Origin of the sequence: Pseudomonas sp. N40(2020) (assembly GCF_014472415.1) — a bacterium.
Lineage (GTDB): Bacteria > Pseudomonadota > Gammaproteobacteria > Pseudomonadales > Pseudomonadaceae > Aquipseudomonas.
This window is the reverse complement of record NZ_JACSZV010000032.1, coordinates 1-56728: the sequence shown is the minus strand read 5'-3', so window position 1 is coordinate 56728 and position 56728 is coordinate 1. Positions and strand designations below refer to the sequence as shown.

The 56728-nt window shown below is 54.2% G+C and carries 63 protein-coding genes and 4 tRNA genes (1 of these 67 cut by a window edge); 3 read left to right on the top strand and 64 right to left on the bottom strand.

Features of this window, described 5'->3' with window-relative positions; translation table 11 throughout:
* The 8 genes from dndD to IAI51_RS19740 form a co-directional block, all read right to left on the bottom strand.
* Window positions 1-136 carry the start of a DNA sulfur modification protein DndD gene (gene dndD / locus IAI51_RS19775; RefSeq protein WP_187679978.1) on the bottom strand. 1862 nt of this gene lie to the left of the window's left edge, so the window shows 136 of its 1998 coding nt (coding positions 1-136); the start codon lies at window positions 134-136; its stop codon lies off the left edge, out of view.
* Between the two features lies 1 nt (window position 137).
* Window positions 138-1760: a DNA phosphorothioation system sulfurtransferase DndC gene (dndC, locus tag IAI51_RS19770; RefSeq protein ID WP_187679977.1), complete on the bottom strand. Its 1623-nt coding sequence runs from the start codon at window positions 1758-1760 to the stop codon at window positions 138-140.
* Window positions 1753-2841, bottom strand: a complete 1089-nt coding sequence (dndB, locus tag IAI51_RS19765; protein ID WP_187679976.1) for a DNA sulfur modification protein DndB — start codon at window positions 2839-2841, stop codon at window positions 1753-1755. Before dndB ends, dndC begins: the two co-directional genes overlap by 8 nt.
* Before the next feature lie 538 nt (window positions 2842-3379).
* On the bottom strand, window positions 3380-3853 hold the full coding sequence (locus IAI51_RS19760; RefSeq protein WP_187679975.1) for a hypothetical protein: 474 nt from the start codon (window positions 3851-3853) through the stop codon (window positions 3380-3382).
* 379 nt (window positions 3854-4232) lie between these two features.
* Window positions 4233-4976 (bottom strand): TraX family protein, encoded by a 744-nt coding sequence (locus tag IAI51_RS19755; protein WP_187679995.1) that lies wholly within the window; start codon window positions 4974-4976, stop codon window positions 4233-4235.
* Entirely contained in the window at window positions 4973-5410 is a 438-nt protein-coding gene (locus IAI51_RS19750) for a YqaA family protein (protein ID WP_187679974.1), read from the bottom strand. The genes IAI51_RS19755 and IAI51_RS19750 overlap by 4 nt, the downstream gene beginning before the upstream one ends.
* Window positions 5411-5422: 12 nt before the next feature.
* On the bottom strand, window positions 5423-6559 hold the full coding sequence (locus IAI51_RS19745; RefSeq protein WP_187679973.1) for a nickel/cobalt efflux protein RcnA: 1137 nt from the start codon (window positions 6557-6559) through the stop codon (window positions 5423-5425).
* 7 nt (window positions 6560-6566) lie between these two features.
* Window positions 6567-6866, bottom strand: a complete 300-nt coding sequence (locus tag IAI51_RS19740) for a metal-sensing transcriptional repressor (RefSeq protein WP_187679972.1) — start codon at window positions 6864-6866, stop codon at window positions 6567-6569.
* Between the two features lie 514 nt (window positions 6867-7380).
* Between IAI51_RS19740 and IAI51_RS19735 the strand changes: the two genes are divergently transcribed.
* On the top strand, window positions 7381-8118 hold the full coding sequence (locus tag IAI51_RS19735) for a HupE/UreJ family protein (RefSeq protein WP_187679971.1): 738 nt from the start codon (window positions 7381-7383) through the stop codon (window positions 8116-8118).
* Between the two features lie 12 nt (window positions 8119-8130).
* On the top strand, window positions 8131-8796 hold the full coding sequence (locus IAI51_RS19730; protein WP_187679970.1) for a transmembrane anchor protein: 666 nt from the start codon (window positions 8131-8133) through the stop codon (window positions 8794-8796).
* Between the two features lie 686 nt (window positions 8797-9482).
* On the opposite strand, the gene IAI51_RS19725 is transcribed toward IAI51_RS19730, so the two are convergent.
* The 6 genes from IAI51_RS19725 to IAI51_RS19700 all read right to left on the bottom strand — a co-directional run bounded on the left by IAI51_RS19725 (window position 9483) and on the right by IAI51_RS19700 (window position 16863).
* Entirely contained in the window at window positions 9483-9965 is a 483-nt protein-coding gene (locus IAI51_RS19725) for a protein kinase (RefSeq protein ID WP_222944218.1), read from the bottom strand.
* Window positions 9955-11931, bottom strand: a complete 1977-nt coding sequence (locus IAI51_RS19720; RefSeq protein ID WP_187679969.1) for an integrase — start codon at window positions 11929-11931, stop codon at window positions 9955-9957. The genes IAI51_RS19725 and IAI51_RS19720 overlap by 11 nt, the downstream gene beginning before the upstream one ends.
* Window positions 11928-13502 carry a site-specific integrase gene (locus IAI51_RS19715; RefSeq protein WP_187679968.1) on the bottom strand — a complete coding sequence of 525 codons (1575 nt, stop codon included), beginning with the start codon at window positions 13500-13502 and terminating at the stop codon, window positions 11928-11930. The genes IAI51_RS19720 and IAI51_RS19715 overlap by 4 nt, the downstream gene beginning before the upstream one ends.
* 2 nt (window positions 13503-13504) lie before the next feature.
* Entirely contained in the window at window positions 13505-14722 is a 1218-nt protein-coding gene (locus IAI51_RS19710; protein WP_187679967.1) for a site-specific integrase, read from the bottom strand.
* A gap of 209 nt (window positions 14723-14931) precedes the next feature.
* Entirely contained in the window at window positions 14932-15456 is a 525-nt protein-coding gene (locus IAI51_RS19705; protein ID WP_008081898.1) for a single-stranded DNA-binding protein, read from the bottom strand.
* A gap of 9 nt (window positions 15457-15465) precedes the next feature.
* On the bottom strand, window positions 15466-16863 hold the full coding sequence (locus IAI51_RS19700) for an MFS transporter (RefSeq protein WP_187679966.1): 1398 nt from the start codon (window positions 16861-16863) through the stop codon (window positions 15466-15468).
* 191 nt (window positions 16864-17054) lie between these two features.
* Between IAI51_RS19700 and uvrA the strand changes: the two genes are divergently transcribed.
* Window positions 17055-19889, top strand: a complete 2835-nt coding sequence (uvrA, locus tag IAI51_RS19695) for an excinuclease ABC subunit UvrA (protein WP_187679965.1) — start codon at window positions 17055-17057, stop codon at window positions 19887-19889.
* A gap of 64 nt (window positions 19890-19953) precedes the next feature.
* Here uvrA and bfr read toward each other — a convergent pair whose 3' ends face one another.
* From bfr to birA, 50 genes are all read right to left on the bottom strand, one after another.
* Window positions 19954-20418: a bacterioferritin gene (gene bfr / locus IAI51_RS19690; protein WP_187679964.1), complete on the bottom strand. Its 465-nt coding sequence runs from the start codon at window positions 20416-20418 to the stop codon at window positions 19954-19956.
* 150 nt (window positions 20419-20568) lie between these two features.
* Entirely contained in the window at window positions 20569-22023 is a 1455-nt protein-coding gene (locus IAI51_RS19685; RefSeq protein ID WP_187679963.1) for a catalase, read from the bottom strand.
* A gap of 240 nt (window positions 22024-22263) precedes the next feature.
* The gene (rplQ, locus tag IAI51_RS19680) at window positions 22264-22650 is read right to left on the bottom strand and encodes a 50S ribosomal protein L17 (protein ID WP_003176402.1); all 387 of its coding nucleotides are present in this window, start codon (window positions 22648-22650) and stop codon (window positions 22264-22266) included.
* Window positions 22651-22692: 42 nt separating this feature from the next.
* Window positions 22693-23694: a DNA-directed RNA polymerase subunit alpha gene (locus IAI51_RS19675; protein WP_003186012.1), complete on the bottom strand. Its 1002-nt coding sequence runs from the start codon at window positions 23692-23694 to the stop codon at window positions 22693-22695.
* A 22-nt stretch (window positions 23695-23716) separates the two neighbouring features.
* Complete coding sequence (gene rpsD, locus IAI51_RS19670; protein ID WP_187679962.1) at window positions 23717-24337, bottom strand: 30S ribosomal protein S4; 621 nt, start codon at window positions 24335-24337, stop codon at window positions 23717-23719.
* Window positions 24338-24355: 18 nt separating this feature from the next.
* The gene (rpsK, locus tag IAI51_RS19665; RefSeq protein ID WP_002555466.1) at window positions 24356-24745 is read right to left on the bottom strand and encodes a 30S ribosomal protein S11; all 390 of its coding nucleotides are present in this window, start codon (window positions 24743-24745) and stop codon (window positions 24356-24358) included.
* 30 nt (window positions 24746-24775) lie between these two features.
* Window positions 24776-25132, bottom strand: a complete 357-nt coding sequence (gene rpsM / locus IAI51_RS19660; protein ID WP_003186020.1) for a 30S ribosomal protein S13 — start codon at window positions 25130-25132, stop codon at window positions 24776-24778.
* A 130-nt stretch (window positions 25133-25262) separates the two neighbouring features.
* Window positions 25263-25379 (bottom strand): 50S ribosomal protein L36, encoded by a 117-nt coding sequence (gene rpmJ, locus IAI51_RS19655; RefSeq protein WP_002555468.1) that lies wholly within the window; start codon window positions 25377-25379, stop codon window positions 25263-25265.
* Between the two features lie 27 nt (window positions 25380-25406).
* Window positions 25407-26735 (bottom strand): preprotein translocase subunit SecY, encoded by a 1329-nt coding sequence (gene secY / locus IAI51_RS19650; RefSeq protein ID WP_187679961.1) that lies wholly within the window; start codon window positions 26733-26735, stop codon window positions 25407-25409.
* A complete protein-coding gene (gene rplO / locus IAI51_RS19645) occupies window positions 26736-27173 on the bottom strand; it encodes a 50S ribosomal protein L15 (protein WP_003228720.1) in 438 nt (145 codons plus the stop codon). It lies immediately after the preceding gene.
* Window positions 27174-27176: 3 nt separating this feature from the next.
* On the bottom strand, window positions 27177-27353 hold the full coding sequence (rpmD, locus tag IAI51_RS19640; RefSeq protein WP_003176408.1) for a 50S ribosomal protein L30: 177 nt from the start codon (window positions 27351-27353) through the stop codon (window positions 27177-27179).
* A 2-nt stretch (window positions 27354-27355) separates the two neighbouring features.
* Entirely contained in the window at window positions 27356-27856 is a 501-nt protein-coding gene (rpsE, locus tag IAI51_RS19635) for a 30S ribosomal protein S5 (protein WP_003186035.1), read from the bottom strand.
* 3 nt (window positions 27857-27859) lie between these two features.
* On the bottom strand, window positions 27860-28210 hold the full coding sequence (rplR, locus tag IAI51_RS19630) for a 50S ribosomal protein L18 (RefSeq protein ID WP_003186037.1): 351 nt from the start codon (window positions 28208-28210) through the stop codon (window positions 27860-27862).
* A gap of 10 nt (window positions 28211-28220) precedes the next feature.
* On the bottom strand, window positions 28221-28754 hold the full coding sequence (gene rplF / locus IAI51_RS19625; RefSeq protein ID WP_003228722.1) for a 50S ribosomal protein L6: 534 nt from the start codon (window positions 28752-28754) through the stop codon (window positions 28221-28223).
* 12 nt (window positions 28755-28766) lie between these two features.
* Window positions 28767-29159, bottom strand: coding sequence for a 30S ribosomal protein S8 (rpsH, locus tag IAI51_RS19620; protein ID WP_007966178.1), 393 nt, complete (start codon window positions 29157-29159; stop codon window positions 28767-28769).
* 209 nt (window positions 29160-29368) lie between these two features.
* Window positions 29369-29674, bottom strand: coding sequence for a 30S ribosomal protein S14 (rpsN, locus tag IAI51_RS19615; protein ID WP_003228726.1), 306 nt, complete (start codon window positions 29672-29674; stop codon window positions 29369-29371).
* A 13-nt stretch (window positions 29675-29687) separates the two neighbouring features.
* On the bottom strand, window positions 29688-30227 hold the full coding sequence (gene rplE / locus IAI51_RS19610) for a 50S ribosomal protein L5 (RefSeq protein WP_003210069.1): 540 nt from the start codon (window positions 30225-30227) through the stop codon (window positions 29688-29690).
* A gap of 20 nt (window positions 30228-30247) precedes the next feature.
* Window positions 30248-30562 (bottom strand): 50S ribosomal protein L24, encoded by a 315-nt coding sequence (gene rplX / locus IAI51_RS19605; protein WP_003186046.1) that lies wholly within the window; start codon window positions 30560-30562, stop codon window positions 30248-30250.
* Window positions 30563-30573: 11 nt separating this feature from the next.
* Complete coding sequence (gene rplN / locus IAI51_RS19600) at window positions 30574-30942, bottom strand: 50S ribosomal protein L14 (RefSeq protein WP_002555479.1); 369 nt, start codon at window positions 30940-30942, stop codon at window positions 30574-30576.
* Between the two features lie 23 nt (window positions 30943-30965).
* On the bottom strand, window positions 30966-31232 hold the full coding sequence (gene rpsQ, locus IAI51_RS19595) for a 30S ribosomal protein S17 (protein ID WP_003194644.1): 267 nt from the start codon (window positions 31230-31232) through the stop codon (window positions 30966-30968).
* Between the two features lie 2 nt (window positions 31233-31234).
* The gene (gene rpmC, locus IAI51_RS19590) at window positions 31235-31426 is read right to left on the bottom strand and encodes a 50S ribosomal protein L29 (protein WP_002555481.1); all 192 of its coding nucleotides are present in this window, start codon (window positions 31424-31426) and stop codon (window positions 31235-31237) included.
* Window positions 31426-31839 (bottom strand): 50S ribosomal protein L16, encoded by a 414-nt coding sequence (gene rplP / locus IAI51_RS19585; RefSeq protein WP_003232424.1) that lies wholly within the window; start codon window positions 31837-31839, stop codon window positions 31426-31428. The genes rpmC and rplP overlap by 1 nt, the downstream gene beginning before the upstream one ends.
* A 12-nt stretch (window positions 31840-31851) precedes the next feature.
* Window positions 31852-32538: a 30S ribosomal protein S3 gene (gene rpsC, locus IAI51_RS19580; protein ID WP_003176422.1), complete on the bottom strand. Its 687-nt coding sequence runs from the start codon at window positions 32536-32538 to the stop codon at window positions 31852-31854.
* A gap of 13 nt (window positions 32539-32551) precedes the next feature.
* Entirely contained in the window at window positions 32552-32884 is a 333-nt protein-coding gene (rplV, locus tag IAI51_RS19575; protein ID WP_003103908.1) for a 50S ribosomal protein L22, read from the bottom strand.
* 11 nt (window positions 32885-32895) lie between these two features.
* The gene (gene rpsS, locus IAI51_RS19570; RefSeq protein WP_003228731.1) at window positions 32896-33171 is read right to left on the bottom strand and encodes a 30S ribosomal protein S19; all 276 of its coding nucleotides are present in this window, start codon (window positions 33169-33171) and stop codon (window positions 32896-32898) included.
* 16 nt (window positions 33172-33187) lie between these two features.
* On the bottom strand, window positions 33188-34012 hold the full coding sequence (gene rplB / locus IAI51_RS19565; protein WP_042561342.1) for a 50S ribosomal protein L2: 825 nt from the start codon (window positions 34010-34012) through the stop codon (window positions 33188-33190).
* Window positions 34013-34026: 14 nt separating this feature from the next.
* The gene (rplW, locus tag IAI51_RS19560; protein WP_002555488.1) at window positions 34027-34326 is read right to left on the bottom strand and encodes a 50S ribosomal protein L23; all 300 of its coding nucleotides are present in this window, start codon (window positions 34324-34326) and stop codon (window positions 34027-34029) included.
* Window positions 34323-34925 carry a 50S ribosomal protein L4 gene (rplD, locus tag IAI51_RS19555; protein ID WP_150602056.1) on the bottom strand — a complete coding sequence of 201 codons (603 nt, stop codon included), beginning with the start codon at window positions 34923-34925 and terminating at the stop codon, window positions 34323-34325. Before rplD ends, rplW begins: the two co-directional genes overlap by 4 nt.
* Window positions 34926-34937: 12 nt before the next feature.
* Window positions 34938-35573 (bottom strand): 50S ribosomal protein L3, encoded by a 636-nt coding sequence (gene rplC, locus IAI51_RS19550; RefSeq protein WP_007253310.1) that lies wholly within the window; start codon window positions 35571-35573, stop codon window positions 34938-34940.
* 80 nt (window positions 35574-35653) lie between these two features.
* Window positions 35654-35965: a 30S ribosomal protein S10 gene (gene rpsJ / locus IAI51_RS19545; protein WP_003186070.1), complete on the bottom strand. Its 312-nt coding sequence runs from the start codon at window positions 35963-35965 to the stop codon at window positions 35654-35656.
* Between the two features lie 157 nt (window positions 35966-36122).
* Window positions 36123-37316 carry an elongation factor Tu gene (tuf, locus tag IAI51_RS19540; protein WP_003176426.1) on the bottom strand — a complete coding sequence of 398 codons (1194 nt, stop codon included), beginning with the start codon at window positions 37314-37316 and terminating at the stop codon, window positions 36123-36125.
* Window positions 37317-37347: 31 nt separating this feature from the next.
* Window positions 37348-39453 (bottom strand): elongation factor G, encoded by a 2106-nt coding sequence (fusA, locus tag IAI51_RS19535; protein WP_187679960.1) that lies wholly within the window; start codon window positions 39451-39453, stop codon window positions 37348-37350.
* Between the two features lie 30 nt (window positions 39454-39483).
* The gene (rpsG, locus tag IAI51_RS19530; protein ID WP_007916467.1) at window positions 39484-39957 is read right to left on the bottom strand and encodes a 30S ribosomal protein S7; all 474 of its coding nucleotides are present in this window, start codon (window positions 39955-39957) and stop codon (window positions 39484-39486) included.
* 107 nt (window positions 39958-40064) lie between these two features.
* The gene (gene rpsL, locus IAI51_RS19525) at window positions 40065-40436 is read right to left on the bottom strand and encodes a 30S ribosomal protein S12 (RefSeq protein ID WP_003186084.1); all 372 of its coding nucleotides are present in this window, start codon (window positions 40434-40436) and stop codon (window positions 40065-40067) included.
* A 216-nt stretch (window positions 40437-40652) separates the two neighbouring features.
* Complete coding sequence (rpoC, locus tag IAI51_RS19520) at window positions 40653-44852, bottom strand: DNA-directed RNA polymerase subunit beta' (RefSeq protein ID WP_016984189.1); 4200 nt, start codon at window positions 44850-44852, stop codon at window positions 40653-40655.
* Window positions 44853-44916: 64 nt separating this feature from the next.
* Window positions 44917-48990, bottom strand: a complete 4074-nt coding sequence (gene rpoB / locus IAI51_RS19515) for a DNA-directed RNA polymerase subunit beta (RefSeq protein WP_064392269.1) — start codon at window positions 48988-48990, stop codon at window positions 44917-44919.
* A 221-nt stretch (window positions 48991-49211) separates the two neighbouring features.
* Complete coding sequence (gene rplL, locus IAI51_RS19510) at window positions 49212-49577, bottom strand: 50S ribosomal protein L7/L12 (protein WP_187679959.1); 366 nt, start codon at window positions 49575-49577, stop codon at window positions 49212-49214.
* Window positions 49578-49651: 74 nt separating this feature from the next.
* Window positions 49652-50152 (bottom strand): 50S ribosomal protein L10, encoded by a 501-nt coding sequence (gene rplJ, locus IAI51_RS19505; RefSeq protein ID WP_008081912.1) that lies wholly within the window; start codon window positions 50150-50152, stop codon window positions 49652-49654.
* Between the two features lie 198 nt (window positions 50153-50350).
* The gene (gene rplA / locus IAI51_RS19500) at window positions 50351-51046 is read right to left on the bottom strand and encodes a 50S ribosomal protein L1 (RefSeq protein ID WP_016984191.1); all 696 of its coding nucleotides are present in this window, start codon (window positions 51044-51046) and stop codon (window positions 50351-50353) included.
* On the bottom strand, window positions 51046-51477 hold the full coding sequence (gene rplK, locus IAI51_RS19495; RefSeq protein ID WP_003228756.1) for a 50S ribosomal protein L11: 432 nt from the start codon (window positions 51475-51477) through the stop codon (window positions 51046-51048). The genes rplA and rplK overlap by 1 nt, the downstream gene beginning before the upstream one ends.
* Window positions 51478-51594: 117 nt before the next feature.
* Window positions 51595-52128: a transcription termination/antitermination protein NusG gene (gene nusG / locus IAI51_RS19490; protein ID WP_007916492.1), complete on the bottom strand. Its 534-nt coding sequence runs from the start codon at window positions 52126-52128 to the stop codon at window positions 51595-51597.
* Window positions 52129-52137: 9 nt separating this feature from the next.
* Window positions 52138-52506, bottom strand: a complete 369-nt coding sequence (gene secE / locus IAI51_RS19485) for a preprotein translocase subunit SecE (protein WP_187679958.1) — start codon at window positions 52504-52506, stop codon at window positions 52138-52140.
* Window positions 52507-52551: 45 nt separating this feature from the next.
* Window positions 52552-52627: transfer RNA gene (locus IAI51_RS19480), tRNA-Trp, on the bottom strand.
* 53 nt (window positions 52628-52680) lie between these two features.
* The gene (gene tuf, locus IAI51_RS19475; RefSeq protein ID WP_003176426.1) at window positions 52681-53874 is read right to left on the bottom strand and encodes an elongation factor Tu; all 1194 of its coding nucleotides are present in this window, start codon (window positions 53872-53874) and stop codon (window positions 52681-52683) included.
* A gap of 85 nt (window positions 53875-53959) precedes the next feature.
* Window positions 53960-54035 (bottom strand) — tRNA-Thr (locus tag IAI51_RS19470).
* A gap of 26 nt (window positions 54036-54061) precedes the next feature.
* Window positions 54062-54135: transfer RNA gene (locus IAI51_RS19465), tRNA-Gly, on the bottom strand.
* 25 nt (window positions 54136-54160) lie between these two features.
* Window positions 54161-54245 (bottom strand) — tRNA-Tyr (locus tag IAI51_RS19460).
* A gap of 144 nt (window positions 54246-54389) precedes the next feature.
* A complete protein-coding gene (locus IAI51_RS19455; protein WP_187679957.1) occupies window positions 54390-54827 on the bottom strand; it encodes a hypothetical protein in 438 nt (145 codons plus the stop codon).
* Between the two features lie 7 nt (window positions 54828-54834).
* Window positions 54835-55584, bottom strand: coding sequence for a pantothenate kinase (locus IAI51_RS19450; protein ID WP_187679956.1), 750 nt, complete (start codon window positions 55582-55584; stop codon window positions 54835-54837).
* On the bottom strand, window positions 55574-56527 hold the full coding sequence (gene birA, locus IAI51_RS19445) for a bifunctional biotin--[acetyl-CoA-carboxylase] ligase/biotin operon repressor BirA (protein ID WP_187679955.1): 954 nt from the start codon (window positions 56525-56527) through the stop codon (window positions 55574-55576). The genes IAI51_RS19450 and birA overlap by 11 nt, the downstream gene beginning before the upstream one ends.
* Window positions 56528-56728: the final 201 nt, after the last annotated feature.

Sequence of the window (56728 nt, the reverse complement as noted above, 5' to 3'; positions counted from 1 at the left end):
TTTTTCCTGCTCCGTTAAGCCCTCCGAACAATACAATAGGTTTGGAGTCAGTTGCACTGCTTCTAGGTTCTAGATCAATTTCATGAACCCCTTGAAATACTCTAAAATTTTCAAGGGTTAAATATTTAATTATCATATCAAATTGCCCTAGAGTCCGCAGCCGCGTGTAAATCTGCTTTCGCTAGCTGATCTTGAATATTTTTGATTTCGTTTTCGATATCATTTATATCCAATGCGTGAATATCCTTTTGATGGCGCTTCTGAAGAAGTACCTGGTTTTCTTCGATCTGCTCAAGAGAACCCCAGTCTTTTTTAAGAATACTGTCTATTTTGTCGAAAATTCCATGGCGCCGGCTTAACCCTTCCATCGAAACTTCAAGTTCAATAAGCTTCATAACCATTTCACTGCTGGTATCGAACTTATTGGACACGTCGCTGAGCAGTTCGGCGTCATAAGTATCGAAACGAGATTGATCATCAATGACCCAATCTAGATTTCGCCCATATACACTTCGATAAATTTCAGGCAGTTCATCTGTCCAATCTGGCTCGTTTGGATCTCTCAACCATTGCTGACGAATTGCATGCAATTCCGGCTCAGTAATCAGACTGATTACATGACCATCATCATTTAGTTTTTTTTCAAGAGCTAACAGCTCTTTTAGCCATTGCTTTCTATATTTTAACCAGTAGGGGCCAGGGATGTGCTTGCGCTCGGAGGCTAAATCGTCCCCTTCTTTAGCGTATTGATAAGAAACTTTGCCATTTCGTCGCTTATAATTACGATACGTATCTTTCTGTTCCGGCTCGGTAGTTTTCGCTAGCACATCTCGGAACTTCAACAATGGCAGCATCCAATCCTCACCATTTTGAATAAGATTCTCCATGGCTCGATCTTTAGTTACTACCGTACAAGTCCAGCACCCAAAGCGAGAGTTTCCACAGGAAGGAGTACTCTCGTCGATAACCAACGGACATTCACCCTGACCCGAGGAGTGCATGTATAGCGTCCACAGTGGGCGGTTGTTGCCACCCCATGGCGTTTCCCATTCGTCAATATCTTGCGCTGAATAGCGAAAGGCACCACGGAGGAGCTTCCAAACCTCCTCCGTATTCCAGCAGTCGATAGGAGTATAGATAAAGGCATTCGCCAAAGTCGTATGTCGCGCTAGCCTAGAGCCGTCAATTTTATGCTTTGCTATTACCTGAGCCCTTGACGCGCTCTCATCGCTTCGCGCTCCGAGAAGGACTATAACTTCATCAAATTGGCTTATCTTTTCACGGATAAAGTCACTTACCGGATCAATTTTCATCCGCTCCGTACACCACCGAAAACTACGGCTTGGCGCAGGATAGCCTTTGCCCAAAAGGTTCACCCAAAAAGTATCGTCAGACTCTGGACTCACAGTATGCTGAGATATTGGCAGCTGATCTCTTTTAGCTGATTGTTCAATAAGCAACATACTACTTTTTATCAAGTCCACAACGACTGGCGTTTCAACAAGGGTATCAGATGTAATAATGAAAACATGTTTAGTGCGTAGATCAATTGGTAGTCCGAGCAGAGCAAGATAGACTAGTGTCACTACCGCAGAGGAGTCTTTACCGCCACTATAGCCAATGATCCATGGCCTAGAGTCCATGCAATACATTCGCTGAACTTCGCTAATAGATTCTGCAAGTGGTTTCCCGGCAAACTCTTCTTGATTTATAAAATCTTCGTAGTCCGCCAAGTCGTAAGCAAAAGCCAACTTATTCATTTTTTAAAACCTGTTCTTCAAGCATTATCTCTTCTGTTGAAAGCGGGAGAGATAATGCATTTTTGAGTGCATTGCAGGTAAGGCGAATGGCTGAAGTTGATTTGCTCAGCTTTCCATGCGTCATTGTGCGGCGTAACCATTCAGGGTTGGTCTTACGCCAATCAACGTTCCGTATCTCGGCTAAATCAACTTCCCATGTGCCAGGGTTGCTACTAATTAAACTGCGACCCAACAAACCCAAAGCGTGCAGACCTACCGCGTGGGCATGTACATATTCTTGTCTAAGATGTGCTGGTGAGACATCTTTACGCATGGCCATTTGCCAATCGGGCATATGAGCACACAAGGTTTTCCAGAACTTTGTAGCGAGTATTGCTTCATCTTCACTGTACCCGTCTTTTGGCCCTTTTCCCAAAAGTGAACGTGTCGCCTGTTTTATACTGCTCAAAGTAAATAGTTTACTAGACAGCGCGGAAACGCTTGACCGCTCCATTTCTGTAAGACCAACAAACGGCTCAGTTGTCTTCGCAAGAAAGCGAGCTAACTCCGACGATGGATCGCGGTGATCATAGAGCGTTGCCAATGAGGGACTAGGTTTAATTGCATGTTTGTTCAAATCTGCAAACATTTGCTGGCTGCGTTGCAAACCTTCATCTACAAAGAAAAGTACCGGAATGTTGTCTTGTCCAAGTTCAGGACGCTCTTGAAGAGCTTGTTCAATTGCTTTACGACGGTGTTGTCCGTCGTTGATTAAAATTTGAGCATCCATAGGCACGCGAAGAGTTCCCAGGTTTTGGGATTCCGGATACTCCTCAAACGCGATTTCTACAGCTATAGATGCGGTAAGGGCTGAAAAAACATAGTCATCAGGATTATCGAGAAGATATCGAACCATCTCAGGTATTCGAGTCTTGTTCAGTGTGCGCTGGGCCCTTAGCTCAGGTGGAACCTCAGTCTCATCGAAGCTAAAAATTTTCGGAATGATCCGCATCGGGCAAGTCGCAATATAAAAAGGGCGACCAGCCTGTACTCCCCGCACTGCGGGAAAGGAATAGCAGTAATTGGCATCGATTGGCTTCATCGTTTCCCACAGGTTTTGAGATGCAGCTATGTCATAGATTCAACATTTTACCTTTTTCTACGTCATTTTTTCACGTAGTTTTTTTTAATTTTGACGTAATATTCGGTGTTGCAAAAGGCTAATTTCACAAATCCGATAGCTTATGAGTGGTGGAACCTTCTTCTCGAAGGTAAGGAAGTACGACGCGTAAAGGTTCCTGATTGACCTGCATGACGGTAGTGAAAGACAGGGCCCCAGACCCACGGCCTGCTGAATAGCTCAGATTGCCTTTGATAACACTACTAACTGTGTACAGAGGAACCGTTGTGCCTCCTCGCTCATCAAGACGGCAATCCGATTTCGTATAATTCCGTAGAGGAGACGCCGGGGGCTAGCGCTTTGGTCGTTTGACGTACCCACAACCGTCGCCCCCCCTAAGTGCATCTCAAACGCGTGCGGATGCTTTTTTGTTGCCATGGGTACTGGAGTCGAATGCGGCGTCAGTTTAGTGATGTTCGCGATCAGCGCGCATAGATGCGCATTCAATTCGGCAATGTGATCACCAATCGGGCTCAGGCTCTGTACCCAAATGGATCGACATCACCAGCGCACGTCGGTAATGCAAAGGAATGGCGTTCAACTCTAAGGCCAGTAGTCGGTCGGCCGCACCGACCAGGGCGTCAATCCGCTCTCGCGGCACGGCTATGTAAACAATCAACCGGGTCCCGCTCGCCGTCATAGACCCTATTCCTTTGGGCGGGGCTATATCCTGCATCAATAGGGGATCCGCGTAGAACTGACACTCAACCTCTGGGTATTTGAAACTCTCCGGATAAAGCACCTCCCCCCTCAGTGTTAGGACCATATGCTCATCGTAATGACCATCGTTAGCCCTCAAATTATCGGGCAGAGCCAGGCTTAATGACCAGGTCAAATCCCAACCCGATAGCTTGATTTGATAGATGGTTCTTTGCGTTTCGAGTTTCGAGTGGCCTCGTCGAGCATGTGATTTCTGCTTAACTTTACGGGTCATAGTAGCCTCCACCGTGTCCTGTGAAGCGGGGTAGACAACTCCCGAGCCTGGCCCTAACAGCATAGGCGGAATGACAGCCGGGCCGCCGCTCTCAACTCTCTCATGTTGCTTCACCTTTTTACCTTCGCTCCTGTTCATCCTCGCGGATGCGGTGGCAGGTGGTGCACTGGCGGTCAGTATCGTGATTTAGCGTCCAACCAACCCATGACCAAGAGTCGATCAAGCATACCCACGAGAATCTACCGGGCGATCACACGCACATCCACGGTCAGGATGGTGCGGGTCACGAACATCCATACGTGATCGACGATCAGCATCGGCGATGGCCCAACAAATGATCGTAAGCTCTTAAGATTTGCTAAGGCTGGTTGGTCAGCCTTCAAATCAGAAACCGTAGCGCTTGCAGTGCGGCAAGGTGCCCCGGATAGAACCAGTAGCCCCATTGCCGCACCGGCCAGACGTTGAAGGTAAAGGTCTGACGCAATAGCCAAAATCCGATCAGGGGAGCGGCGAACGCCGTGCTCAAGGCCACCAATGAATACACTTCCAAGTCCAGCGCCCTGGTTACGATGCTACTCCGAGTATTGCTCAATAGGCAGAGAGCCGCTGGCAGCAGCCAAAGAACACCGGGGCCTTTAATTGCTATTAAGACAGCCGCTGGAACAAGTGCACCGTAGAAACCGTACATCAGTAGATCATCCAGCACGTAGGCAATCGCGGCGGCCATCAGCGCCATAGCGCTGCTCGACAGGGTGCGATGTTGCCATCCCCAAGCAATCACCAGTCCCAATGCCAGCGTCACCAACACGTTGAATGATCCCGAGGTGGTGATGTAGCGATAAGGCACTTCTGAAATGGCGGCAAACACCAGCATCAACGCAAGGTAACGCCCGTTCGCCGCCGTCAGCAGCTCACCCGGTTTCGAGCGCGCTACGTTGGCCGCAATGGCGACACAGAAAAGCGGAAAGGAAAGTCTCCCCGGAATGAACAGGTTGCTCATCTCGGGCCACACCAACCGTAGGTGGTCGATAACCATCGTCAGCATCGCCAGCCACTTGATCAGATCCAAGCTACTGCTTCGACTTTTTAGCGGGGAATGCACAGGCGTATGAGCAGTCATCATGCCCATCCCAGAGTGGCTCCGGTCAGCACGAGATAACGCGCGCCCTTGGCCAAGGTTACGATCAGCAGAAAACTCCAAAACGGCTCGCGCATTACGCCAGCAACGACCGTCAGCGGATCGCCAATGATGGGCACCCAGCTCAGCAACAGTGACCAGCGCCCGTAGCGCAGATAGAACTGCTGGGCTTTTTCGAGCTTACCCTCGCTCACCGGGAACCATCGCTTGTGGCGAAATCGCTCAACGGAACGGCCCAGAAGCCAGTTCATTGCCGAGCCAAGCACGTTGCCAACAGTGGCGACCGCCAATAGCGTAGAAACAACGTACCGGTCGGAGAGCAACATCCCGACCAGTACGGCTTCAGACTGCATTGGCAATAACGTGGCGGCACCGAATGCCGCCACGAACAGACCAATGTAGCTCGTGAGTTCAAACACGAAAGACTTGCCTCAAGGGTTCAGGCCGATCCAGCCATGGAAACCCACGTACAGACCAACACCAATGATCAGCACGCTGGACAGGTACGGAGCACGACGAGCCACGGTGCCCAGCCAAGGCCAACGGTTGGAGGCCTGCTTAGCACCAATTGCCGCCGCAGCACCTACAGTGACCAAGGTGAGCGCCAATCCGATGCTGAAACATAGGACAAGCATGCCTCCCAGCGCGACTTCTTTAACCTGAAGACATAGCAACAGAACGGTAATGGCTGCCGGGCAAGGAATCAGACCGCCAGTCAGGCCGAACATAACGATCTGGCCCGTGGTGACCTCGCGATTGGTGAAGCGCTTGCGGATATCGTTGGCATGCGCACGTTCATGCGCATCCTGGTAGCCATCAATCGACAACTCTAAGCCTTCCAATTCGGAATGAGCATGCCCGTGATCGTGTTCCTGATACTGGAGATCGTAATCATGGGAGTGACCTGCATGCCCAAGACTCAAGCGAGCACTGAACTCATGTGGTTCCGGAATATCGACCGTCGACTCCAAGAAGCCGTCGCGCTCAACGAAAGAGAACGATTGGCTGCTACCGTCCGGACGAGTAGTCATCAGGCGAACATCTGTGGCTGCCCAGGAGTGTCCGGTGAGTGTCTTCACGCGCCAGTGCGGCGGCATGCCTTCCTCGAAGATCGACAGCTCGATGCGGCCATGGCCGGTATCGATTCGATGGGTCTCATCATGATGACCATGGTCGTGCTCGGCGTGGTGATGATCATCACCTTGCTCGAACTTGAACATCTGCTCGCCGCGCCAAGTACGCCAGAGCATCCATAGCGCAATCACGATAATCAGTGCAGAAGAGGCAAGCTGGAAGTACGGCTCAGTGGTTTGCGCATCCAGGCCTTTGCCCAGGTACATGCCGCCGATGGCGACCAACCACACCACTGCGGTATGCGACAACGTCGCGGCCAAACCTAACAAAACAGCCTGTTTGACCGAGCCACGGATGGCCACGATGAAGGCCGCCATCATGGTTTTGGAATGTCCCGGCTCCAGGCCATGCAAGGCGCCGAGCAGGATCGCGCTCGGGAAATACAGCCAGGCGTGAGCCCCGCCTTGTTGCAGCAGTTCAGCAAAATTGGGCATGACAGACCTAGAGGTACTTGGTGATTTGCTTGAAAGCTTCCAGTGGTGCGCGCTCGCCATTGCCTAGCGCCGAAACGGTGTCCTCCAGGCAGTGATCAATGTGATCCTGGATGAGCGTACGTTTTGCCTGGCACACTGCTTTTTCAACCGCATGCAGCTGCTGGGCGATGTCCACGCACTCACGACCCTCTTCGATCATGGTGATGATGCCGCGTAAATGCCCATCCGCCCGTTTGAGACGTTTGATGATCGCCTCATGACTTTGGTGGGTGTGGGGATGGCTGTGTTCGTGTTGGTGCTCACTCATGACTTGAGCCTCAGGCCTCAATGAATTACGCTGGCATCCTATCCCCCCTAGGGGGATGCGGTCAAACGCGTAAAAAGCCCTATAAACCGAGTTGAAACCCTAACGCCATGTTCAGCAGAACACTGACAACTACGGTGGTAATCGCGCTTGCTCTCGCCATGTTGGTGGCTTGGGCCGGGCATACCTATTCGTTATCAGTGGCGTCGAAACAGCCAGCCTGGGAGATCACGCAAGACGCCCATCACTCCCACGGCGAAGAGGCTTCATCCAGCGATTCGAGTCTTTCAGATCACTACCATTCGCCATTGACCCCTGATCACCAGCACGAAACACCGCAACTCACAGCGGCGTTGATGCTGGCGACATCCCCAATGCTATCCATCCGGGTCGATGCGCTTCGACACTCTGTTCCCCTGCCGCCGATATTCTTAATCGAGCGCCCACCCCGTCCCTCGTTCGCATCTTGACCTTGGCCGCACTGCGGCCTTCGATCTCTGCAACGTAGGATTGATATATGCATTCGTACTCGATGAGCGGCGTCGGCGCGTTTACTGCGCCTTTGCACCGCCCCGTATTGCTGTTGTTTTTACTTGTCGCTGCACTTTTCCTGGGAATGCCCGAGGCGATGGCTCACGCCGTCGCGGAAGGTGACAAAGGCTTCATCCAGGAAAGCTCCGGCGTCATGTTGCTGCCCTTCATTTACATGGGCGCCAAGCACATGATGACCGGGTACGATCACCTGCTGTTTCTGTTCGGGGTGATCTTCTTCCTCTATCGCCTGAAAGACGTGGGGCTGTATGTCACGCTGTTCGCTGTAGGCCATTCGGTCACGCTGCTGCTTGGCGTACTTACAGAGGTCAGCATCAGCTCGTACATCATCGACGCCATCATCGGCTTCTCGGTGGTGTACAAGGCGCTCGACAACCTGGGCGCATTCCAGCGCTGGTTCGGTTTCCAACCCAACACCAAAGTGGCCACGCTGATCTTCGGCCTGCTCCATGGTTTCGGTCTGGCCACCAAGATTCAGGAGTACGAGATCTCTCCTGATGGCCTGATTCCGAACCTGATCGCCTTCAACGTTGGTGTCGAGATCGGCCAATTGCTGGCCCTCAGCGCGATCCTCATTCTGATGGGGTATTGGCGTCGCACCGGCAGTTTCTGGCGCCACGCCTATACCGCCAACGTCGCCATGATGAGTGCCGGTTTCCTCCTGATGGGTTACCAGATCACCGGCCTGTTTGTCTCCGCGTAAGGAATTCTGACCATGTTTAATACTCCGCTTCCAACCGTTAATGAATTGCCTAGCACTCGCAAACTGGTGCGTTCGACTGTCATTGCCCTGCTGACTGCGGTCGGCCTGCTGGTGACAGTAGTCATGCCCTCGGAATATGCCATTGATCCTACGGGCGTGGGCCGCGCGCTGGGACTGACCCAAATGGGCGAACTGAAGATTATCCTTGCCCAGGAAGCTTTAGCGGACGCCGCGCCACCTCAACCAGCTACTCCAGCTACTCCAGCTACTCCAGCTCCAGCTCCAGCTCCACAGGTTGCGCAAGTCCAGCCTATTGCGAAACCTGTTGCCCAGCCGGCGTCCACATCCACTTCAGCTTTGAAGACGAATCAAATGAGCGTCACGCTGAAGCCAGGTGAAGGGACGGAAATAAAGCTCGAAGTCCTGAAGGGCAAGTCTGTCAGCTATGAATGGACAGCGGTTGGCGGACCTGTGAACTTTGACACCCATGGTGAGCCCTACAACGGTGAAAAGGGTTACTTCCACAGCTACAACAAAGGCAAGCAGGTCAAAAGTGATAAAGGTGAATTCACCGCCATTTTTGACGGCACCCACGGTTGGTTTTGGCGTAACCGCAGCAATAACGACGTGACCATCGCACTGAAAACGACCGGCGATTACTTGAGCATTAAACAGTAATTCAAAACAGCGATGGCTGTCCTGCTGCCGAAGATTCAGAGTTCAGCCCGCCCCCAGACCATTTATTTCACCAACTTTTGAAGAGCCTTCCATGAAAACTCCAACCACGCTGATTCGCTCGATGCTCCTGATCTGCTTCCTAGGCCTGATGACTGCCTGTGGCGTTGGCGAGGAAGGCGCAACTTCTGAGAGCGCTGAGCACGGACATTCACACGAGTAACCCCCTAAAAAACAAGGCCGCAAATGCGGCCTCGTTTTTTCTGCGTGACGAAAATTACTGGCCTCACATCCTGCAAACAAATGACTGCTTTGAGTCGATCTCTGCCGGTCATGCCCACGAATCGTGCTGGTCAAGTCCGATGCAAATGACTGGTCAGGTCGGATGGAAATGGGTGGGCAAGTCTGTGCAATTAGCCAGCTCGCCCATGCAATCATTCGGAATGCGGGCTTCACGCTCGACTCGATTTGCGGCCCTTCGTCGAAGGCCACAGTAGGCCGCTCTATCGGTCGACGCTGCGGCGTCTGCTGGCTTCGTAGAATGCTATTCCCCGCTCTCCGAAGAGCTGAATTGTGATGAGGGCGACAATGGGCCAGATAACGCCATCAGGTATTTTAAAGCCCCCCAAGCAGACCTCCCCTGCGCTTTATACAAAGTCCTAACTACGTCGATTCCCCCCTGATCAACTTCACTCTGTCGGGGGGATTTCTTTATCAAACGGTTTCAGAATATTGTCGGCGTCCCGAGCAGTCCCCCCCTTAACACCACCGGGAATTGGTCTATCTATATGGCTTACCTGGAACCCTTTCACGCGAAGGTGGTACGCAATGCGTTGCCATCGGGCCCGCCATTTAATTTCTCTTTCCTCATAAATAGCGAGCTGCCCCTTCAGCCTATCCAGCTCGGCCTGGAGGGTTTCGTTATTGGCGACGGCCTCTATCCTTGTCTTTGCCAGCCCGCCCCGCAGTGAAATCTTCGCCGCCTGGTAAGCTGCCTTGATTTCAGGGCGTGCATGCAGTGCCTGGCGGGAGAAACCGGAGAGTTTTTCCAGTACAGACCAAGTGAGTTCGCCAACCAGTACCCCACTCTGCCAACGTTCTAACTCACGCAAAATAATCCGGACATCCACCTCATCAATACGCTTTGAGGTCGGCTTCTTTTCAGATTGCATGTGCGAGCGCCTCCGCCTTTAGGGCCTGGATGTCAACTTGGAAATCAGCCAACTGCTGTTCCAACACACCTATCTTTTCCTCAATAATTTTCAACCATTGCCCGCTTTCGCCTTTTCGCTTGGACGCATACTTCTGCTGGGCGGTCTCGTAGTGAACCACTTGAACTTTATACATCCGCATCACCTCATCACGAGCTGACTCACTATCTTTGAGCCACGAATACTCATCGCACTTGCTCTGGCACTGCACCCCCTTTGGGCAGGGGCTCTGCGCAAATACCCGCGTACACATTCCAGGCCCTAGGTCATGGACCGCTTTGACACGAGCGATCAAAAAAGCCTCCTGGCGCTCTACTGGCAGCGACTCGTATGTCTGAGCAATAGGACCACCGACCTCTCCCAACTTGATTTTTTCACGGTACATCAAGGCTTTTTTATGGGGACTGGTGTGCTGGTAGACCTTGGTATCGCGGGGATTGCTACGGTTAAACCATTTGGTCTGCATCAGATCGCTGAGACCACCTTCGTCAAGCAGGGTGTTGAGCGTGTGGCGGAACTGGTGGGTTGTAAATCGAGCTAGTGCGTCGGCCGAGTGATACTGCTTCACCAACTCGTACATATCATGTTTGATGAAGCGATGAAGCATCGCATGAGTCACGGGGAGCGCAATGCAAGGTGTGTATGCTCCAGAAGATGTCCCCATGTGACGTAGGATCATCATATCCTCCGGAAAATACGGCTTCCCTTGGCGGTCCACCTTGAGAGGTTGAACATAAGTTGAATCAAAGAGACTCTTACAGTAATCGACGAAAGCAGATCGATTCGTACCATGAGACGGATTTGCCGGTCGAATCCCCTGTGAAGTAAGTTTGTCCGGATAGGGCACAGTCAGTCCCTGCTTCCTTATCCAACCATTTGTACCTACCAGATTTGGAAAGCCCAGCGCTAAAAAATCCTCCTTATAAAAGACATAATCCGTTGGATACTTATCCAAAAAGCGGAGGTCAGGTCCATTGGCTCGCCGCATTTCAATTGCGGTTGCACGAGCCGCCTCGCTCAGCACTCTAAACTCGGCCAAACAATCCTCAATGACCCACTCCGCCTCCGTCGGGAGCGGAACACGATCCATCACGTCGGCCCCATCCCCTCTGCTCGCCTTACCTGGAAAGATCCTTACAAATCGCTCACCATTAGCAAAGCTACCAACCTCTTGCAGCGGAAGCAGCGCCAGCTCACTGAATCGCCGCCCCAAGAAAGCCAAGAAGGTCAACATAACAATGTAAAGCCGATACTTATGGTTCTCTGGGACTTCTTGATAGAGGGCTCCCAAAGCCTTCAGTACTTCCGGGCTGACCATCTTATCGGCGACGGTCTGCTCATACTCCGCGTCCTCTAAACGACGTTGCTCTCTCCCATTCACTTTCGTCGGTCGTTTAAATTTTGAATATTTGTATTTCAGCGAAACATTGCAAAGGCGATTTGCATCACACAAATCGGCGAACTCCATAACCGCCTTATGCAAATTGTAGGCTGTCGACTCCGCATATTGGTCATTGATGGCGTCACATGCACGCTCAAGTATCTCGATATTCAGCTGAAAAAGGTCGGTGTCCCCTGCGTTGTGAGCGACAAAAGCAACAGCCGAAATAAAGTTTCGTTGATTCGACATCATTTGACTATTGCGGTGAAAGCGTAAACACATGAGCGCCTTGACCGCATCATCCCATGACCCCGTCAGCGGCGATCCGCCCACCGACGGGTGAAAACAGAAGTTAATCTCTGCCGGCCCGGGACGCTTACCTGGGCTCTTGGTAAGCCTGCCCGCCTGGATCAGCCACGTGGAGCTATTCCAATCGACCGCCTCGAAACCTTCTAACGATAAACGCTTTGCACGTTCAACGAGTGCCGAAAGGTTGCTCCAGCGATCTTGCTCAAGACGAGAGATGAACGGAACAACTTTTTTCATGCCATAACCCCAGCTACTCGCGATTCGCACATTTGGATCACCTGCTGAACGGCAAACATGATCTCGTCCAACTGCACGGCTATCTGTTTATCTCCAGTTGCAAGCGCCTTAACTCGCCGCTGATAGAGAAACTCAAACACTGCCTCGTGATCCGCATCCATATAAGCCTGAAACTTAGGACACTTGTAACAAGAATATGGTGGATATAATTGACACAGCGCATCTAGGCCACACACACCAATCTCTTCGTACACATCCATACAGGGAATTAATTTAGAAGCATCGTCGGAATTAATCAAATCATCGTCACGCGAAACCAATTTACCCTTAAAGTATTTCGCCAGCTGAGAGTAATAGGTGAAATAGGCCTTATCCAGATGCTCGACGATTTCACCTGCCAGCTCAAAATAAACTTCAACATGCTGCAAATCAGAATGATCCAGAATATAAGCCAGCTCCTTCTTGCTTATGCCATCCAGTACCAGGTTTGTAGCCAACGTGTAGCGTAGGCGCCTCGCATTAATAATTAATGGCCGCTGAGTGAGTGGGGAAATAATCTGATGGCGTCGAACAAAGGAGCGAATAAGCTCAGACAGATAACTCGATGGATAAATGAACAGTTGGTCAAGACGACCTGATCGGAGCGCGGGCTTATTCATCAGCTGATTGATGAACAAGGGGCGATCATTGCTAATCGGTCGGCCATCAACCGTGGTCTCACAGGGTATTTTCTGATTATAGGCAATCAGATCCAATATGTACCCAGCATAAACGGTCGGAATCGGCACCTCTCGAAGATCGGCACGCGGATTTCTTAACCGTTTTTTAATTCGCGGATACCGAATCACCCATGTGGGAGTGTCCGCCTCAGGTGTAAGATTGACTAAGTCCGCCTCCCACAACAGTGAAAGGTTGGCAGGGTTTCTTCCATGCGCAATGAACAGCGCCAGCGCCGCACGTTCCTGCAATGCCTTCAACTCATGTGGGCAAGGCGCAGCCAAAGCATTGATTAACAGCTGAAGCTCCAGTGCCCGGTTCAACGGCCCCTTGGTAGGGTCCTCATTTTTGACCGCCTCCCCCTTTGGATTACCTGGAATCCGCATTGAGTCCAATTCCAAAGCATAGTCATCACAAAAACCTAACTCAGGATAATGCTCAGCGCACCATACGTACCACTGAATTGGTCGATAAAGCATCCAGAGTTTTTTCTCCCTCTTATACTTATTGATCGCCAATTCAAAACAAGAGATCAGCTCATCCTTAAATCCATCACCATCGTTCAATACCCGATCTTTTAGAACATACGCCCAACACTCGTCAAAAGTCATTAGAGCCGCATGACAAGAAACCGTCCTAACGCGGTCAAGACAATAAAGCTGAAGAGACCTCCTCGCAAACTCACTATTAACCAGGGAAAACCGAGCAGTCCCCTGAGAGCGCATCGCATAAGGCAGATGCCAATCGCCAACTCCCGCGTTTAAAGTATGGCCTTCAGCGGTAGTTACAACAGACGGAATAGGTTCCCATTGATAATCATCGAACAACTGCGCGAGGGCGAGAGATGAGTTCAAATTCAAAACTCCGGAATCAACAATTCTTCATGGTAAGTGCGCAGACTTTTTTGTCCCCGCCTGATGGCTTCCTGCCTAACATATGGATCTTGAGAGGAGAGGCTAGAGTCACCTCTAAGGCCTGCCAGTATCTTCTTGCGCTCCTCTTCGCTGTAGCCATCAGTGCACAGTTGACGCTCCGTCCGCGTGGAAAAAGTATGGCGCAGCATGTGCGCGGAGAGCGTTCGGGGCAGGGAGACAGGGAATCGCGCACGCAAAATGCGGAAATACTGAGCGAGTGAATTCAAATGCAGTGGCGCGCCTTCGTCAGAGACGATTAAGTAATAATGATCGTCGGCATCCCCAGCCTCCATCATGGCTTCGCGATGCACCTCAATATACTCCGCCAGCTCTTTAGCGAAGTTAGGTTCATCAATGGGCAATTGGCGCGCCAGTCGTTTGACCTTGGGCCTGGGCCTTCGTGTATCTCTTGGATCATCAGGGCGCCTGACAACGCAAATTTCCGAGATACGCCCAAAGACGATATCTTCCAACCGTAGACTGAGAAGCTCTCCAATGCGCAGCCCATAGCGAAGCATGATCATCGAGCAAATGTAATTTCTGAAACGAACGTGCTCATTGACGCCATATGCGTTTGGATTGCGATAAGACACAATGTCTTTGAAACTGGCCAACTGAGCGTCTTCGAGGTCTTTGACTAGGGCGGTTGATGAACCCGGATCTGAGACAAAAGAACGCGCAAAGATCCCGTTAACGTGTGCCTTATGCTCTTGGACACGCAGGTACATTGGATCTTTGCTACTTAGCTGGCCCAACTCCAAATCGAAGCTATAAGAAAAGAAGGCATTGACGGTTGTCAAACGCTGGTTGAAGGTTTCCGCCGCCACAGGCTCCAACTTCCATTTAGGCGCTCCGTCCGGGCAGATACTCTGCTCTCCAGGTCGTTTCACCGAGTGACGCAGTCGTTCGACCAAGCTGCCTTTCAACTCAGCCTCAGTGAAGCTCCACTCAGAGCGAATCCGCGCCACAAAGTCGATCCGACGCTCCTCTAGCCAACTGACCAGGATGGCAAGCTCACGGGCATTTCTCAGGAGGGTATTGGTACTACTACCGCGTCGCGATAGAAGCCACTCATTCGGAGCCGGATCAGGCAAGCCATCCGCCCCTAGGATCATCGGCAAGCGTTCACCAGTCTCCTGCTCCACCATGACGACTTCCATCACCACTCCTTTACACGACGGTTATATAAAATCTTTTTACTTTACGAGAACCCCCTATGGCAAATCTTTTTTCATTTTCAAAGTGTAAAGCAAAAGCCCCGATCTCTTTACAAAGATCGGGGCTTTCTTTTTTTGGCTAATGCTTTGTTCTTAAAAGATTTTTATCAAAAAAAACCCATTAAGATCTTTGCACTCTTCTCTTATGAGGGTCAGAACGGGATATCGTCATCAAAGCTGTCGAAATCCGGAGCCGGTTGCGGTGCGGCCTGCTGTGGAGCCGGGGCCGAACGCTGCTGTGGAGCCGATTGCTGCGGGCGCGGAGCCTGCTGACGTGGAGCTGGAGCGGACTGCTGGTAGTTGTTGCCGCCGCCTTGTTGGTCGCCCTGTTGTGGACGGCCGCCGAGCAGTTGCATGGTGCCTTGCATGTCGACCACGATCTCGGTGGTGTAACGCTTGATACCGTCTTTTTCCCACTCACGGGTCTGCAGCTTGCCTTCGATGTAGACCTGCGAACCCTTACGCAGGTATTCGCCAGCGATCTCGGCAACCTTGCCGAACATCGACACACGGTGCCATTCGGTCTTCTCGACCTTCTGACCGGTTTGCTTGTCGGTCCACTGTTCGCTGGTTGCCAGACTCAGGTTGGTCACGGCGTTACCGTTAGGCAGGTAGCGAACTTCGGGATCCTGGCCGCAAGTGCCGACCAATATGACTTTGTTAACCCCACGGGCCATAACGTTCTCCTAGGCTTCGCAAGCAGCCCCGGCCGGGTTGTTCACCAGGCGTTCGAGGGTGTCGCGATCCACTAATTCTTTGTCCAGTTTGATGTAAACAGCCGCTTCATCAGCAACTATCACTGCATCTGTTACCCCCACGAGGGCCTTGAGGCGCTCGACCAGACCCGCTTCGCGGATCGCCTCGGGCGACAACGGCAAGCGTAGGCTCGTCACGTAGGGAGGTTCGCGCATGGTAACAGCAAAGGCCAGCCAGATGGCAGCCAGACCGGCACATCCGAGGAACACAACCGACAGACCGCCATGCTGAAACAACCAGCCGCCGAGTATCCCGCCGAGTGCAGAGCCGAGGAACTGACTGGTGGAATACACGCCCATGGCCGTGCCCTTCCCGCCCGCCGGTGAAACCTTGCTGATCAGCGACGGCAATGAAGCCTCCAGCAGATTGAACGCGGTGAAGAACACCACCGTGCCGATCACCAGAGCCCGCAAGCTGTCACCGAACTGCCAGAAGAATAGCTCAGTGAGCATCAGCGTCATGACGGCGCCGAGCAAAATTCGTTTCATTTTGCGTTTCTTCTCGCCGTAGATGATGAACGGGATCATGGCGAAGAAGGAGATCAGCAGCGCGGTCAGGTAGACCCACCAGTGCTGCTCCTTGGGCAACCCGGCTTTTTCCACCAGCGCCAAGGGCAAAGCAACGAAGCTCGACATCAGCATCGCATGCAACACAAAGATGCCCAGATCGAGTCGCAGCAGATCCGGATGCTTGAGTGTCGGCATCAAGGCCTGACGCGCCACGCCCGATTCACGGTGCTGCAACGGCCCTGTGGATTTCGGCACCATGAACATGATGATCAGGATGCCTACCAGCGCCATCGCGCCTGTGGCAAGGAACAGTCCGGACAAGCCGAAAGCGCTGGTCAACAAAGGCCCGACCACCATGGCCACGGCGAACGAAAGGCCGATGGTCATGCCAATCATGGCCATGGCTTTGGTACGGTGCTGTTCGCGGGTCAGGTCGGAGAGCAACGCCATGACCGCAGCGGAAATCGCCCCGGCGCCCTGCAGGATCCGACCGGCAATCACGCCCCAGATAGAATCGGCTTGAGACGCCAAAACGCTGCCGAGGGCAAAGACGATCAGCCCCAGGTAAATCACCGGACGACGGCCAATGCGGTCGGAAATGACCCCGAACGGAATCTGAAAAATCGCCTGAGTCAGGCCGTAAGCGCCGATTGCAAGACCGATCAGGGCCGGAGTCGCTCCCGCCAGATCCATGCCGTAGGTCGCCAGTACCGGCAACACCATGAACATGCCAAGCATACGGAAGGCGAACACCAGGGCCAGACCGCTCGCCGCGCGGGTCTCGCTGCCACTCATGCGTTCGCTGTGGAGATCGTGCATGGAAAAACCTCGTGTGAACCGGCGGCGATTCTACCAGTCCCATCGGAAGACGGGGTATATCGCGACGCTATGACGCGTATAGATGAAACACTCTTCATGCAGGGTAAAAAACGCTTCGCTTGATAGTGTGCATCCATCCAGTATTTGCCCGTATACTCCTACGTTTTCGACGCCCGCCGAGCGAGGCCACTTTGGACAAGATCCTGATACGTGGGGCCCGTACCCACAACCTGAAGAACATCGACCTGACCCTGCCACGGGACAAACTGATCGTCATCACCGGCCTGTCCGGATCCGGCAAGTCGTCCCTGGCTTTCGACACACTGTACGCCGAAGGTCAGCGCCGCTATGTCGAATCCCTGTCGGCCTACGCCCGGCAGTTCCTGTCGATGATGGAAAAACCCGACGTCGACACCATCGAAGGCCTGTCGCCGGCGATCTCCATCGAACAGAAGTCGACCTCGCACAACCCGCGATCCACGGTCGGCACCATCACCGAAATCTACGACTATCTGCGTCTGTTGTATGCACGCGTCGGCACGCCGCGCTGCCCGGATCACGACATTCCACTGGAAGCGCAGACCGTCAGCCAGATGGTCGACCTGGTGCTGGCCCAGCCGGAAGGCAGCAAACTGATGCTGCTGGCACCGGTGATCCGCGAGCGTAAAGGCGAACACCTTTCTGTTTTTGAAGAACTGCGCGCTCAAGGCTTCGTCCGCGCCCGGGTCAACGGCCGCATTTGTGAACTCGACGAGCTGCCGAAACTGGATAAACAGAAGAAGCATTCGATTGATGTGATCGTCGACCGCTTCAAGGTTCGCGCCGATTTGCAGCAACGTCTGGCCGAATCCTTCGAGACCGCGCTGAAACTGGCCGATGGCATCGCCCTCGTGGCGCCGATGGACGACGAGCCGGGCGAAGAAATGATCTTCTCCGCACGCTTCGCCTGCCCGATCTGCGGCCATGCGATCAGCGAGCTGGAGCCGAAGCTGTTTTCCTTTAACAACCCTGCCGGCGCCTGCCCGACCTGCGACGGTCTGGGAGTGAAGCAGTTCTTCGACATCAAGCGGTTGGTCAATGGCGACCTGACCTTGGCCGAAGGTGCCATTCGCGGCTGGGACAGGCGCAACGTCTATTATTTCCAGATGCTCGGCTCACTGGCCTCGCACTACGGTTTCAGCCTGGAAGTGCCGTTCAACGAACTGCCGGCCGATCAGCAGAAATTCATCCTGCACGGCAGCGGATCGCAGAACGTCGACTTCAAATACCTCAACGACCGCGGCGACATCGTCAAACGTTCGCACCCGTTCGAAGGCATCGTGCCGAACCTGGAACGCCGTTACCGCGAAACCGAATCGGCGAGCGTGCGTGAAGAGCTGGCCAAATTCCTCAGCACGCAGTCCTGCCCGGATTGCCGTGGCACCCGCCTGCGTCGCGAAGCACGGCACGTGTGGGTCGGCGAGAAGACACTGCCGGCGGTGACCAACCTGCCGATCGGCGATGCCTGCGTGTACTTCGGCGAACTGAAGATGACCGGTCGCCGTGGCGAGATTGCCGACAAGATCCTCAAGGAAATCCGCGAGCGTCTGCAGTTTCTGGTTAACGTCGGTCTCGATTATCTGTCGCTGGATCGCAGTGCCGACACCCTGTCCGGAGGCGAGGCGCAGCGGATTCGCCTGGCGAGTCAGATCGGTGCGGGCCTTGTTGGCGTCCTCTACATCCTCGATGAACCGTCAATTGGCCTGCATCAGCGCGATAACGACCGGCTGCTTGGCACGCTCAAGCATTTGCGTGACATCGGCAACACGGTAATCGTGGTCGAGCACGACGAGGACGCTATCCGTCTGGCTGACTACGTGGTGGATATCGGCCCGGGCGCCGGTGTGCATGGCGGGCAGATCGTTGCCGAAGGTACGCCAGCCGAAGTCATGGCACACCCTGATTCTCTGACCGGCAAATACCTGTCGGGGCGGGTCAAGATCGAAGTTCCAGCCAAGCGTACGCCGCGCAACAAGAAGCTGACCCTGTCGCTCAAGGGCGCGCGGGGCAACAACCTGCGCAACGTCGACCTGGAAATCCCGATCGGCTTGCTGACGTGCGTAACCGGCGTGTCCGGCTCGGGCAAGTCGACGCTGATCAACAACACGCTGTTCCCGCTGAGTGCAACCGCACTCAACGGCGCCACGACGCTGGAAGCGGCGGCCCATGACAGCATCAAAGGCCTGGAGCATCTCGACAAAGTCGTCGATATCGACCAGAGCCCGATTGGCCGCACGCCGCGCTCCAACCCGGCGACCTACACCGGACTGTTCACTCCGATCCGCGAACTGTTCGCCGGCGTGCCCGAGTCGCGCTCCCGTGGTTACGGCCCGGGGCGTTTCTCCTTCAACGTCAAGGGTGGTCGCTGCGAAGCCTGCCAGGGCGATGGCCTGATCAAGGTTGAAATGCACTTCTTGCCGGATATCTACGTGCCGTGCGACGTGTGCAAGAGCAAGCGCTACAACCGCGAAACCCTTGAGATCAAATATAAGGGCAAGAGCATCCACGAAACCCTCGAGATGACCATCGAGGAAGCCCGGGTGTTCTTCGACGCTGTGCCGGCGCTGGCGCGCAAGCTGCAGACGTTGATGGATGTAGGGCTTTCGTACATCAAGCTGGGGCAGTCGGCGACGACCCTGTCCGGCGGTGAAGCGCAGCGGGTCAAACTGTCTCGTGAACTGTCCAAGCGCGATACCGGCAAGACGCTGTACATCCTCGATGAGCCGACCACCGGCCTGCACTTCGCGGATATCCAGCAACTGCTCGATGTATTGCATCGCCTGCGCGACCACGGAAACACTGTCGTGGTGATCGAACACAACCTCGACGTAATCAAGACGGCCGACTGGCTGGTTGATCTCGGACCGGAAGGCGGTTCCAAAGGTGGGCAGATCATTGCAACCGGCACGCCGGAACAAGTGGCCGAGATGAAGCAATCTCACACCGGCCATTACCTCAAGCCGTTGTTGATCCGCGACCGGGCTTAAACTCCAGGCACGAAAAAGCCCCTGTCACTTCATCAGTGACAGGGGCTTTTTTGTATCAGTGCAATCAGGTGTGAGATTGCAGGTAGTTCTCGAGACCGATCAGCTTGATCAGGCCCAACTGCTTCTCCAGCCAGTAGGTGTGATCTTCTTCAGTGTCGTTGAGCTGGACCCGCAGGATCTCGCGACTGACGTAGTCACTGTGCTGCTCGCACAACTCGATACCTTTGCACAGCGCAGCGCGAACTTTGTACTCAAGACGCAGATCTGCTTCGAGCATCGAAGGCACGGTAGTGCCGACATCCAGATCATCCGGACGCATGCGCGGCGTACCTTCAAGCATCAGAATCCGGCGCATCAACGCATCAGCGTGACCGGCCTCTTCTTCCATTTCGTGGTTGATTCGCTCGTAGAGCTTGGTGAATCCCCAGTCCTCATACATCCGCGAATGAACAAAATATTGGTCACGCGCGGCCAGTTCGCCGGTCAGCAACGTGTTGAGGTAATCGATAACGTCTGGGTGGCCTTGCATCGCCCTACATCTCCCTGCTTGAAAGTCTGTAGTTTGAACCAAGCTGACTGCAAGGTCACCCACTTCACGCAATAAAAGCGAAGATATTCTGAGAAAAGCAGCCTAAATAACGCAAAAACCGCCCTTAATGCGGGCGGTTCTGCTTCTCGTTTAGACTTCGTTAAGCTGTACGCTAAGCAGCTTCGCGATTGCTTCTCCATACGCAGGATCGGCCTTGTAGAAGTGCTGCAACTGACGGTCGACGACGTCAGGAGAAACCCCACCCATTGCACCGGCAATGTTGCTGACCAGCAATGCTCGCTGGTCATCGCTCATCAAGCGGAACAGCGCACCGGCGTGGCTGTAGTAATCGGTGTCTTCGCGGTGATCGTAGCGATCAGCTGAGCCGCTCAGGGCCAAGGCAGGCTCAGCGTAGTGCGGAGCTTGTTTCGGCGATTCGATGTAGCTGTTTGGCTCGTAATTCGGCGCCGCTCCACCGTTGCTGCCGAAAGCCATCGAGCCGTCGCGCTGGTAAGTGTTTACCGGGCTGCGCGGGGCATTCACCGGCAATTGCTGGTGATTGGTGCCAACACGGTAGCGGTGCGCATCGGCATAAGCGAACACGCGACCTTGCAGCATGCGGTCTGGCGACAGACCGACGCCTGGCACCATGTTGCTCGGGCCGAATGCAGCTTGTTCAACTTCGGCGAAGTAGTTCAGCGGGTTACGGTTCAGTTCCAGCTCACCGACTTCAATCAGTGGAAACTCTTTCTGCGACCAGGTCTTGGTCACGTCGAAAGGGTTCTCGTAATGCGCCGCAGCCTGGGATTCGGTCATGATCTGAATGCACACGCGCCACTTCGGGAAGTCACCGCGCTCGATCGCTTCGAACAGATCGCGCTGGGCGTAGTCCGGGTCGGTGCCCGCCAAACGCGCGGCATCTGCCGGTGCAAGGTTCTTGATCCCTTGTTTAGTCTTGTAGTGCCATTTCACCCAGTGACGCTCGCCCTTGGCGCTGATCAGGCTATAGGTGTGGCTACCGAAGCCATGCATGTGGCGGTAGCCGTCAGGAATGCCGCGGTCAGAGAACAGGATGGTGACCTGGTGCAAGGCTTCCGGGGAGTGCGACCAGAAATCCCACATCATCTGCGCACTTTTCAGGTTGCTTTGCGGCAGGCGCTTTTGCGTGTGGATGAAGTCTGGGAACTTCAGTGGATCGCGAATGAAGAACACAGGCGTGTTGTTACCGACGATGTCCCAGTTACCTTCCTCGGTGTAGAACTTCAACGCGAAGCCACGCGGATCGCGCTCGGTATCAGCCGAACCACGCTCGCCACCCACGGTGGAGAAGCGCAGGAAGGTTGGGGTCTGCTTGCCGATAGATTCGAACAGCTTGGCGCTGGTGTACTCAGTGATGTCGCGAGTGACCGTGAATGTACCGTAGGCGCCCGAACCTTTGGCGTGTACGCGACGCTCAGGAATGTTTTCACGGTTGAAATGGGCAAGCTTCTCGATCAGGTGAAAATCGTCGAGCAGCAGCGGACCACGCGGGCCGGCAGAGCGAGAATTCTGGTTATCAGCGACAGGTGCGCCACTGGCGGTCGTAAGCGTTTTGATTTGGCTCATACGGACTTCTTCCTCTGTCAGTCTTGGAACTGCCGGCTAATCGGCTTGGTGTGAATTATTGATCATCAACGTGACACCTACAAATTCATTAACTTGCAGACATCGATAGATAATTACTAATTATGTTTACCAGCACATAGTGCCAACAGAACTGTGTCGGAAGCTTGTACGAACAGCGCATTTTCTTGCGGGCACAAAAAACCGGGCACTAGGCCCGGTTCTTCGTTTCAGACTGACGTCTTACTCGGCGGATACAGCTTCGCCGGCAGTAGCACGATCAACCAACTCGACGTACGCCATAGGCGCGTTGTCGCCAGCGCGGAAACCGCACTTGAGGATGCGCAGGTAGCCACCCTCACGGGTAGCGTAACGCTTGCCCAGGTCGTTGAAGAGCTTACCAACGATAGCTTTCGAACGAGTACGGTCGAAAGCCAGACGGCGGTTAGCCAGGCTGTCTGTCTTGGCCAGAGTGATCAGCGGCTCAGCAACGCGACGCAGTTCTTTGGCTTTTGGCAGAGTAGTTTTGATCAGCTCGTGCTCGAACAGCGACACCGCCATGTTTTGGAACATGGCCTTGCGGTGCGAGCTGGTGCGGCTCAGGTGACGACCACTTTTACGATGACGCATGGTTCATTCCTTACCAAACACTACGTTCGGTGATTACGACGATCAGGCAGTCGCCTTGTCGTCCTTCTTAAGACTTGCAGGCGGCCAGTTGTCGAGGCGCATGCCGAGGGACAGACCGCGGGAGGCCAGAACGTCCTTGATTTCAGTCAAGGATTTCTTGCCCAGGTTCGGAGTCTTCAACAGCTCTACTTCGGTACGCTGAATCAGGTCGCCGATGTAGTAGATGTTTTCCGCCTTAAGGCAGTTAGCCGAACGTACAGTCAGTTCCAGATCGTCAACCGGGCGAAGCAGGATCGGATCGATCTCGTCTTCCTGCTCGACAACCACTGGCTCACTGTCACCCTTGAGGTCGACGAACGCAGCCAACTGCTGTTGCAGAATGGTTGCAGCGCGGCGGATAGCCTCTTCAGGATCCAGAGTACCGTTGGTTTCCAGATCAATAACCAGCTTGTCCAGGTTGGTACGCTGCTCGACACGGGCGTTTTCCACCACGTATGCAATACGGCGAACCGGGCTGAACGAAGAGTCAAGCTGCAAGCGACCGATGCTGCGGCTTTCATCTTCATCGCTCTGACGCGAGTCGGCTGGTTCATAACCACGACCACGAGCTACGGTGAGCTTCATGTTCAGGGCGCCGTTAGACGCCAGGTTAGCGATTACGTGATCGGGATTAACGATCTCGACATCATGATCCAGCTGAATATCGGCAGCGGTAACCACCCCCGAACCCTTCTTCGACAAGGTCAGCGTAACTTCGTCACGACCGTGCAGCTTGATGGCCAGACCTTTAAGGTTCAACAGGATTTCAATTACGTCTTCCTGTACACCTTCGATGGCGCTGTACTCGTGGAGCACACCGTCAATCTCGGCCTCGACTACTGCGCAGCCGGGCATTGAGGACAACAGGATGCGTCGCAGCGCGTTGCCCAGGGTGTGGCCAAAACCACGCTCGAGAGGCTCGAGTGTGATCTTGGCGCGGGTTGGACTGACAACCTGCACATCAATATGGCGGGGTGTCAGGAACTCATTTACCGAAATCTGCATGGATGCACCTATTTTCTAGCCCTTACTTGGAGTAGAGCTCGACAATCAGGCTTTCGTTGATGTCGGCGGACAGATCACTGCGAGCAGGAACGTTCTTGAAAACGCCCGACTTCTTCTCAGTGTCTACTTCTACCCATTCTACGCGGCCACGTTGGGCACACAGATCGAGAGCTTGGACAATGCGAAGTTGGTTTTTTGCTTTCTCGCGAACTGCAACCACGTCACCAGCACGAACCTGATACGACGGAACGTTTACGGTCTGACCGTTAACGCTGATCGACTTGTGCGATACCAGCTGACGGGATTCGGCACGAGTCGAACCAAAGCCCATACGGTATACAACGTTGTCCAGACGGCATTCGAGCAGTTGCAGCAGGTTTTCACCAGTTGCACCTTTTTTGCCAGCAGCTTCTCTGTAGTAGCCGCTGAACTGACGCTCGAGAACGCCGTAGATACGACGGACCTTCTGCTTTTCACGCAGTTGGGTGCCGTAGTCGGACTGGCGACCGCGGCGTTGGCCGTGGATACCAGGTGCTGCTTCAATGTTGCACTTCGATTCGATCGCGCGCACGCCGCTCTTCAGAAAGAGATCGGTGCCTTCGCGACGAGCGAGTTTGCATTTTGGACCAATGTAACGAGCCATTCTTTACAATCTCCTGGATTACACGCGGCGCTTCTTCGGCGGACGGCACCCGTTGTGCGGGATTGGCGTCACGTCGGTGATGCTGGCGATCTTGTAGCCACAGCCGTTCAAAGCGCGGACTGCGGATTCACGACCTGGACCTGGACCTTTGACATTAACGTCGAGGTTTTTCAGGCCATATTCCAGCGCAGCTTGACCAGCACGTTCAGCAGCTACTTGAGCAGCAAACGGGGTGGACTTGCGGGAACCGCGGAAACCCGAACCACCGGAGGTAGCCCAGGAAAGAGCGTTACCTTGACGGTCGGTAATGGTCACGATGGTGTTGTTAAAAGATGCATGGATGTGGGCGATGCCATCAACCACTGTCTTTTTAACTTTTTTACGAGGACGAGCAGCAGGTTTTGCCATGATTAAATTCCTGTCGATTCGCTGGGGCGATTACTTGCGGATCGGCTTACGCGGACCTTTACGGGTACGCGCGTTGGTCTTGGTACGCTGACCGCGCACTGGAAGACCGCGACGATGACGCAGACCGCGATAGCAACCGAGGTCCATCAAGCGCTTGATTTTCATGTTGATTTCGCGACGCAGGTCACCTTCAGTGGTGAACTTCGCCACTTCGCCACGCAGCTGTTCAATTTGCTCGTCGCTCAGATCTTTGATCTTTGCTGCTGGGTTTACCCCAGTCACTGCACAGATCTTCTGCGCAGTAGTGCGACCAACACCATAGATGTAGGTCAGCGAGATAACAGTATGCTTGTTATCTGGAATGTTAACGCCTGCAATACGGGCCATTCAGTGGGACTCCAATTGACAGCTACCTACGCCCCGGAAGCCAAGAAATAGGGCGCGAGATAATATCGCTGTAATAACAAATAATCAACCCGGTAGCGCACTAGCTACCGGGCTTGAAGCACAATCACACTCAGCCTTGGCGCTGTTTGTGACGCGGTTCCGCGCTGCAAATTACTCGAACAACACCTTCGCGGCGAATAATCTTGCAGTTACGGCACAGCTTTTTCACCGATGCACGAACTTTCATCACCAACTCCTCGAACCTTATGGGTACTCAGCGCAACATGCCGCTGCCGTAACCCTTCAGGTTGGCTTTCTTCATCAGGGATTCGTACTGGTGCGAAACGAGGTGCGATTGTACTTGGGACATGAAGTCCATCACAACCACGACCACGATCAGCAACGAGGTCCCGCCAAGGTAGAACGGAACGTTTGCCGCAACCACCAGGAACTGGGGCAACAGACATACGGCCGTCATATATAGAGCACCGAACAGGGTCAAACGGGTCAGAACGCCATCAATGTAGCGCGCCGACTGTTCGCCTGGACGGATGCCCGGAATAAAGGCACCGGACTTCTTCAGGTTTTCCGCTACGTCTTTCGGATTGAACATCAACGCCGTATAGAAGAAGCAGAAGAAAATAATCCCTGCACTAAACAGCAGAATATTCAACGGCTGACCAGGAGCGATCGACTGCGAGATGTCCTGCAACCAGCCCATACCTTCAGACTGACCGAACCAGGTACCCAACGAAGCCGGGAACAGCAAAATGCTGCTCGCGAAAATAGCCGGAATAACACCGGCCATGTTCACCTTCAGCGGCAAGTGGCTAGTCTGCGCAGCAAAGACCTTGCGGCCCTGCTGACGCTTGGCGTAGTGAACAGCAATACGACGCTGACCACGCTCAATGAACACCACAAAACCGATAATCGCTACTGCCAGCAAACCGATCGCAACCAGGGCAAAAATGTTGATATCACCCTGACGCGCAGACTCGAAAGACTGCCCGATCGCTCTCGGAAGACCGGCGACGATACCTGCGAAAATCAACATCGAGATACCGTTGCCAACACCACGCTCAGTAATCTGCTCACCCAGCCACATCATAAACATCGCACCAGCCACAAAAGTGGATACCGCGACGAAATGGAAGCTAAAGTCACCAGTGAACGATACGCCCTGCCCCGCCAGACCAATGGACATGCCAATTGCCTGAACGAGAGCGAGAACGACAGTGCCGTAGCGGGTGTACTGAGCAATCTTGCGACGCCCAGCTTCACCTTCCTTCTTCAACTGTTCCAGCTGCGGGCTGACGGCTGTCATCAGTTGCATGATGATCGATGCCGAAATGTACGGCATGATCCCCAATGCAAAGATGCTCATCCGTTCCAGCGCGCCGCCGGAGAACATGTTGAACAAGCTAAGAATGGTCCCCTCATTCTGTCGAAACAGTTCTGCGAGTCGGTCCGGGTTGATACCTGGAACCGGGATGTGTGCGCCTATTCGGTAGACGATAATCGCCAGGAACAGAAAACGCAGACGAGCCCAGAGTTCAGACATACCGCCTTTGCCGAGCGCAGAGAGAGCACCTTGCTTAGCCATTTATTCCTCGAACTTGCCGCCAGCTGCTTCGATAGCCGCACGCGCACCTTTGGTGGCGCCGATTCCCTTGCCGATAGTGACAGCGCGAGTCACTTCACCGGACAGCATGATTTTCACACGCTGTACGTTGACGTTGATCACGTTGGCATCTTTCAGGGACTGCACGGTGACGATGTCGCCTTCCACTTTAGCCAGCTCGGACAGACGCACTTCTGCGCGGTCCATGGCTTTCAGGGAAACGAAACCGAACTTCGGCAGGCGACGATGCAGCGGCTGTTGACCGCCTTCAAAGCCTGGAGCAATGGTGCCACCGGAGCGGGAGGTCTGACCTTTGTGGCCACGGCCACCAGTCTTACCCAAACCGCTACCGATACCACGGCCCGGACGATGCTTTTCACGACGGGAACCCGGCGCTGGACTCAGATCATTGAGTTTCATCGATTAACCCTCGACACGCAGCATGTAGTAAGCCTTGTTGATCATCCCGCGATTCTCGGGAGTATCCTGGACTTCTACAGTGTGACCGATGCGACGCAGACCCAGACCCTTAACGCACAGTTTGTGGTTAGGGATGCGGCCGGTCATGCTTTTGATCAGCGTTACTTTAACGGTAGCCATGATCAGAAGATCTCCTTGACGCTTTTGCCACGCTTGGCGGCAATGGATTCAGGAGACTGCATAGCTTTCAAACCTTTGAAAGTGGCGTGAACCACGTTTACCGGGTTAGTCGAGCCGTAGCACTTGGCCAGAACGTTCTGAACGCCCGCAACTTCGAGAACAGCACGCATAGCGCCGCCAGCGATGATACCGGTACCTTCAGAAGCAGGCTGCATGTACACCTTCGAAGCGCCGTGAGCGGACTTCATTGCGTACTGCAGAGTGGTGCCATTCAGGTCAACTTGAATCATGTTGCGGCGAGCAGCTTCCATTGCCTTCTGGATCGCAGCAGGCACTTCACGCGACTTGCCACGGCCGAAGCCAACACGCCCCTTACCATCACCAACCACGGTCAACGCGGTGAAAGTGAAGATACGGCCGCCTTTAACGGTTTTGGCTACGCGGTTAACTTGAACCAGCTTCTCAATGTAGCCTTCGTCGCGCTTTTGGTCGTTATTTGACATAACTTAGAACTCCAGCCCAGCTTCACGAGCAGCATCAGCCAGCGCTTTAACGCGGCCGTGGTACTTGAAGCCAGAGCGGTCGAAAGCCACTTGCGAGACGCCAGCGGCCTTAGCACGCGTAGCGACCAGCTGGCCAACCTTTGTGGCCGCGTCGATGTTGCCAGTGGCACCATCACGCAGTTCTTTATCCAAAGTCGAGGCGCTTGCCAGGACTTTGTTGCCGTCGGCCGAGATGACCTGGGCGTAGATGTGCTGCGAAGAGCGGAACACGCAGAGACGCACGACTTCGAGTTCGTGCATTTTCAGGCGTGCTTTGCGAGCGCGACGCAGTCGAGTAACTTTTTTGTCGGTCATTTGCTATGCCCTACTTCTTCTTGGCTTCTTTACGACGGACGACTTCGTCCGCGTAGCGCACACCTTTGCCTTTGTACGGCTCTGGTGGACGGAAGTCGCGGATCTCGGCGGCCACTTGACCTACCAGCTGCTTGTCGATGCCCTTGATCAGGATATCGGTCTGGCTAGGAGTCTCAGCGGTGATGCCTTCCGGCAGTTCGTAATCCACTGGGTGCGAGAAGCCAAGAGCCAGGTTCAAAACCTGACCTTTTGCTTGCGCTTTGTAACCAACACCGACCAGCTGGAGCTTGCGCTCGAAGCCTTGGCTTACGCCTTGGACCATGTTGTTTACCAACGCACGCGTGGTACCGGCCATTGCGCGAGTCTGTTGATCGCCATTGCGAGCAGCAAAACGCAGCTCACCAGCTTCTTCAACGATCTCAACGGACGAATGGATGTTCAGTTCAAGAGTGCCCTTGGCACCCTTCACCGAAAGCTGTTGGCCTGCGAATTTTACTTCGACACCGGCTGGCAGCTTAACGGGGTTCTTAGCGACGCGAGACATGCTTATCCCCCCTTAGAACACAGTGCAAAGAACTTCGCCGCCGACACCGGCAGCGCGCGCAGCACGATCCGTCATCACACCTTTGTTGGTGGAGACGATAGACACGCCAAGACCGCCACGAACTTTCGGCAGATCTTCAACGGACTTGTACTGACGCAGGCCTGGACGACTAACGCGCTTCACTTCTTCGATAACCGGACGGCCTTCGAAGTACTTCAGCGAGATGGACAACGACGGCTTAGCGTCGGTGGTGATCTGAAAATCCGCGATGTAACCTTCGTCCTTCAGGACTTTTGCTACAGCCACCTTCAGCGTGGAAGACGGCATGCTTACGACAGACTTTTCAGCCATCTGGGCATTACGGATTCGAGTTAGCATGTCCGCTAACGGGTCCTGCATACTCATGGGCTAGACGCTCCTAAAACAGAAAAATTAGCCTTGCGGCTACTACTTGTCGCCGAGAACTTCCGGGCATGAACAACACGGGCTCAGGCGAGCCGGTCATTCTAGACACACCCCAGAAATGAATCAAGCCCCAAAAGGGGCTTGATTCACATTCAAGGCCACCGATGGTCAGGTTCTTGCAAACCCGACCATCAAGGCTTTGACAACGATTACCAGCTGGCTTTAACCAGACCTGGAACGTCACCACGCATTGCAGCTTCACGCAGCTTGTTACGGCCAAGGCCGAACTTGCGGTAAACGCCGTGCGGACGACCAGTCAGGCGGCAACGGTTACGCATGCGCGAAGCGCTTGCGTCACGTGGTTGCTTCTGCAGAGCTACGGTAGCTTCCCAACGCGCTTCTGGACTTGCGTTCAGATCGACGATGATAGCTTTCAGCGCTGCACGCTTGGTGGCGTACTTGGCAACGGTGAGCTGACGCTTCAGCTCACGGTTTTTCATGCTCTTCTTGGCCATTTTCCTACTCCAATCAGTTGCGGAACGGGAATTTGAAAGCACGCAGCAGAGCGCGGCCTTCATCATCGTTCTTGGCAGTGGTGGTCAGGGTAATGTCCAGACCGCGGAGAGCATCGATCTTGTCGTAGTCGATTTCCGGGAAAATGATCTGCTCTTTCACGCCCATGCTGTAGTTACCACGACCATCGAAGGACTTGGCATTCAGGCCGCGGAAGTCGCGAACCCGAGGCAGGGAGATCGACAGCAGACGATCCAGGAACTCGTACATACGCTCACGGCGCAGAGTCACCTTGACGCCGATCGGCCATCCTTCGCGGACTTTGAAGCCAGCGATGGATTTACGAGCGTAGGTCACAACGACTTTCTGGCCGGTGATCTTTTCCAGGTCAGCAACAGCGTGCTCGATGACTTTTTTGTCGCCGATCGCTTCGCCCAGACCCATGTTCAGGGTGATCTTTGTAACGCGCGGAACTTCCATCACGTTCGAAAGCTTAAGTTCTTCCTTAAGTTTCGGAGCGATTTCCTTCCGGTAAATCTCTTTTAGTCGTGCCATGGTCTTCTACCTAGCAGTGTTCAAGCATCAACCGCTTTTTGGGTCGACTTGAAGACACGAATTTTTTTACCGTCTTCTACTTTGAAACCAACGCGGTCAGCCTTGTTGGTTTCGCCATTGAAGATGGCTACGTTAGAAGCGTGCAGTGGCGCTTCTTTCTCGACGATACCGCCTTGTACGCCCGACATCGGGTTAGGCTTGGTATGACGCTTGACCAGGTTCAGACCACCAACAACCAGACGGTTGTCAGCAAGAACCTTCAGCACCTTACCGCGCTTACCTTTGTCTTTGCCGGCGATCACGATGATCTCGTCGTCACGACGAATCTTTTGCATGTCGGATCTCCTTACAGCACTTCTGGGGCGAGCGAGACGATCTTCATGAACTTCTCAGTACGAAGTTCACGGGTCACTGGCCCAAAGATACGGGTGCCGATCGGCTCTTGCTTGTTGTTCAGAAGAACAGCAGCGTTGCCATCAAAGCGGATAATGGAGCCATCAGCACGACGTACGCCGTGACGAGTGCGGACTACAACAGCAGTCATCACTTGGCCTTTTTTCACTTTACCGCGAGGAATTGCTTCCTTCACGGTAACTTTGATGATGTCACCGATACCAGCGTAACGACGATGGGAGCCACCCAGCACCTTGATGCACATAACACGGCGAGCGCCGCTGTTATCGGCCACATCGAGCATGGATTGAGTCTGAATCATATAATTTCTCCGACCCCTAGTCCTTAGACTTCCACAGCGCGTTCGAGAACATCAACCAGCGCCCAAGACTTGGTCTTGGCCATCGGACGAGTTTCACGAATAGTGACTTTGTCGCCGATGTGGCACTGATTGGTTTCGTCGTGCGCGTGCAGCTTAGTCGAACGCTTAACGTATTTACCGTAGATCGGGTGCTTAACGCGACGCTCGATCAGAACGGTGATGGTTTTGTCCATCTTGTCGCTGACAACACGGCCAGTCAGCGTACGGACAGTTTTTTCGGCTTCAGCCATGATCACTTACCTGCCTGCTGGTTAAGCACAGTCTTCACGCGAGCGATGTCACGCTTAACTTGCGAGAGCAGATGAGACTGCCCCAACTGGCCAGTTGCTTTCTGCATACGCAGATTGAACTGGTCGCGCAGCAAGCCGAGCAGTTGCTCGTTCAGCTGCTGTGCGGATTTTTCACGAAGTTCATTCGCTTTCATCACATCACCGTCCGTTTAACAAAGGCGGTGGCGAGCGGCAGCTTTGCAGCAGCCAGGGCAAAAGCCTCACGCGCCAGCTCTTCAGTTACACCCTCGATTTCATACAGGACTTTGCCTGGCTGAATCTGGGCAACCCAGTATTCCACGTTACCCTTACCTTTACCCATACGAACTTCGAGGGGCTTTTTGGAGATCGGCTTGTCCGGGAATACACGGATCCAGATCTTGCCGCCACGTTTAACGTGACGGGTCAGAGCACGACGCGCTGACTCGATCTGACGAGCGGTGAGACGACCACGAGCTACAGACTTCAGCGCGAACTCGCCGAAGCTGACTTTGCTACCGCGCTGAGCCAGACCACGGTTGTGGCCTGTCATCTGCTTGCGGAACTTCGTACGCTTAGGTTGCAACATTTGGCGTACCCCTTACTTAGCAGCTTTTTTACGAGGCGCTGGTGCTTGTGGTTTCAGTTCTTCTTGGCGACCACCAATTACTTCGCCTTTGAAGATCCAAACCTTTACACCGATCACACCGTAAGTGGTGTGAGCTTCGTAGTTGGCATAGTCGATGTCGGCACGCAGGGTGTGCAATGGCACACGACCTTCGCGATACCATTCAGTACGTGCGATTTCAGCACCGCCGAGACGACCGCTCACTTGGATTTTGATGCCTTTGGCACCAATGCGCATGGCGTTCTGTACAGCGCGCTTCATAGCGCGACGGAACATTACGCGACGCTCCAGCTGCTGAGCTACGCTCTGCGCAACCAGCATACCGTCGAGCTCCGGCTTGCGGATCTCTTCGATATTGATGTGCACAGGCACACCCATTTGCTTGGTCAGGTCCTGACGCAGTTTCTCAACATCTTCACCTTTCTTCCCGATAACGATACCTGGACGAGCGGTGTGAATGGTGATACGTGCAGTTTGCGCCGGACGATGGATATCGATACGGCTTACGGACGCGCTTTTTAGTTTGTCTTGGAGATACTCGCGCACCTTCAGATCAGCGAACAAATAGTCCGCATAAGTCCGACCGTCTGCGTACCAGACGGAGGTGTGCTCCTTGACGATTCCCAGGCGAATGCCAATGGGATGTACTTTCTGACCCATCTCTTCGACTCCGTTACTTGTCAGCAACCTTGACAGTGATATGGCAAGACCGCTTGACGATGCGATCAGCACGGCCTTTGGCACGTGGCATGATGCGCTTCAGCGAACGCCCTTCGTTGACGAAAACGGTGCTGACCTTCAGGTCATCAACGTCTGCGCCTTCGTTATGCTCGGCGTTGGCTACGGCCGACTCCAGCACTTTCTTCATGATCTCGGCGGCTTTCTTACTGCTGAAAGCCAACAAGTTGAGCGCTTCGCCCACCTTCTTCCCGCGAATCTGGTCGGCGACCAAGCGGGCTTTCTGGGCGGAGATTCGAGCGCCCGACAACTTAGCGGCTACTTCCATTTCCTAACCCCTTAACGCTTGGCTTTCTTGTCTGCCACGTGCCCACGATAAGTGCGGGTACCGGCAAACTCGCCCAGTTTGTGGCCGACCATGTCTTCGTTAACGAGAACTGGGACGTGTTGACGACCGTTGTGTACTGCGATGGTCAGACCGACCATTTGTGGCAGGATCATGGAACGACGCGACCAAGTCTTAATTGGTTTGCGATCGTTCTTTTCCGCCGCCACTTCGATCTTCTTCAGTAGGTGAAGATCAATAAAAGGACCTTTTTTCAGAGAACGTGGCACTGTCGTATCCCTCTATTTACTTGCGACGACGGACGATCATTTTGTCGGTACGCTTATTACCACGAGTCTTCGCGCCCTTAGTCGGGAAGCCCCATGGCGATACCGGATGACGACCACCAGAGGTACGACCTTCACCACCACCATGTGGGTGGTCAACCGGGTTCATGGCAACACCACGAACGGTTGGGCGAACGCCACGCCAGCGTTTGGCACCAGCTTTACCCAGCGAACGCAGGCTGTGCTCGGAGTTCGAGACTTCGCCCAGCGTCGCACGGCATTCAGCCAGGACTTTACGCATTTCACCGGAGCGAAGACGCAGGGTAACGTACACACCTTCACGAGCGATCAGCTGAGCCGAAGCACCAGCGGAACGAGCGATCTGTGCGCCTTTACCTGGCTTCAATTCGATGCCGTGTACGGTGCTACCAACTGGAATGCTGCGCAGTTGCAGCTGGTTGCCTGGCTTGATCGGAGCCAAAGCACCCGAAATCAGCTGGTCGCCAGCGCTCACGCCTTTAGGGGCGATGATGTAACGGCGTTCGCCGTCTGCGTACAACATAAGAGCAATGTGAGCAGTACGGTTTGGATCGTATTCGATACGCTCGACAGTGGCTGGAATGCCATCTTTGTCGTTGCGACGGAAGTCGACCATACGATAATGCTGCTTATGACCACCACCGATGTGACGCGTGGTAATACGGCCATTGTTGTTACGACCACCAGTCTTCGATTTTTTCTCGAGCAGCGGTGCGTGAGGAGCGCCTTTATGCAGCTCCTGGTTGACCACCTTGACCACAAAACGGCGGCCAGGGGAAGTCGGTTTGCATTTAACGATTGCCATGATGCACCCCTTCCTTACTCAGCACTGCTGCTGAAATCGAGATCTTGGCCTGGCTGAAGGGAGATAACTGCCTTCTTCCAGTCATTGCGCTTGCCCAGACCGCGAGCCGTGCGCTTGCTCTTACCCAGAACGTTCAGGGTAGTAACACGCTCAACTTTCACGCTGAACAGGCTTTCGACGGCCTTCTTGATTTCCAGCTTGGTTGCGTCAGTTGCAACCTTGAAAACGAACTGGCCTTTCTTGTCAGCCAGAACCGTAGCCTTCTCGGAAACGTGCGGGCCAAGCAGAACTTTAAATACGCGTTCCTGGTTCATCCCAGCAGCTCCTCGAATTTCTTCACGGCCGACACGGTGATCAACACCTTGTCGTATGCGATCAGACTAACTGGATCGGAACCTTGAACGTCACGTACATCGACGTGCGGCAGGTTACGAGCAGCCAGGTACAGGTTCTGATCAACAGCGTCCGACACGATGAGAACATCGGTCAGGCTCATGTTGTTCAGCTTGCCCAGCAGATCTTTGGTTTTTGGAGTTTCAACAGCGAAATCCTGAACCACGATCAGACGATCAGTACGCACCAGCTCAGCAAGGATGGAACGCATTGCTGCGCGATACATCTTCTTGTTCAGCTTCTGGGAGTGATCCTGTGGACGAGCTGCGAAAGTGGTACCGCCGCCGCGCCAGATAGGGCTACGGATAGTACCGGCACGAGCACGGCCAGTACCTTTCTGACGCCATGGGCGCTTACCGCCACCACGAACGTCGGAACGGGTCTTTTGCTGCTTGCTACCCTGACGGCCGCCGGCCATATAGGCCACGACTGCTTGGTGAACCAGCGTCTCGTTGAACTCGCCGCCAAATGTCAGTTCGGAAACTTCGATCGCTTGAGCGTCATTTACATTTAATTGCATGTCAGCTTCCCCTTAACCGCGAGCCTTGGCTGCTGGACGTACAACCAGGTTGCCGCCAGTAGCGCCAGGAACAGCACCCTTGACCAACAACAGATTGCGTTCAGCGTCCACGCGCACTACTTCCAGGGACTGCACGGTCACGCGCTCAGCGCCCATATGACCGGACATTTTTTTGCCCTTGAATACACGACCAGGAGTCTGGCACTGGCCGATAGAGCCTGGGACGCGGTGGGATACGGAGTTACCGTGGGTGTTATCTTGCCCGCGGAAATTCCAACGCTTGATCGTACCCTGGAAGCCTTTACCTTTGGACTGACCGGTTACATCAACCAGTTGACCAGCAGCGAAGATTTCAGCGTTGATCAGATCGCCAGCCTGGTAGTCGCCTTCTTCAAGACGGAACTCCATGACAGTGCGACCAGCGGCAACGTTCGCCTTAGCGAAGTGGCCAGCTTGAGCAGCTGTAACACGCGAAGCACGACGCTCGCCTACAGTGACTTGCACTGCACGATAGCCATCGGTCTCTTCAGTTTTGAACTGGGTGACGCGATTCGGTTCGATCTCAATGACCGTGACCGGAATGGAGACACCTTCTTCGGTGAAAATACGGGTCATACCGCATTTACGACCGACTACACCAATAGTCATGTTGTAAACCTCATGAGTGTACGGGGCTTTCACCCGCTATGGCCGCCCATTTCAGAGCGTTACACGACTAAGACCGAGTCTTAGCCGAGGCTGATCTGCACTTCCACACCGGCCGCAAGATCAAGCTTCATAAGAGCATCAACGGTTTTATCCGTTGGCTGGACGATGTCCAGAACGCGCTTATGAGTGCGGATTTCGTACTGGTCACGCGCGTCTTTGTTGACGTGCGGGGAAACCAGAACGGTGAACCGCTCTTTACGGGTAGGCAGTGGAATTGGACCACGCACTTGAGCACCAGTACGTTTCGCGGTTTCCACGATTTCCTGGGTTGATTGGTCGATCAGGCGATGGTCAAAAGCCTTCAACCTGATACGGATTTGCTGATTTTGCATTGGATTTCAGACTCCGGCTGCTATTCCCACCGAGCGCAATACGCCCGTTAAAAGGAGGCGCAATTCTATAGACGCCCCAGATAGGTGTCAACCCAATAAAAAAGCCCCCGCTGAGCGGGGGCTTTTTCAATTCACCAAGCCAACTCTATAAAAGAGATTACTCGATGATTTTGGCTACGACGCCAGCGCCGACGGTACGACCGCCTTCACGGATAGCGAAACGCAGACCATCTTCCATAGCGATGGTTTTGATCAGGGTGACAACCATTTTGATGTTGTCGCCTGGCATTACCATTTCTACGCCTTCCGGCAGCTCGCAGTTACCAGTTACGTCGGTAGTGCGGAAGTAGAACTGTGGACGGTAGCCTTTGAAGAACGGAGTGTGACGACCGCCTTCTTCCTTGCTCAGCACGTACACTTCAGCTTCGAACTTGGTGTGCGGCTTAACCGAACCCGGCTTAACCAGAACCTGACCACGCTCAACGTCGTCACGCTTGGTGCCGCGCAGCAGAACGCCGCAGTTCTCGCCAGCACGACCTTCGTCGAGCAACTTACGGAACATTTCAACACCGGTGCAGGTGGTGACGGTAGTGTCACGCAGACCAACGATTTCCAGTGGATCTTGAACCTTAACGATACCGCGCTCGATACGACCGGTTACAACAGTACCGCGACCCGAGATCGAGAACACGTCTTCGATTGGCATCAGGAACGGCTTGTCGATAACACGAACTGGGTCCGGAATGTAGCTGTCCAGAGTCTCAACCAGCTTACGAACGGACGTAGTGCCCATTTCGTTATCGTCTTTGCCTTCCAGAGCCATACGAGCAGAACCGATGATGATCGGAGTGTCGTCGCCTGGGAAGTCGTAAGTGCTCAGCAGATCGCGCACTTCCATCTCAACCAGTTCCAGCAGCTCAGCGTCGTCTACCAGGTCAGCCTTGTTCAGGTAAACCACGATGTACGGAACGCCAACCTGGCGGGACAGCAGGATGTGCTCACGGGTTTGTGGCATCGGACCATCAGCGGCCGAGCAAACCAGGATTGCGCCGTCCATCTGGGCAGCACCGGTGATCATGTTCTTCACATAGTCAGCGTGACCTGGGCAGTCAACGTGAGCGTAGTGACGGATCAGCGAGTTGTATTCAACGTGCGCGGTGTTGATGGTGATACCACGAGCTTTTTCTTCTGGTGCGCTGTCGATCTTGTCGAAGTCAACGATTGCGGAACCGAAAACTTCGGAGCAAACGCGAGTCAGAGCAGCAGTCAGAGTGGTTTTACCGTGGTCAACGTGACCGATGGTGCCAACGTTGACGTGCGGTAGGGAACGATCAAATTTTTCTTTAGCCACGACAATTAACTCCTAGCCTAAAGGGGCTGAATCAGCCTTGTTTTTTGGTAACAGTCTCGACGATGTGCGCCGGGGCTGTATCGTATTTTTTGAATTCCATAGAGTAGCTTGCGCGACCCTGGGACATGGAACGAACGTCGGTCGCATAACCGAACATCTCACCCAGTGGCACTTCGGCACGAATTACCTTGCCGGACACTGTGTCTTCCATACCCTGGATCATGCCGCGACGACGGTTAAGGTCGCCCATCACATCACCCATATAGTCTTCAGGCGTAACAACCTCTACCGCCATGATCGGCTCGAGCAACTCACCACCACCCTTCTGGGCCAGTTGCTTGGTCGCCATGGAAGCAGCCACTTTAAACGCCATCTCGTTGGAGTCGACGTCGTGGTAAGAACCATCGAACACGGTAGCCTTCAGGCCGATCAGCGGATAGCCGGCAACGACGCCGTTCTTCATCTGCTCTTCGATACCCTTCTGGATAGCCGGGATGTATTCCTTAGGAACCACACCACCTACTACTTCGTTCACGAATTGCAGACCTTCCTGACCTTCGTCAGCAGGAGCAAAACGGATCCAGCAGTGACCGAACTGGCCACGACCGCCGGACTGACGAACGAACTTGCCTTCGATTTCACAGTTCTTCGTGATGCGCTCACGATACGAAACCTGAGGCTTGCCGATGTTGGCTTCGACGTTGAACTCACGGCGCATCCGGTCAACCAGGATGTCCAGGTGCAGCTCGCCCATGCCGGAGATGATCGTCTGACCAGTCTCTTCATCAGTTTTAACGCGGAAAGACGGGTCTTCCTGAGCAAGTTTGCCCAGAGCGATACCCATTTTTTCCTGGTCATCCTTGGTTTTAGGCTCTACGGCAACCGAAATAACCGGCTCCGGGAAGTCCATACGAACCAGGATGATTGGCTTGTCAGCGTTGCAGAGGGTTTCACCAGTGGTGACGTCCTTCATGCCGATCAGGGCCGCGATGTCGCCAGCGCGTACTTCCTTGATCTCTTCACGGGCGTTTGCGTGCATTTGCACCATACGACCCACGCGCTCTTTCTTGCCTTTAACCGAGTTGATCACGCCGTCGCCGGAGTTCAACACGCCCGAGTAAACGCGGACGAAGGTCAAAGTACCCACGAATGGGTCGGTAGCGATCTTGAACGCCAGAGCCGAGAACGGCTCCGCATCGTCTGCATGACGCTCCAGCTCGACTTCTTCGTTATCCGGGTCAGTACCCTTGATAGCAGGAATGTCGGTAGGAGCAGGCAGGAAGTCGATAACGGCGTCGAGAACCAGGGGAACGCCCTTGTTCTTGAACGAAGAACCGCAAACAGCCAGAACGATTTCGCCGGCGATAGTACGCTGACGCAAAGCAGCTTTGATCTCTTCGATCGTCAGCTCTTCACCTTCCAGGTACTTGTTCATCAGCTCTTCGTTGGCTTCAGCAGCAGCTTCGACCATGTTGTTGCGCCACTCTTCAGCCAGCTCTTGCAGCTCGGCAGGAATGTCCTTGCGAACAGGGACCATACCTTTGTCAGAGTCGTTCCAGTAGATAGCTTGCATGTTGATCAGATCAATCTGACCCTGGAAGTTATCTTCAGAACCGATGGCCAACTGAATCGGCACCGGAGTGTGACCCAGACGCTGCTTGATCTGACCGATCACGCGCAGGAAGTTGGCACCAGCACGGTCCATCTTGTTTACGTAAACAAGACGTGGAACACCGTACTTGTTGGCTTGACGCCATACGGTTTCCGACTGAGGTTCAACACCCGAAGTACCGCAGAACACAACGACAGCGCCGTCGAGTACGCGCAGGGAACGCTCAACTTCAATAGTGAAGTCTACGTGGCCCGGGGTATCGATTACGTTGAAGCGATGCTCGTCTTTGTACTGCTTCTCGGAACCCTTCCAGAAGGCGGTGATGGCAGCAGAAGTAATGGTAATACCACGCTCCTGCTCCTGCACCATCCAGTCTGTGGTCGCGGCGCCATCATGCACCTCGCCCATTTTGTGACTTTTGCCGGTGTAAAAAAGGACGCGCTCGGTGGTGGTGGTTTTACCAGCATCCACGTGAGCGACGATACCGATGTTACGGTAGCGACTAATCGGAGTAGTACGAGCCATAAAGCCCTCGCAAAATTAGTGAAGCTAAAATTAGAAGCGGTAGTGCGAGAAAGCTTTGTTGGCTTCGGCCATACGGTGCACGTCTTCACGCTTCTTAACAGCAGCACCTTTACCTTCAGCAGCATCCAGCAGTTCGCCAGCCAAACGCAGAGCCATAGACTTCTCGCCACGCTTACGTGCGAAGTCTACCAACCAGCGCATTGCCAGAGCGTTACGACGGGAAGGACGAACCTCGACCGGAACCTGGTAAGTAGCACCACCAACGCGGCGCGACTTCACTTCGACCAGCGGAGCGATGGCGTCGAGTGCTTTTTCGAAGAGTTCCAGGGGATCGGTGCCAGCCTTACGGGTCGCAACGGTTTCCAGGGCACCATAAACGATACGCTCGGCAACGGCTTTCTTGCCGCTTTCCATAACGTGGTTCATGAATTTGGCGAGGATCTGGCTTCCGTATTTCGGATCGTCCAGAATCTCACGCTTTGCTGCTACGCGACGTCTTGGCATGATAAGCCCTCAAGCGGTCTTCAGGTTAGCTCGGGACAGATCCAATGGATGCGTGCCCGACCTTACTCTTATCGACTCAATAAAATGAAAATCTGCAAAACGGCCGATTACTTCGGACGCTTGGTACCGTACTTCGAACGACCTTGGTTACGACCTTTAACGCCGGAAGTATCCAGGGAGCCGCGAACGGTGTGGTAACGAACACCTGGCAAGTCTTTTACACGACCGCCGCGGATCAGTACCACGCTGTGCTCTTGCAGGTTGTGGCCTTCACCGCCGATGTACGAGGAAACCTCGAAACCGTTGGTCAGACGCACACGGCATACTTTACGCAGTGCCGAGTTAGGTTTTTTCGGCGTAGTGGTGTACACACGGGTGCACACGCCACGACGTTGCGGGCAGTTCTGCAGCGCAGGTACGTCGGATTTCTCGACGATACGCTTACGCGGCTGACGTACCAGCTGGTTGATAGTTGCCATCTACTAGCTCCACTGTTGTCTTGCGACGCTATTGTCTTGCAAGAAAAGCAAAATGGCAGGAACGAATTCCCGCCAAATTTAGGGGATCAAGAGTCTAAAGAGGATCTTGTCCCCAGTCAAGGCAAGGCCCCGACCTCCCCGCCCCTCGAACCTCGACAAATTGTCTCGATTCGATGAACGGAGCGATCAGGGCCTTACGCTCATTTATCGCAGAACTCAGTTACCGCTCGAGTTCAGCGCTTCGGTCAGTGCAGCTTCCACTTCACTGGCGCTTACGCGCAACGGTTTGTCAGCTTCACGACGACGCTTGCGCTCGCTGTGATAAGCCAGACCGGTACCGGCCGGGATCAGACGACCCACGACCACGTTTTCTTTCAGGCCGCGCAGATAATCGCGCTTGCCGGTTACGGCCGCTTCGGTCAGTACACGGGTGGTTTCCTGGAAGGAAGCCGCCGAGATGAACGATTCGGTCGACAACGACGCCTTGGTAATACCCAGCAGTACACGAGTGTACTTGGACACGAACTTGTCTTCGCCGCCCAGACGCTCGTTCTCTACCAGTACGTGAGTGAGTTCCATCTGGTCGCCCTTGATGAAACTGGAATCGCCGGATTCAGCGATCTCAACTTTACGCAGCATCTGACGCAGGATGGTCTCGATGTGCTTGTCGTTGATCTTCACGCCTTGCAGACGGTAAACGTCCTGGATCTCGTTAACGATGTACTTGGCCAGCGCGCTCACACCCAGCAGACGCAGGATGTCGTGCGGATCGCTCGGGCCGTCGGAGATAACTTCGCCGCGGTTTACCTGTTCGCCTTCGAACACGTTCAGGTGACGCCACTTCGGAATCAGCTCTTCATACGGATCGCTACCATCGTTCGGGGTAATAACCAGACGGCGCTTGCCTTTGGTCTCTTTACCGAACGCGATGGTGCCGCTGACTTCAGCCAGAATCGACGCTTCTTTCGGACGACGAGCTTCGAACAAGTCGGCAACACGCGGCAGACCACCGGTGATGTCACGGGTTTTCGAAGTTTCTTGCGGGATACGAGCGATAACATCACCGATCGCAATCTTCGCACCGTCGGCAACACCGACCAGGGCGTTGGCTGGCAGGAAGTACTGAGCGATAACGTCAGTGCCTGGCAGCAACAGATCCTTGCCGTTGTCGTCGACCATCTTCACTGCAGGACGGATTTCCTTACCGGCAGCTGGACGATCTTTCGCGTCGAGTACTTCAATGTTGGTCATACCGGTCAATTCGTCAGTCTGACGCTTGATCGTGATGCCTTCTTCCATGCCCACGTAGGTCACGGTACCTTTCATTTCGGTAACGATTGGGTGAGTGTGCGGATCCCACTTGGCCACGATTGCGCCAGCGTCGACCTTGTCACCTTCTTTAACCGAAATCACAGCACCGTACGGCAGCTTGTAACGCTCGCGCTCACGACCGAAGTCATCAGCGATTGCCAGCTCACCGGAACGGGACACAGCTACCAAGTGACCATCCACTCGCTCAACGTGCTTCAGGTTGTGCAGACGGACGGTACCGCCATTCTTCACCTGAACGCTGTCGGCTGCGGAAGTACGGCTTGCCGCACCACCGATGTGGAACGTACGCATCGTCAGCTGGGTACCCGGCTCACCGATGGACTGGGCAGCGATAACGCCGACCGCTTCACCGATGTTCACCTGGTGACCACGAGCCAGATCGCGGCCGTAGCACTTGGCGCAGATGCCGTAGCGGGTTTCGCAGCTGATCGGTGAACGCACGATCACTTCGTCGATGCTGTTCAGCTCGATGAACTCGACCCACTTCTCGTCAACCAGAGTGCCCGCAGGAACGATGACGTCCTCGGTACCTGGCTTGAATACGTCACGGGCGATAACACGACCCAATACGCGCTCACCCAACGGCTCTACAACGTCACCGCCTTCAATGTGCGGAGTCATCAGCAGACCGTGTTCGGTGCCGCAATCGATCTCGGTTACAACCAGATCCTGCGCCACGTCTACCAGACGACGAGTCAGGTAACCGGAGTTCGCAGTTTTCAACGCGGTATCCGCCAGACCTTTACGAGCACCGTGAGTCGAGATGAAGTACTGAAGTACGCTCAAACCTTCACGGAAGTTCGCAGTAATCGGCGTTTCAATGATGGAACCGTCCGGCTTGGCCATCAGACCACGCATACCGGCCAGCTGACGAATCTGTGCTGCGGAACCCCGCGCACCCGAGTCGGCCATCATGTACATCGAGTTGAAAGATTCTTGATCGACTTCAACGCCATGACGGTCGATGACTTTCTCTTTCGAGAGGTTCGCCATCATCGCCTTGGAGACTTCGTCGTTCGCTTTCGACCAAAGGTCGATCACTTTGTTGTACTTCTCGCCCTGGGTTACCAGGCCGGAGGCGTACTGGCTCTCGATCTCTTTAACTTCGTCGGTGGCAGCACCGATGATGCGAGCTTTTTCATCCGGGATAACGAAGTCGTTAACACCGATGGAAACGCCGGAAATGGTCGAGTAAGCGAAACCGGTGTACATCAACTGGTCAGCGAAGATCACGGTCTCTTTCAAACCAACCACGCGGTAGCACTGGTTGATCAGTTTCGAGATCGCCTTTTTCTTCATCGGCAAGTTGACGACGTCGTACGACAGACCTTTTGGCACAACCTGGAACAGCAGCGCACGGCCGACAGTAGTGTCGACGATACGGGTACCGCTCACGCTGTTGCCGTCACGGTCGTTGACGGTTTCGTTGATACGTACTTTAACCTTGGCGTGCAATGCGGCTTCGCCGGCACGGAACACACGGTCAACTTCCTGCAGATCCGCGAACACACGACCTTCGCCCTTGGCGTTGATCGCTTCACGAGTCATGTAGTACAGACCCAATACAACGTCCTGCGACGGAACGATGATTGGCTCACCGTTAGCTGGCGACAGAATGTTGTTGGTCGACATCATCAACGCACGCGCTTCGAGCTGGGCTTCCAGCGTCAGCGGTACGTGCACGGCCATTTGGTCGCCGTCGAAGTCGGCGTTGTACGCGGCGCAGACCAGCGGGTGCAGCTGGATAGCCTTACCTTCGATCAGTACCGGTTCAAACGCCTGGATACCCAGACGGTGAAGGGTCGGTGCACGGTTGAGAAGAACCGGGTGTTCGCGAATCACTTCAGCGAGAACGTCCCAAACCTCTGGCAGTTCGCGCTCGACCATTTTCTTGGCCGCTTTGATGGTGGTCGCGAGACCACGCATTTCCAGCTTGCCGAAAATGAACGGTTTGAACAGCTCGAGAGCCATCTTCTTCGGCAGACCGCACTGGTGCAGACGCAGGGTCGGGCCTACGGTAATTACCGAACGACCGGAGTAGTCAACACGCTTACCGAGCAAGTTCTGACGGAAACGACCTTGCTTACCCTTGATCATGTCAGCCAGGGATTTCAGAGGACGCTTGTTCGAACCGGTGATAGCGCGGCCACGACGACCGTTGTCGAGCAGTGCATCGACAGCTTCCTGCAACATACGCTTTTCGTTGCGCACGATGATGTCCGGAGCGGACAGATCCAGCAGGCGCTTCAAACGGTTGTTACGGTTGATCACTCGACGATACAGATCGTTGAGGTCGGAAGTCGCGAAACGACCGCCATCCAGCGGGACCAGTGGACGCAGATCTGGCGGCAGAACCGGCAGAACGGTCAGCACCATCCACTCTGGCAGGTTGCCGGAACCCTGGAAGGCTTCCATCAACTTCAGACGCTTGGACAGCTTCTTGATCTTGGTTTCGGAGTTGGTTTGCGGAATCTCTTCACGCAGACGGCCAATCTCGTGCTCCAGGTCGATAGCGTGCAGCAGTTCACGGACAGCCTCAGCACCCATACGGGCGTCGAAGTCGTCACCGAACTCTTCCAGCGCTTCGAAGTACTGCTCGTCGTTCAGCAGCTGACCTTTTTCAAGGGTAGTCATGCCTGGATCGATAACGACATAGCTCTCGAAGTAGAGAACGCGTTCGATATCACGCAGGGTCATGTCCATCAGCAAGCCGATACGCGACGGCAGCGATTTCAGGAACCAGATGTGGGCAACCGGCGAAGCCAGTTCGATGTGCGCCATGCGCTCACGACGAACCTTGGCCAGTGCAACTTCAACGCCGCACTTCTCGCAGATCACACCACGGTGCTTCAAGCGCTTGTACTTACCGCACAGGCACTCGTAATCCTTTACCGGGCCAAAGATCTTGGCGCAGAACAGACCGTCACGCTCAGGTTTGAACGTACGGTAGTTGATGGTTTCCGGCTTTTTAACTTCACCGAACGACCACGAACGGATCATCTCAGGCGAGGCCAATCCAATACGGATGGCGTCGAACTCTTCGACTTGACCCTGGTTTTTCAGCAAATTCAGTAGGTCTTTCAAGGCCTTTCCTCCTGGCGGAGCAGAGAGCGGGCAATCCTGCCCCGCTCTCGATTCGCGTCACGTGTTATTCGGTTTCCAGATCGATATCGATGCCGAGGGAACGAATTTCCTTGATCAACACGTTGAAGGACTCGGGCATGCCCGGCTCCATACGGTGATCGCCATCCACGATGTTTTTGTACATCTTGGTACGGCCGTTCACATCGTCCGACTTCACTGTGAGCATTTCTTGCAGAGTGTAAGCAGCACCGTATGCTTCCAGTGCCCAGACCTCCATCTCCCCGAAACGCTGACCACCGAACTGCGCCTTACCACCCAGCGGCTGCTGGGTAACCAGGCTGTACGAACCGGTAGAACGAGCGTGCATCTTGTCGTCTACCAAGTGGTTCAGCTTCAGCATGTACATGTAGCCAACGGTAACTGGACGCTCGAACTTGTTGCCGGTACGGCCGTCAGTCAGCTGCATCTGGCCGCTTTCCGGCAGGTCTGCCAGTTTCAGCATGGCCTTGATTTCGCTTTCCTTGGCGCCGTCGAATACTGGGGTGGCCATTGGAACACCGCCACGCAAGTTCTTCGCCAGATCCAGGATTTCCTGATCGGAGAAGCTGTCCAGATCTTCGTTACGACCGCCGATCTGGTTGTAGATCTCGTCCAGGAAGGTGCGCAGCTCAGCGACTTTACGCTGCTCTTCGACCATCCGGTTGATCTTCTCGCCCAGACCTTTGGCCGCGAGGCCCAGGTGGGTTTCGAGGATCTGACCAACGTTCATACGCGAAGGTACGCCCAGTGGGTTGAGGACGACGTCGACCGGGGTGCCATTGGCATCGTGCGGCATGTCTTCAACCGGCATGATCACGGAGACCACACCTTTGTTACCGTGACGACCGGCCATCTTGTCGCCCGGCTGGATGCGACGACGGATTGCCAAGTAAACCTTGACGATTTTCAGCACGCCTGGAGCCAGGTCATCGCCCTGCTGCAGTTTGCGCTTCTTGTCTTCGAACTTGTCGTCCAGCAGACGGCGGCGATCAACGATGTAGGCCTGAGCCTTCTCGAGTTGCTCGTTCAGAGCATCTTCAGCCATGCGCAGTTTGAACCACTGACCATGCTCAAGACCGTCGAGAACTTCGTCGGTGATGTCCTGACCTTTCTTCAGACCTGCGCCACCCTCAGCCTTGTGGCCTACCAGAGCGGAACGCAGACGTTCGAAAGTCGCGCCTTCAACGATACGGAATTCTTCGTTCAGATCCTTGCGGATCTCGTCCAGTTGGGACTTCTCGATCGACAGTGCACGAGCATCACGCTCAACGCCGTCACGAGTGAAGACCTGCACGTCGATGACAGTACCTTTGGTGCCGGTTGGCACGCGCAGGGAGGTGTCTTTAACGTCGCTGGCTTTTTCACCGAAGATCGCACGCAGCAGCTTTTCTTCCGGAGTCAGTTGAGTCTCCCCTTTCGGAGTGACCTTACCAACCAGGATGTCGCCTGCGCCTACTTCAGCACCTACGTAAACGATACCGGCTTCGTCCAGCTTGTTCAGTGCAGCTTCACCCACGTTCGGGATGTCCGCAGTGATTTCCTCTGGGCCAAGCTTGGTGTCACGGGCCACACAGGTCAGTTCCTGAATGTGGATCGTGGTGAAACGGTCTTCCTGAACAACACGCTCGGAAAGGCAGATGGAGTCTTCGAAGTTGAAGCCGTTCCATGCCATGAACGCGATGCGCATGTTCTGACCCAGAGCCAGTTCACCCATATCGGTGGACGGGCCGTCGGCCATGATGTCGCTACGCTGAACGCGATCACCCTTGCTCACCAGCGGACGCTGGTTGATGCAGGTGTTCTGGTTCGAGCGGGTGTATTTGGTCAGGTTGTAGATGTCGACACCAGCTTCGCCGGTTTCAACTTCGTCATCAGCAACACGAACCACGATACGGCTGGCATCAACGGAGTCGATCACGCCGCCACGACGAGCCACGACGCAAACGCCGGAGTCACGAGCTACGTTACGCTCCATGCCGGTACCTACCAGCGGCTTGTCAGCGCGCAGGGTTGGTACAGCTTGACGCTGCATGTTCGAACCCATCAACGCGCGGTTGGCGTCGTCGTGCTCGAGGAACGGGATCAGCGACGCTGCAACCGAAACTACCTGCTTCGGCGAAACGTCCATCAAAGTGACTTCTTCAGGCGCCTTGACGGTGAATTCGTTCAGGTGACGTACGGCTACCAGCTCGTCGATCAGGACTTTCTGGTCGTTCATGGTCGCCGAAGCCTGCGCGATCACGTGATCGGCTTCTTCAATGGCGGACAGGAACACGATCTCGTCGGTGACCACACCCTCTTTCACCACACGGTACGGGCTTTCCAGGAAGCCGTACTGGTTGGTGCGCGCGTAAGCGGCCAGGGAGTTGATCAGACCGATGTTCGGACCTTCCGGCGTTTCAATCGGGCATACACGACCGTAGTGAGTCGGGTGTACGTCACGAACTTCAAAGCCAGCACGCTCACGAGTCAGACCGCCAGGGCCGAGTGCAGAAACACGACGCTTGTGGGTGATCTCGGACAGCGGGTTGTTCTGGTCCATGAACTGAGACAGCTGGCTGGAACCGAAGAACTCTTTCACCGCCGCAGCCACTGGCTTGGCGTTGATCAGGTCTTGCGGCATCAGGCCTTCGCTTTCAGCCATCGACAGACGCTCTTTGACCGCACGCTCAACACGCACCAGGCCAACGCGGAACTGGTTCTCGGCCATTTCGCCTACACAGCGAACACGACGGTTACCCAGGTGGTCGATGTCATCGACGATGCCTTTACCGTTACGGATGTCGACCAGAGTCTTCAGTACCGCGACGATGTCTTCCTTGCACAGCACGCCCGAACCTTCGATCTCGGTACGACCGATACGACGGTTGAACTTCATCCGGCCGACCGCAGACAGGTCATAGCGCTCAGGACTGAAGAACAGGTTGTTGAACAGGGTTTCGGCAGCGTCTTTGGTTGGCGGCTCGCCTGGACGCATCATGCGATAGATCTCGACCAGCGCTTCCAATTGGTTGCTGGTGGAGTCGATCTTCAGCGTGTCAGAGACGAACGGGCCACAGTCGATGTCGTTGGTGTACAGAGTTTCGATGCGAACAACGCCGGACTTGGCAATTTTTGCCAGGACTTCGGTGTTCAGCTCGGTGTTGCACTCTGCCAGGATTTCGCCGGTAGCCGGATGCACAATGACCTTGGCGGTAGTGCGGCCCAGGACGTAGTCCAGAGGCACTTCCAGCGTCTTGATCCCGGCTTTTTCGATCTGATTGATGTGGCGCGCGGTAATACGGCGGCCCGCTTCAACGATGACCTTGCCTTTTTCATCCTGGATGTCCAGAACGGCAATTTCACCACGCAGACGCGATGCAATCAGTTCCAGGCTGAGGGTTTCGCCGCTCAGGTGGAATACGTTGGTGGTGTAGAACGCGTCCAGTACTTCTTCGGTGGTGTAGCCGAGCGCGCGCAGCAGTACCGAGGCCGGCAGCTTGCGACGACGGTCGATACGCACGAATACGCAGTCTTTCGGGTCGAACTCGAAGTCCAGCCACGAACCGCGGTAAGGAATAATGCGCGCGGAGTAAAGCAGTTTGCCGGAGCTATGCGTCTTGCCGCGGTCGTGGTCGAAGAACACGCCCGGGGAACGGTGCAGCTGGGAAACGATTACACGCTCGGTACCGTTGATTACGAAGGTACCGTTCTCAGTCATCAGGGGGATTTCACCCATGTAGACTTCTTGCTCTTTGATGTCCTTGATCGCTTTGTTCGACGATTCTTTGTCGAAAATGATCAGGCGCACTTTTACCCGCAAAGGTACGGCGAAAGTTACACCGCGCAATACGCATTCTTTGACATCAAATGCCGGTTCGCCCAGGCGATAACCGACGTACTCCAGCGCAGCATTGCCGGAGTAGCTGATGATCGGGAAAACGGATTTGAAGGCCGCATGCAGGCCCACGTCGCGGAACTGATCTTTAGTCGCTCCCGCTTGCAAGAATTCACGATACGAATCCAGCTGGATGGCCAGGAGGTACGGCACATCCATGACGTCCGGCAACTTGCTAAAGTCCTTGCGGATACGTTTTTTCTCAGTATATGAGTAAGCCATCAGCGTTCCCCAGCTTGGTCACCTGCTTGTTTGGCCCCTCCCGACGGGAGCAGCCAGAAAATCGTGCAAACCCCATGGTTTGCGCCACCGCATCGGGTGGTTACAGCGCCTTTATCAGCACCGACCCAGTCGGCTGCCAATAACGGAAAAAGGCCGGTGGCAAGAGCCACCAGCCATCAGCCTGTCGCTTGACGCTCGGGCTGGAGGAGCAAAGTCGAAAGTTACTTAACTTCGACTTCTGCGCCTGCTTCTTCCAGCTTCTTCTTGGCATCTTCAGCAGCTTCTTTCGAAACGCCTTCAGCGATAACCTGAGGAGCGGTATCAACCTTCTCTTTCGCTTCTTTCAGACCCAGACCGGTCAGTTCACGTACAGCCTTGATCACGTTGACTTTCTTCTCGCCAGCGCCTTTCAAGATAACGTTGAACTCGGTTTGCTCTTCAACAGCAGCAGCAGCTACAGCTGGGCCAGCCGAAGCGGCAGCAGCGGTAACACCGAAGGCTTCTTCCATCGCTTTGATCAGCTCAACGATGTCCACTACGGATTTCTGGCCGATTGCTTCGATGATTTGTTCGTTAGTCAGAGACATGACTCAATTCCTGAATTGGGGGACGGCCTACGCGACCATCGAAATAAACAAAAAACGCGAGAAGTTGACGAGCCTTAGGCTGCGGCAGCTTCTTTCTGGTCGCGAATTGCCGCCAGAGTACGAGCCAATTTGCTGGTAGCGCCTTGAATCACGCTCATCAGCTGAGAAATTGCTTCGTCACGGGTCGGCAGGGTTGCCAGTACGTCGATCTGATTAGCTGCGAGGAACTTGCCCTCGAACGCAGCTGCCTTGATCTCGAACTTGTCCTGACCCTTGGCAAACTCTTTGAAGATACGGGCAGCAGCGCCCGGATGTTCGTTCGAGAATGCAATCAGGGTCGGGCCGGTGAACACGTCGTTGAGAACACTGTATTGAGTGTCAGCAACGGCGCGCTTGAGCAGAGTGTTACGTACAACACGTACGTATACGCCAGCTTCACGAGCCTCTTTACGGAGTCCGGTCATTGCGCCTACTGTTACGCCACGTGCATCAACCACGACAGCGGACAGAGCGACTTTGGCAGCCTCGTTGACTTCAGCGACGATGGCCTTCTTGTCTTCGAGATTAATTGCCACGGGTTTAACTCCTGCTTGTTACCGTTTCATTCGATCGGAACCGAATGTCGTTTTGGTGTCTGATTCGGTAAGGAACCGGGAGCACCATCTGCGTAGGCTTTTGGTTTAAGGCTTGCGCCGCCTACGGTCTTGGATAGCCCCCGCCAGGCAGGGACCCCAATCTTTCAATTGGCGCGATCAATCGCGCCAACCTTTGTCTTACGCGTCCAGCGAGCTCTGGTCGATGACCAGACCTGGGCCCATAGTGGTGCTCAGGGTAACGCGCTTGACGTAAATACCTTTCGAAGAAGCTGGCTTGATACGCTTCAGATCAGCGATCAGGGCTTCAACGTTTTCCTTCAGCTTGACGGCGTCGAAGCCCATCTTGCCAACGGAAGTGTGAATGATGCCGTTTTTGTCGGTGCGATAACGAACCTGACCAGCCTTGGCGTTTTTAACCGCGGTGGCTACGTCTGGAGTTACGGTGCCGACTTTAGGGTTAGGCATCAGACCACGTGGACCGAGGATCTGGCCCAGCTGACCTACTACGCGCATGGCATCCGGGGATGCAATCACTACGTCATAGTTCAGGTCGCCGCCTTTCATTTCGGCAGCCAAGTCGTCCATACCTACGCGGTCAGCGCCGGCAGCCAGAGCGGCTTCAGCAGCTGGACCCTGTGTGAACACAGCAACGCGAACAGTCTTGCCAGTGCCGTGTGGCAGCACAGTAGCGCTACGAACAACCTGGTCGGATTTACGCGGGTCTACACCCAGGTTTACAGCAATGTCAAACGACTCGCTGAACTTGACAGTCGACAGCTCAGCCAGCAGAGCAGCGGCATCTACAATGTTGTAGGCCTTGCCTGCTTCGATTTTGCCGGCGATAGCCTTTTGACGCTTAGTCAGCTTAGCCATTACACACCCTCCACGTTAAGGCCCATGCTACGAGCAGAACCGGCGATAGTACGCACGGCTGCATCCATATCAGCTGCAGTCAGATCCGCGTTTTTGGTTTTCGCGATTTCTTCCAGCTGAGCACGAGTAACAGTGCCAACCTTAACGGTGTTTGGACGAGCGGAACCGCTGGTCAGACCGGCCGCCTTCTTCAGCAGAACCGAAGCAGGGGTGGATTTGGTTTCGAAAGTGAAGCTACGGTCGCTGTAGACAGTGATGATCACTGGAGTCGGCAGACCTGCTTCAAGACCCTGAGTACGGGCGTTGAAAGCCTTGCAGAACTCCATGATGTTCACGCCGTGCTGACCCAAAGCAGGACCAACAGGTGGGCTTGGGTTAGCCTGAGCGGCCTTCACTTGCAGCTTGATGTAAGCGGTAATTTTCTTGGCCATGAGGCACTCCAATTACGGGTTCGAACGCCTTGAAAGGCTCCCCGGTTACTTGCGCGTTTATCCCAGTGACGACAAAACCCCACAGCCTACGGCTGCGGGGTTGGGATGCTTGTCCAGCTAGACCTTTTCGACCTGACTGAACTCCAACTCTACCGGGGTAGAGCGACCGAAAATGAGCACAGCCACTTGGATCCGGCTCTTTTCGTAGTTAACTTCTTCAACGACACCATTGAAATCAGCGAATGGACCGTCATTGACTCGTACTGTTTCACCCGGCTCGAAGAGAGTCTTCGGCTTAGGTTTGTCGCTACCATCAGCAACACGACGCAGAATCGCCTCTGCCTCTTTATCAGTGATCGGCGCAGGCTTATCAGCAGTACCGCCGATGAAACCCATCACCCGAGGAGTATCCTTGACCAAGTGCCAAGTACCCTCATTCATATCCATCTGTACCAGCACATAACCTGGGAAGAACTTGCGTTCGCTTTTGCGCTTCTGGCCATTACGCATTTCAACCACTTCTTCAGTGGGAACCAGAATTTCGCCGAAGCCATCTTCCATGCCAGCCAGCTTTACTCGCTCAACGAGCGAGCGCATGACATGCTTCTCGTAACCCGAGTAAGCATGCACAACGTACCAACGCTTAGCCACGGGACACCCTTAGCCGACAATCAAGGAAACAAGCCAGCCGAGCAGGGAATCTAGCCCCCACAACAGCAACGCCATAACCAGTACAACAGCCACCACAATCAGGGTGGTCTGCGTGGTTTCTTGGCGAGTTGGCCAAACGACTTTACGAATCTCGGTGCGAGCTTCCTTAACCAGTACAAAGAAAGACTTGCCCTTCGCAGTCTGCAGGCCTACAAAGGCAGCTAGAGCAGCAATGACAAGTAGAGCGAGTACGCGGTACAGGATCGGCGAAGCGGCGTAGTACTGATTGCCAACAACGCCAACAGCGACCAAAGCAACTACTACAAGCCACTTGAGCAGATCGAAGCGAGAGCTTTGAGCTTCAGCTTTAGGAGTCATCTATGAAGATCCTGTGAAAAGAAAGCCAGACACACCAAGTGAATCTGGCAGGTCAGGAGGGAATCGAACCCCCAACCTACGGTTTTGGAGACCGTCGCTCTGCCAATTGAGCTACTGACCTAAAACAAAATCAGGCCGACCATTATGCCGGCCTGAAAAATACATTACAACCGCTTATTCGATGATTTTGGCTACGACACCAGCGCCGACGGTACGACCGCCTTCACGGATAGCGAAACGCAGACCATCTTCCATCGCGATGGTTTTGATCAGCGTGACAACCATTTTGATGTTGTCGCCTGGCATTACCATTTCTACGCCTTCCGGCAGTTCGCAGTTACCAGTTACGTCGGTAGTGCGGAAGTAGAACTGTGGACGGTAGCCTTTGAAGAACGGAGTGTGACGACCGCCTTCTTCCTTGCTCAGCACGTACACCTCAGCTTCGAACTTGGTGTGCGGCTTAACCGAACCCGGCTTAACCAGAACCTGACCACGCTCAACGTCGTCACGCTTGGTGCCGCGCAGCAGAACGCCGCAGTTCTCGCCAGCACGACCTTCGTCGAGCAACTTACGGAACATTTCAACACCGGTGCAGGTGGTGACGGTAGTGTCACGCAGACCAACGATTTCCAGTGGATCTTGAACCTTAACGATACCGCGCTCGATACGACCGGTTACAACAGTACCGCGACCCGAGATCGAGAACACGTCTTCGATTGGCATCAGGAACGGCTTGTCGATAACACGAACTGGATCCGGAATGTAGCTGTCCAGAGTTTCAACCAGTTTACGAACGGACGTAGTGCCCATTTCGTTATCGTCTTTGCCTTCCAGAGCCATACGAGCAGAACCGATGATGATCGGAGTGTCGTCGCCTGGGAAGTCGTAAGTGCTCAACAGATCGCGCACTTCCATCTCAACCAGTTCCAGCAGCTCAGCGTCGTCTACCAGGTCAGCCTTGTTCAGGTAAACCACGATGTACGGAACGCCAACCTGGCGGGACAGCAGGATGTGCTCACGGGTTTGTGGCATCGGACCATCAGCGGCCGAGCAAACCAGGATTGCGCCATCCATCTGGGCAGCACCGGTGATCATGTTCTTCACATAGTCAGCGTGACCTGGGCAGTCAACGTGAGCGTAGTGACGGATCAGCGAGTTGTATTCAACGTGTGCGGTGTTGATGGTGATACCACGAGCTTTTTCTTCTGGTGCACTGTCGATCTTGTCGAAGTCAACGATTGCGGAACCGAAAACTTCGGAGCAAACGCGAGTCAGAGCAGCAGTCAGAGTGGTTTTACCGTGGTCAACGTGACCAATGGTCCCAACGTTGACGTGGGGCAGGGAACGATCAAATTTTTCCTTAGCCATCGATATCACCCTCAAACAGAAGAATTAGACAAACAATATCAACCACTAAAACAAAGGCAGATATTTTCATATCTGCCTTGTTATATGGAGCTCTTGAGCGGATTTGAACCGCTGACCTCACCCTTACCAAGGGTGTGCTCTACCAACTGAGCTACAAGAGCAAAACACTTTGCACAACCTGCAAACCTGGAGCGGGTAGCGGGAATCGAACCCGCATCATCAGCTTGGAAGGCTGAGGTTCTACCACTAAACTATACCCGCAGAGCTTGCAGCTCACGCTTAAATCTGGTGGAGGGAGAAGGATTCGAACCTTCGAAGTCGTAGACGTCAGATTTACAGTCTGATCCCTTTGGCCGCTCGGGAACCCCTCCTAATCAGGCCGGCATTCTATACTATGCCAAGCCCCTGTCAAGCATTTTCTCATTTAAAAACCTGAGGTTAGCTGCATTGACACCACCCCGCCTCGTTAACCTTTGAAAGGTCTTCACTGCGGAGCGGGCGCCATTCTATTCAAACTATTCAGCAGGTGCAACCCCCTCGCACAGCATTATTTTATGTTTTAACTCATTGAATTCCTTGGAAAGGTTTTGCAGTTGCGCATCCCCCAGCAAACGCTGGCTTTCAGGTGCGATACGCAACCAGTAACCTGCCGCAGGAACATCATTCGCTGAAAGTTCAGCCTTGATATCCATTTCAGCCAAACGCTGGCTCAGCGGCATAACTTGCTCCTCACGAGCAAATCCACCCAAATAAAGGCACCTCTCCTCAGTCCGCGGCACACCAGGCCTTGCCTTAGAAGCACCGACACTCTCGCTCAACAGACGAATATCCTGCTGCGAGCCTTTATACAAACTGAGAGGGGTTACGTCCTTTGCCCGCAAGGGTGCTTCCTGCTGATGCCAGACGTAATAGAAAACATTGAGAACAAGGAGCAGCAGGAACAACCAACGCATACATACCTCAGGACAAAGGACACGCCATAGCCAAACCTACGAATACCAGATCAGGAACAATCCTGGCCTCAGGCGCGACATCTGCAACCAACCCAGCATCACCACCTGTAATGAAAACAGTGAAGCCGTCCCCCCAATATGCTCGCGCCATTTCGAGCTGGGTGAGCACGAACCCCCTCAGCATCATGGAGCAGCCGCGCTCCACCGCCTCTACAGTGTTTCGACCGGGCGCCTGACTGGTTAATGCACGCTCTGCTGCAAGATCGCCATAACGAATTTTTCGGGTATGGGTTCGTAACTGACTGCGCATCAACGGCATACCCGGACAGATGAAGCCACCGAGATGCCCCCCATCTTGCGCAATGAAGTCGGCGGTAACCGCCGTGCCGAAATCAAGCACCAGGCACGCACCTTTAGCCAAGTGAAACCCGCCGAGCATAGCCAGCCAACGATCAAGCCCTAGACGCTCGTATTCTTCGTAACCGTTTACAACACCGGACATCTCACGAGCAGGCTCCGCGCATATGACCGTTACTCCAAACTCCTGCTTAAGCATCTGAATTAATGCACCGGTTTCCTCGGCGGAACGAACACTCACTAATCGGCACTTGCTTAACGACACCCCACTCAGCGCCCACAGACCTTCACTGAGCGCCTGATCTGAGTCGACCACCCCCTCCGCGATCAAAGTAACAGCCTCAGCATTCAGCACACGCCATTTTATAAAGCTGTTGCCGCAGTCAAGCTCAAGAATCATCACGCAACCTCAGGCTGAGCTCGCCACCACTAAATACTTTTTCCACGCCATTCACCTGTAATCGCAACGCACCCTGACTATCAATACCGAGCACTACACCATCTATTTGGTTGACACCAGCAATCAACGACACGGAACGCTTCTGCCAGAAATGATTTTCCTCCCATTCCGCCTGGAGAACCGAAAAACCATGCATTTGCTGCCGCTGTATGTATGCCTGCAACTGCTCGCTCAATTCAGCGACCAGGACATTGCGATCACAGTTTTTGCCGGACTCAAGCCGCATAGACGTCCATTGTTGGTCGACCTCTTCTGCAACCTGCATATTCACGTTAATGCCTATACCTAGCACCACGTGACACACATCTGCCGGATCTCCAATCAGCTCCAGCAGAATGCCGGCAATTTTCTTATTGCCCGCCAGAACATCGTTGGGCCACTTCAAACCTGCACCGGGCACCCCCATCTTCCGCAGGGTCTGCATAACGGCCAATCCAACAACGAGACTCAGGCCTTCAAGCTGGCGCATTCCACCATCAATACGCAGAACAAGACTGTAATAAAGGTTTTCGGCAAACGGACTTACCCACTTGCGCCCTCTACGTCCGCGCCCGGCGACCTGCCGCTCGGCAAGCACCAAGAAGGGCGCCGATTGGCCTTGGCCAATCGCGCGCAATGCCTCTGCGTTGGTGGAGTCGATAGAATCAAAGACAGTTATTGGCCAGCCGACTTTCATTCCCGCCATTTTAAGAGGATCGAGCAGCATCAATGGAGCAGCCAACTGATAGCCACGGCCTCGAACTTTGTGGATAGATAGCCCAAGCTCAACCTCAAGATGCTGAAGCTGCTTCCACACCGCACTTCGGCTAATTCCCAAGGCTGCACCCAGGTCTTGACCAGAATGGAATCGCCCATCCTTCAGAAGATTCAACAACGTCAGCATGCAGGTCTCGCCTCACAATGAGGCCCGAATAATAGCCATGCCCCGGGCCGTTGCATAGAAATCAAGCAGGCGCATTTCCTGCGGGCAAAACAAAACCCCAACTGCTTTCGCAATTGGGGTTTCGGAATTTAATCTTGACGATGACCTACTCTCACATGGGGAAACCCCACACTACCATCGGCGATGCATCGTTTCACTGCT

Excerpts from the sequence above, each read along its gene's own strand:
- rplD (WP_150602056.1), bottom strand. The coding sequence starts at position 34,925 with ATGCAATTAAATGTAAATGACGCTCAAGCGATCGAAGTTTCCGAACTG.
- secE (WP_187679958.1), bottom strand. The coding sequence starts at position 52,506 with ATGACTCCTAAAGCTGAAGCTCAAAGCTCTCGCTTCGATCTGCTCAAG.
- rplQ (WP_003176402.1), bottom strand. The coding sequence starts at position 22,650 with ATGCGTCATCGTAAAAGTGGTCGTCACCTGAGCCGCACCAGCTCGCAC.
- rpmD (WP_003176408.1), bottom strand. The coding sequence starts at position 27,353 with ATGGCTACCGTTAAAGTAACGCTGATCAAAAGCATGACCGGCCGCATC.
- rplL (WP_187679959.1), bottom strand. The coding sequence starts at position 49,577 with ATGTCTCTGACTAACGAACAAATCATCGAAGCAATCGGCCAGAAATCC.
- rpmC (WP_002555481.1), bottom strand. The coding sequence starts at position 31,426 with ATGAAAGCGAATGAACTTCGTGAAAAATCCGCACAGCAGCTGAACGAG.
- rplB (WP_042561342.1), bottom strand. The coding sequence starts at position 34,012 with ATGGCAATCGTTAAATGCAAACCGACTTCCCCTGGCCGCCGTTTTGTG.
- IAI51_RS19720 (WP_187679969.1), bottom strand. The coding sequence starts at position 11,931 with ATGAAAAAAGTTGTTCCGTTCATCTCTCGTCTTGAGCAAGATCGCTGG.
- rplW (WP_002555488.1), bottom strand. The coding sequence starts at position 34,326 with ATGAACCAGGAACGCGTATTTAAAGTTCTGCTTGGCCCGCACGTTTCC.
- secY (WP_187679961.1), bottom strand. The coding sequence starts at position 26,735 with ATGGCTAAGCAAGGTGCTCTCTCTGCGCTCGGCAAAGGCGGTATGTCT.
- fusA (WP_187679960.1), bottom strand. The coding sequence starts at position 39,453 with ATGGCTCGTACTACTCCGATTAGTCGCTACCGTAACATCGGTATCGTC.
- rplE (WP_003210069.1), bottom strand. The coding sequence starts at position 30,227 with ATGGCACGACTAAAAGAGATTTACCGGAAGGAAATCGCTCCGAAACTT.
- IAI51_RS19685 (WP_187679963.1), bottom strand. The coding sequence starts at position 22,023 with ATGAGCCAAATCAAAACGCTTACGACCGCCAGTGGCGCACCTGTCGCT.
- bfr (WP_187679964.1), bottom strand. The coding sequence starts at position 20,418 with ATGCAAGGCCACCCAGACGTTATCGATTACCTCAACACGTTGCTGACC.
- rpsK (WP_002555466.1), bottom strand. The coding sequence starts at position 24,745 with ATGGCAAAACCTGCTGCTCGTCCTCGTAAAAAAGTTAAAAAGACAGTG.
- dndB (WP_187679976.1), bottom strand. The coding sequence starts at position 2,841 with ATGAAGCCAATCGATGCCAATTACTGCTATTCCTTTCCCGCAGTGCGG.
- rpsN (WP_003228726.1), bottom strand. The coding sequence starts at position 29,674 with ATGGCCAAGAAGAGCATGAAAAACCGTGAGCTGAAGCGTCAGCTCACC.
- rpsQ (WP_003194644.1), bottom strand. The coding sequence starts at position 31,232 with ATGGCTGAAGCCGAAAAAACTGTCCGTACGCTGACTGGCCGTGTTGTC.
- IAI51_RS19700 (WP_187679966.1), bottom strand. The coding sequence starts at position 16,863 with ATGCACGATCTCCACAGCGAACGCATGAGTGGCAGCGAGACCCGCGCG.
- rplK (WP_003228756.1), bottom strand. The coding sequence starts at position 51,477 with ATGGCCAAGAAAATTACCGCTTACATCAAGCTGCAAGTGAAGGCCGCT.
- rplN (WP_002555479.1), bottom strand. The coding sequence starts at position 30,942 with ATGATTCAGACTCAATCCATGCTCGATGTGGCCGATAACAGCGGCGCT.
- rplF (WP_003228722.1), bottom strand. The coding sequence starts at position 28,754 with ATGTCTCGCGTCGCTAAGAACCCCGTTAAGCTGCCAGCCGGTGTCGAA.
- IAI51_RS19725 (WP_222944218.1), bottom strand. The coding sequence starts at position 9,965 with ATGCAATCTGAAAAGAAGCCGACCTCAAAGCGTATTGATGAGGTGGAT.
- rplR (WP_003186037.1), bottom strand. The coding sequence starts at position 28,210 with ATGACCGACAAAAAAGTTACTCGACTGCGTCGCGCTCGCAAAGCACGC.
- tuf (WP_003176426.1), bottom strand. The coding sequence starts at position 53,874 with ATGGCTAAGGAAAAATTTGATCGTTCCCTGCCCCACGTCAACGTTGGG.
- rplC (WP_007253310.1), bottom strand. The coding sequence starts at position 35,573 with ATGACTATTGGTGTAGTCGGTCGTAAATGCGGTATGACCCGTATTTTC.
- IAI51_RS19730 (WP_187679970.1), top strand. The coding sequence starts at position 8,131 with ATGTTTAATACTCCGCTTCCAACCGTTAATGAATTGCCTAGCACTCGC.
- IAI51_RS19455 (WP_187679957.1), bottom strand. The coding sequence starts at position 54,827 with ATGCGTTGGTTGTTCCTGCTGCTCCTTGTTCTCAATGTTTTCTATTAC.
- rpsG (WP_007916467.1), bottom strand. The coding sequence starts at position 39,957 with ATGCCAAGACGTCGCGTAGCAGCAAAGCGTGAGATTCTGGACGATCCG.
- IAI51_RS19705 (WP_008081898.1), bottom strand. The coding sequence starts at position 15,456 with ATGGCCCGTGGGGTTAACAAAGTCATATTGGTCGGCACTTGCGGCCAG.
- rplO (WP_003228720.1), bottom strand. The coding sequence starts at position 27,173 with ATGAAACTCAATGATCTGAGTCCAGCGCCGGGTTCCCGTCGTGAAAAG.
- IAI51_RS19740 (WP_187679972.1), bottom strand. The coding sequence starts at position 6,866 with ATGAGTGAGCACCAACACGAACACAGCCATCCCCACACCCACCAAAGT.
- rpsL (WP_003186084.1), bottom strand. The coding sequence starts at position 40,436 with ATGGCAACTATCAACCAGCTGGTACGTCAGCCGCGTAAGCGTATCGTC.
- IAI51_RS19760 (WP_187679975.1), bottom strand. The coding sequence starts at position 3,853 with ATGACCCGTAAAGTTAAGCAGAAATCACATGCTCGACGAGGCCACTCG.
- rpsJ (WP_003186070.1), bottom strand. The coding sequence starts at position 35,965 with ATGCAAAATCAGCAAATCCGTATCAGGTTGAAGGCTTTTGACCATCGC.
- rpsM (WP_003186020.1), bottom strand. The coding sequence starts at position 25,132 with ATGGCCCGTATTGCAGGCGTTAACATTCCAGATAACAAGCATACTGTT.
- rpsE (WP_003186035.1), bottom strand. The coding sequence starts at position 27,856 with ATGTCAAATAACGACCAAAAGCGCGACGAAGGCTACATTGAGAAGCTG.
- rplA (WP_016984191.1), bottom strand. The coding sequence starts at position 51,046 with ATGGCTAAGCTGACTAAGCGTCAAAAGGCTATCGCCGGCAAAATCGAA.
- rpoB (WP_064392269.1), bottom strand. The coding sequence starts at position 48,990 with ATGGCTTACTCATATACTGAGAAAAAACGTATCCGCAAGGACTTTAGC.
- IAI51_RS19735 (WP_187679971.1), top strand. The coding sequence starts at position 7,381 with ATGCATTCGTACTCGATGAGCGGCGTCGGCGCGTTTACTGCGCCTTTG.
- rpmJ (WP_002555468.1), bottom strand. The coding sequence starts at position 25,379 with ATGAAAGTTCGTGCATCGGTGAAAAAGCTGTGCCGTAACTGCAAGATT.
- rpsC (WP_003176422.1), bottom strand. The coding sequence starts at position 32,538 with ATGGGTCAGAAAGTACATCCCATTGGCATTCGCCTGGGAATCGTCAAG.
- rplX (WP_003186046.1), bottom strand. The coding sequence starts at position 30,562 with ATGCAAAAGATTCGTCGTGACGACGAGATCATCGTGATCGCCGGCAAA.
- rpsD (WP_187679962.1), bottom strand. The coding sequence starts at position 24,337 with ATGGCTCGTTACATTGGTCCAAAATGCAAACTCGCTCGTCGCGAAGGC.
- birA (WP_187679955.1), bottom strand. The coding sequence starts at position 56,527 with ATGCTGACGTTGTTGAATCTTCTGAAGGATGGGCGATTCCATTCTGGT.
- IAI51_RS19755 (WP_187679995.1), bottom strand. The coding sequence starts at position 4,976 with ATGATGACTGCTCATACGCCTGTGCATTCCCCGCTAAAAAGTCGAAGC.
- IAI51_RS19745 (WP_187679973.1), bottom strand. The coding sequence starts at position 6,559 with ATGCCCAATTTTGCTGAACTGCTGCAACAAGGCGGGGCTCACGCCTGG.
- rplP (WP_003232424.1), bottom strand. The coding sequence starts at position 31,839 with ATGTTGCAACCTAAGCGTACGAAGTTCCGCAAGCAGATGACAGGCCAC.
- rpsH (WP_007966178.1), bottom strand. The coding sequence starts at position 29,159 with ATGAGTATGCAGGACCCGTTAGCGGACATGCTAACTCGAATCCGTAAT.
- dndC (WP_187679977.1), bottom strand. The coding sequence starts at position 1,760 with ATGAATAAGTTGGCTTTTGCTTACGACTTGGCGGACTACGAAGATTTT.
- IAI51_RS19675 (WP_003186012.1), bottom strand. The coding sequence starts at position 23,694 with ATGCAGATTTCGGTAAATGAGTTCCTGACACCCCGCCATATTGATGTG.
- IAI51_RS19710 (WP_187679967.1), bottom strand. The coding sequence starts at position 14,722 with ATGGAAGTCGTCATGGTGGAGCAGGAGACTGGTGAACGCTTGCCGATG.
- IAI51_RS19450 (WP_187679956.1), bottom strand. The coding sequence starts at position 55,584 with ATGATTCTTGAGCTTGACTGCGGCAACAGCTTTATAAAATGGCGTGTG.
- rplV (WP_003103908.1), bottom strand. The coding sequence starts at position 32,884 with ATGGAAGTAGCCGCTAAGTTGTCGGGCGCTCGAATCTCCGCCCAGAAA.